The 57,671-nt window shown below is 63.3% G+C and carries 57 protein-coding genes and 3 pseudogenes (1 of these 60 cut by a window edge); 35 read left to right on the top strand and 25 right to left on the bottom strand.

Going from position 1 to position 57,671, the window contains the following annotated elements; genetic code table 11:
- Window positions 1-1,441: the 5' portion of a M13-type metalloendopeptidase gene (locus V3C33_08765; GenBank protein XAS69322.1), read on the bottom strand. Its footprint begins 512 nt before the window's first position; the window shows 1,441 of its 1,953 coding nt (coding positions 1-1,441); its start codon is at window positions 1,439-1,441; its stop codon lies off the left edge, out of view.
- Between the two features lie 255 nt (window positions 1,442-1,696).
- On the opposite strand from V3C33_08765, the gene leuA reads away from it, so the two are divergent.
- The 3 genes from leuA to V3C33_08750 all read left to right on the top strand — a co-directional run bounded on the left by leuA (window position 1,697) and on the right by V3C33_08750 (window position 5,097).
- Window positions 1,697-3,436 carry a 2-isopropylmalate synthase gene (gene leuA, locus V3C33_08760; protein XAS69321.1) on the top strand — a complete coding sequence of 580 codons (1,740 nt, stop codon included), beginning with the start codon at window positions 1,697-1,699 and terminating at the stop codon, window positions 3,434-3,436.
- A gap of 84 nt (window positions 3,437-3,520) precedes the next feature.
- Complete coding sequence (recO, locus tag V3C33_08755) at window positions 3,521-4,273, top strand: DNA repair protein RecO (GenBank protein XAS69320.1); 753 nt, start codon at window positions 3,521-3,523, stop codon at window positions 4,271-4,273.
- Between the two features lie 2 nt (window positions 4,274-4,275).
- Window positions 4,276-5,097, top strand: coding sequence for an isoprenyl transferase (locus tag V3C33_08750; protein XAS69319.1), 822 nt, complete (start codon window positions 4,276-4,278; stop codon window positions 5,095-5,097).
- On the opposite strand, the gene V3C33_08745 is transcribed toward V3C33_08750, so the two are convergent.
- From V3C33_08745 to V3C33_08735, 3 genes and pseudogenes are all read right to left on the bottom strand, one after another.
- Entirely contained in the window at window positions 5,085-6,260 is a 1,176-nt protein-coding gene (locus tag V3C33_08745) for an alpha/beta hydrolase (GenBank protein XAS69318.1), read from the bottom strand. The genes V3C33_08750 and V3C33_08745 overlap by 13 nt on opposite strands.
- Entirely contained in the window at window positions 6,257-7,264 is a 1,008-nt protein-coding gene (locus V3C33_08740) for an alpha/beta hydrolase (protein ID XAS69317.1), read from the bottom strand. The genes V3C33_08745 and V3C33_08740 overlap by 4 nt, the downstream gene beginning before the upstream one ends.
- Before the next feature lie 9 nt (window positions 7,265-7,273).
- A pseudogene (locus V3C33_08735) lies at window positions 7,274-8,915 on the bottom strand (FAD-binding dehydrogenase).
- Between the two features lie 167 nt (window positions 8,916-9,082).
- Here V3C33_08735 and V3C33_08730 point away from each other — a divergent pair.
- Window positions 9,083-10,153 (top strand): quinone-dependent dihydroorotate dehydrogenase, encoded by a 1,071-nt coding sequence (locus V3C33_08730; protein XAS69316.1) that lies wholly within the window; start codon window positions 9,083-9,085, stop codon window positions 10,151-10,153.
- Window positions 10,154-10,246: 93 nt separating this feature from the next.
- On the opposite strand, the gene V3C33_08725 is transcribed toward V3C33_08730, so the two are convergent.
- Window positions 10,247-10,849, bottom strand: a complete 603-nt coding sequence (locus tag V3C33_08725) for a DUF3043 domain-containing protein (protein ID XAS69315.1) — start codon at window positions 10,847-10,849, stop codon at window positions 10,247-10,249.
- Window positions 10,850-10,983: 134 nt separating this feature from the next.
- Here V3C33_08725 and V3C33_08720 point away from each other — a divergent pair, with 134 nt between their 5' ends.
- From V3C33_08720 to V3C33_08700, 5 genes are all read left to right on the top strand, one after another.
- Complete coding sequence (locus tag V3C33_08720; GenBank protein ID XAS69314.1) at window positions 10,984-12,414, top strand: dipeptidase; 1,431 nt, start codon at window positions 10,984-10,986, stop codon at window positions 12,412-12,414.
- Between the two features lie 185 nt (window positions 12,415-12,599).
- Window positions 12,600-12,989 carry an iron-sulfur cluster assembly accessory protein gene (locus V3C33_08715; protein XAS69313.1) on the top strand — a complete coding sequence of 130 codons (390 nt, stop codon included), beginning with the start codon at window positions 12,600-12,602 and terminating at the stop codon, window positions 12,987-12,989.
- 193 nt (window positions 12,990-13,182) lie between these two features.
- Window positions 13,183-14,055 (top strand): cytochrome c oxidase subunit II, encoded by an 873-nt coding sequence (gene coxB / locus V3C33_08710; GenBank protein XAS69312.1) that lies wholly within the window; start codon window positions 13,183-13,185, stop codon window positions 14,053-14,055.
- Between the two features lie 10 nt (window positions 14,056-14,065).
- A complete protein-coding gene (ctaD, locus tag V3C33_08705; GenBank protein ID XAS69311.1) occupies window positions 14,066-15,787 on the top strand; it encodes a cytochrome c oxidase subunit I in 1,722 nt (573 codons plus the stop codon).
- A complete protein-coding gene (locus V3C33_08700) occupies window positions 15,784-16,185 on the top strand; it encodes a cytochrome c oxidase subunit 4 (protein ID XAS69310.1) in 402 nt (133 codons plus the stop codon). Before ctaD ends, V3C33_08700 begins: the two co-directional genes overlap by 4 nt.
- 138 nt (window positions 16,186-16,323) lie before the next feature.
- On the opposite strand, the gene V3C33_08695 is transcribed toward V3C33_08700, so the two are convergent.
- Window positions 16,324-16,617 carry an HPr family phosphocarrier protein gene (locus V3C33_08695; GenBank protein ID XAS69309.1) on the bottom strand — a complete coding sequence of 98 codons (294 nt, stop codon included), beginning with the start codon at window positions 16,615-16,617 and terminating at the stop codon, window positions 16,324-16,326.
- Between the two features lie 168 nt (window positions 16,618-16,785).
- Here V3C33_08695 and V3C33_08690 point away from each other — a divergent pair, with 168 nt between their 5' ends.
- A complete protein-coding gene (locus V3C33_08690) occupies window positions 16,786-17,577 on the top strand; it encodes a GntR family transcriptional regulator (protein XAS69308.1) in 792 nt (263 codons plus the stop codon).
- An 86-nt stretch (window positions 17,578-17,663) separates the two neighbouring features.
- Here V3C33_08690 and V3C33_08685 read toward each other — a convergent pair whose 3' ends face one another.
- From V3C33_08685 to V3C33_08670, 4 genes are all read right to left on the bottom strand, one after another.
- On the bottom strand, window positions 17,664-19,343 hold the full coding sequence (locus V3C33_08685) for a cytochrome bc complex cytochrome b subunit (GenBank protein ID XAS69307.1): 1,680 nt from the start codon (window positions 19,341-19,343) through the stop codon (window positions 17,664-17,666).
- The gene (locus tag V3C33_08680) at window positions 19,321-20,391 is read right to left on the bottom strand and encodes a Rieske 2Fe-2S domain-containing protein (protein ID XAS69306.1); all 1,071 of its coding nucleotides are present in this window, start codon (window positions 20,389-20,391) and stop codon (window positions 19,321-19,323) included. The genes V3C33_08685 and V3C33_08680 overlap by 23 nt, the downstream gene beginning before the upstream one ends.
- Before the next feature lie 102 nt (window positions 20,392-20,493).
- Complete coding sequence (locus V3C33_08675; GenBank protein XAS69305.1) at window positions 20,494-21,282, bottom strand: c-type cytochrome; 789 nt, start codon at window positions 21,280-21,282, stop codon at window positions 20,494-20,496.
- 87 nt (window positions 21,283-21,369) lie between these two features.
- A complete protein-coding gene (locus V3C33_08670; protein ID XAS69304.1) occupies window positions 21,370-22,044 on the bottom strand; it encodes a heme-copper oxidase subunit III in 675 nt (224 codons plus the stop codon).
- Window positions 22,045-22,155: 111 nt separating this feature from the next.
- Between V3C33_08670 and trpD the strand changes: the two genes are divergently transcribed.
- Window positions 22,156-23,214: an anthranilate phosphoribosyltransferase gene (trpD, locus tag V3C33_08665; protein ID XAS69303.1), complete on the top strand. Its 1,059-nt coding sequence runs from the start codon at window positions 22,156-22,158 to the stop codon at window positions 23,212-23,214.
- Window positions 23,215-23,233: 19 nt separating this feature from the next.
- Here trpD and V3C33_08660 read toward each other — a convergent pair whose 3' ends face one another.
- Window positions 23,234-23,515: an Lrp/AsnC ligand binding domain-containing protein gene (locus V3C33_08660; protein XAS69302.1), complete on the bottom strand. Its 282-nt coding sequence runs from the start codon at window positions 23,513-23,515 to the stop codon at window positions 23,234-23,236.
- Window positions 23,516-23,587: 72 nt separating this feature from the next.
- Window positions 23,588-24,004: a DUF3054 domain-containing protein gene (locus V3C33_08655; GenBank protein ID XAS69301.1), complete on the bottom strand. Its 417-nt coding sequence runs from the start codon at window positions 24,002-24,004 to the stop codon at window positions 23,588-23,590.
- 113 nt (window positions 24,005-24,117) lie between these two features.
- On the opposite strand from V3C33_08655, the gene V3C33_08650 reads away from it, so the two are divergent.
- Complete coding sequence (locus V3C33_08650; GenBank protein XAS69300.1) at window positions 24,118-24,486, top strand: VOC family protein; 369 nt, start codon at window positions 24,118-24,120, stop codon at window positions 24,484-24,486.
- A gap of 2 nt (window positions 24,487-24,488) precedes the next feature.
- Here V3C33_08650 and V3C33_08645 read toward each other — a convergent pair whose 3' ends face one another.
- Window positions 24,489-25,121, bottom strand: a complete 633-nt coding sequence (locus V3C33_08645; GenBank protein XAS69299.1) for a LysE family translocator — start codon at window positions 25,119-25,121, stop codon at window positions 24,489-24,491.
- Window positions 25,122-25,832: 711 nt separating this feature from the next.
- Between V3C33_08645 and V3C33_08640 the strand changes: the two genes are divergently transcribed.
- A complete protein-coding gene (locus V3C33_08640; protein ID XAS69298.1) occupies window positions 25,833-26,021 on the top strand; it encodes a hypothetical protein in 189 nt (62 codons plus the stop codon).
- Window positions 26,018-27,511, top strand: coding sequence for an FAD-dependent monooxygenase (locus tag V3C33_08635; GenBank protein XAS69297.1), 1,494 nt, complete (start codon window positions 26,018-26,020; stop codon window positions 27,509-27,511). Before V3C33_08640 ends, V3C33_08635 begins: the two co-directional genes overlap by 4 nt.
- Window positions 27,512-28,290: 779 nt before the next feature.
- Here the strand turns inward: V3C33_08635 and V3C33_08630 are convergent.
- Together V3C33_08630 and V3C33_08625 are read right to left on the bottom strand one after the other, a co-directional pair.
- A complete protein-coding gene (locus V3C33_08630; protein XAS69696.1) occupies window positions 28,291-28,467 on the bottom strand; it encodes a helix-turn-helix domain-containing protein in 177 nt (58 codons plus the stop codon).
- Window positions 28,453-28,785 (bottom strand): annotated as a pseudogene (locus tag V3C33_08625) (recombinase family protein). Before V3C33_08625 ends, V3C33_08630 begins: the two are co-directional and overlap by 15 nt.
- Window positions 28,786-29,433: 648 nt before the next feature.
- Between V3C33_08625 and V3C33_08620 the strand changes: the two are divergent.
- Window positions 29,434-30,489, top strand: coding sequence for an IS30 family transposase (locus tag V3C33_08620; protein XAS69695.1), 1,056 nt, complete (start codon window positions 29,434-29,436; stop codon window positions 30,487-30,489).
- A gap of 322 nt (window positions 30,490-30,811) precedes the next feature.
- On the opposite strand, the gene V3C33_08615 is transcribed toward V3C33_08620, so the two are convergent.
- Complete coding sequence (locus V3C33_08615) at window positions 30,812-31,129, bottom strand: hypothetical protein (protein XAS69296.1); 318 nt, start codon at window positions 31,127-31,129, stop codon at window positions 30,812-30,814.
- A gap of 6 nt (window positions 31,130-31,135) precedes the next feature.
- Window positions 31,136-31,453 (bottom strand): hypothetical protein, encoded by a 318-nt coding sequence (locus V3C33_08610; GenBank protein ID XAS69295.1) that lies wholly within the window; start codon window positions 31,451-31,453, stop codon window positions 31,136-31,138.
- 185 nt (window positions 31,454-31,638) lie between these two features.
- Here V3C33_08610 and V3C33_08605 point away from each other — a divergent pair, with 185 nt between their 5' ends.
- From V3C33_08605 to V3C33_08595, 3 genes are all read left to right on the top strand, one after another.
- A complete protein-coding gene (locus V3C33_08605; GenBank protein XAS69294.1) occupies window positions 31,639-32,889 on the top strand; it encodes a multicopper oxidase domain-containing protein in 1,251 nt (416 codons plus the stop codon).
- Window positions 32,890-33,209: 320 nt separating this feature from the next.
- Window positions 33,210-36,284, top strand: coding sequence for a Tn3 family transposase (locus tag V3C33_08600; GenBank protein XAS69293.1), 3,075 nt, complete (start codon window positions 33,210-33,212; stop codon window positions 36,282-36,284).
- Window positions 36,285-36,455: 171 nt separating this feature from the next.
- Complete coding sequence (locus V3C33_08595; protein ID XAS69292.1) at window positions 36,456-37,037, top strand: recombinase family protein; 582 nt, start codon at window positions 36,456-36,458, stop codon at window positions 37,035-37,037.
- A 259-nt stretch (window positions 37,038-37,296) separates the two neighbouring features.
- Here the strand turns inward: V3C33_08595 and V3C33_08590 are convergent, their stop codons facing one another.
- A complete protein-coding gene (locus tag V3C33_08590; protein XAS69291.1) occupies window positions 37,297-38,289 on the bottom strand; it encodes a squalene cyclase in 993 nt (330 codons plus the stop codon).
- 72 nt (window positions 38,290-38,361) lie between these two features.
- The gene (locus V3C33_08585) at window positions 38,362-38,553 is read right to left on the bottom strand and encodes a 4-hydroxythreonine-4-phosphate dehydrogenase PdxA (GenBank protein ID XAS69290.1); all 192 of its coding nucleotides are present in this window, start codon (window positions 38,551-38,553) and stop codon (window positions 38,362-38,364) included.
- A gap of 15 nt (window positions 38,554-38,568) precedes the next feature.
- Here V3C33_08585 and V3C33_08580 point away from each other — a divergent pair, with 15 nt between their 5' ends.
- The 12 genes and pseudogenes from V3C33_08580 (at window position 38,569) to V3C33_08525 (ending at window position 49,764) form a co-directional block, all read left to right on the top strand.
- Window positions 38,569-38,973 (top strand): recombinase family protein, encoded by a 405-nt coding sequence (locus V3C33_08580; protein ID XAS69289.1) that lies wholly within the window; start codon window positions 38,569-38,571, stop codon window positions 38,971-38,973.
- Window positions 38,974-39,031: 58 nt separating this feature from the next.
- Window positions 39,032-39,433: pseudogene (locus V3C33_08575) on the top strand (CHAP domain-containing protein).
- Window positions 39,430-39,948 (top strand): hypothetical protein, encoded by a 519-nt coding sequence (locus V3C33_08570; GenBank protein ID XAS69288.1) that lies wholly within the window; start codon window positions 39,430-39,432, stop codon window positions 39,946-39,948. Before V3C33_08575 ends, V3C33_08570 begins: the two are co-directional and overlap by 4 nt.
- 42 nt (window positions 39,949-39,990) lie before the next feature.
- Complete coding sequence (locus tag V3C33_08565; GenBank protein XAS69287.1) at window positions 39,991-41,472, top strand: chromosome partitioning protein ParA; 1,482 nt, start codon at window positions 39,991-39,993, stop codon at window positions 41,470-41,472.
- Between the two features lie 33 nt (window positions 41,473-41,505).
- Window positions 41,506-42,114: a DUF6668 family protein gene (locus tag V3C33_08560; protein ID XAS69286.1), complete on the top strand. Its 609-nt coding sequence runs from the start codon at window positions 41,506-41,508 to the stop codon at window positions 42,112-42,114.
- Between the two features lie 11 nt (window positions 42,115-42,125).
- Window positions 42,126-42,395, top strand: coding sequence for a hypothetical protein (locus V3C33_08555; GenBank protein ID XAS69285.1), 270 nt, complete (start codon window positions 42,126-42,128; stop codon window positions 42,393-42,395).
- Between the two features lie 27 nt (window positions 42,396-42,422).
- A complete protein-coding gene (locus V3C33_08550) occupies window positions 42,423-43,169 on the top strand; it encodes a hypothetical protein (GenBank protein XAS69284.1) in 747 nt (248 codons plus the stop codon).
- Window position 43,170: 1 nt separating this feature from the next.
- Window positions 43,171-44,457 carry a hypothetical protein gene (locus tag V3C33_08545; protein ID XAS69283.1) on the top strand — a complete coding sequence of 429 codons (1,287 nt, stop codon included), beginning with the start codon at window positions 43,171-43,173 and terminating at the stop codon, window positions 44,455-44,457.
- Entirely contained in the window at window positions 44,444-45,952 is a 1,509-nt protein-coding gene (locus tag V3C33_08540; protein ID XAS69282.1) for an SCO6880 family protein, read from the top strand. The genes V3C33_08545 and V3C33_08540 overlap by 14 nt, the downstream gene beginning before the upstream one ends.
- Window positions 45,952-47,559 (top strand): DUF87 domain-containing protein, encoded by a 1,608-nt coding sequence (locus tag V3C33_08535; GenBank protein ID XAS69281.1) that lies wholly within the window; start codon window positions 45,952-45,954, stop codon window positions 47,557-47,559. Before V3C33_08540 ends, V3C33_08535 begins: the two co-directional genes overlap by 1 nt.
- The gene (locus V3C33_08530; GenBank protein XAS69280.1) at window positions 47,540-49,309 is read left to right on the top strand and encodes a TraM recognition domain-containing protein; all 1,770 of its coding nucleotides are present in this window, start codon (window positions 47,540-47,542) and stop codon (window positions 49,307-49,309) included. The genes V3C33_08535 and V3C33_08530 overlap by 20 nt, the downstream gene beginning before the upstream one ends.
- A gap of 11 nt (window positions 49,310-49,320) precedes the next feature.
- Window positions 49,321-49,764: a DUF4913 domain-containing protein gene (locus tag V3C33_08525; GenBank protein XAS69279.1), complete on the top strand. Its 444-nt coding sequence runs from the start codon at window positions 49,321-49,323 to the stop codon at window positions 49,762-49,764.
- Between the two features lie 31 nt (window positions 49,765-49,795).
- Here the strand turns inward: V3C33_08525 and V3C33_08520 are convergent, their stop codons facing one another.
- Window positions 49,796-50,503, bottom strand: a complete 708-nt coding sequence (locus V3C33_08520) for a trypsin-like peptidase domain-containing protein (protein XAS69278.1) — start codon at window positions 50,501-50,503, stop codon at window positions 49,796-49,798.
- A gap of 350 nt (window positions 50,504-50,853) precedes the next feature.
- Here V3C33_08520 and V3C33_08515 point away from each other — a divergent pair, with 350 nt between their 5' ends.
- From V3C33_08515 to V3C33_08500, 4 genes are read left to right on the top strand one after another with little or no spacing between them, the layout of a single operon-like run.
- Window positions 50,854-51,807 (top strand): hypothetical protein, encoded by a 954-nt coding sequence (locus V3C33_08515; GenBank protein XAS69277.1) that lies wholly within the window; start codon window positions 50,854-50,856, stop codon window positions 51,805-51,807.
- Window positions 51,797-52,537, top strand: a complete 741-nt coding sequence (locus V3C33_08510; GenBank protein XAS69276.1) for a hypothetical protein — start codon at window positions 51,797-51,799, stop codon at window positions 52,535-52,537. Before V3C33_08515 ends, V3C33_08510 begins: the two co-directional genes overlap by 11 nt.
- The gene (locus V3C33_08505; GenBank protein ID XAS69275.1) at window positions 52,534-53,670 is read left to right on the top strand and encodes a cysteine desulfurase family protein; all 1,137 of its coding nucleotides are present in this window, start codon (window positions 52,534-52,536) and stop codon (window positions 53,668-53,670) included. Before V3C33_08510 ends, V3C33_08505 begins: the two co-directional genes overlap by 4 nt.
- A 1-nt stretch (window position 53,671) precedes the next feature.
- Entirely contained in the window at window positions 53,672-54,238 is a 567-nt protein-coding gene (locus tag V3C33_08500; protein XAS69274.1) for a cysteine peptidase family C39 domain-containing protein, read from the top strand.
- 144 nt (window positions 54,239-54,382) lie between these two features.
- Here V3C33_08500 and V3C33_08495 read toward each other — a convergent pair whose 3' ends face one another.
- From V3C33_08495 to V3C33_08475, 5 genes are all read right to left on the bottom strand, one after another.
- A complete protein-coding gene (locus V3C33_08495) occupies window positions 54,383-54,937 on the bottom strand; it encodes a recombinase family protein (protein ID XAS69694.1) in 555 nt (184 codons plus the stop codon).
- 298 nt (window positions 54,938-55,235) lie between these two features.
- Window positions 55,236-55,841, bottom strand: coding sequence for a dihydrofolate reductase family protein (locus V3C33_08490; GenBank protein ID XAS69273.1), 606 nt, complete (start codon window positions 55,839-55,841; stop codon window positions 55,236-55,238).
- A gap of 30 nt (window positions 55,842-55,871) precedes the next feature.
- The gene (locus V3C33_08485; GenBank protein ID XAS69272.1) at window positions 55,872-56,003 is read right to left on the bottom strand and encodes a hypothetical protein; all 132 of its coding nucleotides are present in this window, start codon (window positions 56,001-56,003) and stop codon (window positions 55,872-55,874) included.
- An 8-nt stretch (window positions 56,004-56,011) separates the two neighbouring features.
- Entirely contained in the window at window positions 56,012-56,590 is a 579-nt protein-coding gene (locus V3C33_08480) for a dihydrofolate reductase family protein (protein XAS69271.1), read from the bottom strand.
- Window positions 56,587-56,748 (bottom strand): DUF1905 domain-containing protein, encoded by a 162-nt coding sequence (locus V3C33_08475; protein XAS69270.1) that lies wholly within the window; start codon window positions 56,746-56,748, stop codon window positions 56,587-56,589. Before V3C33_08475 ends, V3C33_08480 begins: the two co-directional genes overlap by 4 nt.
- Before the next feature lie 305 nt (window positions 56,749-57,053).
- On the opposite strand from V3C33_08475, the gene V3C33_08470 reads away from it, so the two are divergent.
- Window positions 57,054-57,635 (top strand): recombinase family protein, encoded by a 582-nt coding sequence (locus V3C33_08470; protein ID XAS69269.1) that lies wholly within the window; start codon window positions 57,054-57,056, stop codon window positions 57,633-57,635.
- Window positions 57,636-57,671 lie beyond the last annotated feature (36 nt).

The following is a 57,671-nucleotide window of genomic DNA, read 5'->3' as shown; positions in this document are numbered from 1 at the left end:
CTCCGATTCCGCCGTAGTTCACGGCGTCATCGGCATCAGCCGTGAAGAACGGTGGTTGGAGGATGGCCGCGGGAAAAACAATCTCGTTGAGCATCGGATGGTAATACGCGTTCACCGTCTGCGGGGTCATAAGCCATTTGTTCACGTCAACAGGTTTGCCGACCTCGTCAAGGTGGCGGTCGACGTCGGCATTATGGGCCCGCTCAACATTTCCCAGCAGATCGGCGGCATCGATCTCCACGGCTGAGTAGTCAATCCATTCGTCGGGGTAGCCGATTTTTGCCCGGAACGCGCCGAGCTTGCGCAGAGCCTCTGCCTTGGTGTCCTCGCCCATCCATTCCAGCCCCGTGATGCTTTGCCGGTAAGCCTTGGTCAGATTGGAAACGAGGGTCTGCATCCGCGCTTTGTGCGTCTCGGGGAAGTGCCGTGAAACGTAGATCTGCCCTACCGCTTCACCGAGCGCTGCTTCGACGACGCCCACACCGCGCTTCCAGCGGTCCTTGTTCCGGGGAGTACCGCTGAGGATCGTGCCGTAGAAGGCAAAATTGGCGTCCACGAACACCGACGACAGATAGGGGGCAGCGGAGCCGATGACGCGCAGTGCCAGCCATTCCCGCCAGACGGACAGAGCTTCCGATTCCAGCAATGCGGCCGCGCCGGCGAAAAAGTCCGGAGTGCTGACAACTATTTCCTGCCGCTTTTCCGGCTCAATGCCGGCTGCTTCGAACCAAGTGCCCAACAGGGGGAACAGCTCACCGGCCTCGTCAGCGGCCTTGAGGTTGTAAGTCTTCTGTGGATCGCGCAGCGTCACGTTGTCCCAATGATGGGAGGCCAAGGCAGTCTCAAGATCCACTACGCGGGCGGCGGCTCCCTCCGCATCCGGCACTCCTGCCAGGGCGAACATGGTGCGCACATGATCACGGTACGCGCCGACCATCGGTACGAACTTCTCTTCGCGGTAATAGGACTCGTCCGGCAGCCCGAGTCCGCCCTGGCCGGTATACAGCAGGATCCGGTCCGGATTGCCTGCATCCGGTGCCGGGTAGATGGAGAAGAGTCCGGACACATCCGCGCGGAAGAGGCGCCCCGCCAGCGCCATCAGTTCCGTCACCGAAGTTACTGCGAAAACGTCAGCCAGCCGTTCCCGGATCGGCTCCATTCCCTTTGCTTCGACGGCCGCGTCATCCATGAAGCTGTTGTAGAGGTCCCCGACTTTGCGTTCCATGCCGCTGGCTTCAGCGCCTTTGCCCGCAGCTTCCTCAATGATGGCCCTGACGGCCAGCTCGGCGCCGTCGCGAAGGGCCGTAAAGGTGCCTTCCAGCGGGCGGTCGTCCGGGATCTCAGTGGACTTCAGCCATGCCCCGTTAATGTGCTGGTACAGGTCATCCTGGGGCCTGACGCTGCGGTCGATATTGGACAGGGCGATCCCCGAGTTAGGCACAGAGGCTCCTTGGTATAACGGGCTGCTGCCGGCGCTGGCACCGGTGCGGCGTCTGTATGGTGGACGTTGCTGTAGGTGTTGCTCCTTCATCTTACGCACCCGTGTTACTGTGAAATGGTGCGCGCAGAACTGCTTCTTCTTAGCTGCCGCGGCGAGGCCTCAGACGCGATCTAGCGCAAGGCCCACCCTCGCTGCGGAGTTTGTGTTGCCCGGCCACCCTTTCAGATAAGAACCAAAGAAAAGGCCCCGATTGTAATGCGAAACGCACAGAAGCCCTCAGGAATGCCGGTCCACCGCTACCAGCCGTTCCAGGACCAGATCACCGTTGAGCTGCCTGACCGCACCTGGCCGGACAAACTCATCACCAAAGCCCCGCGCTGGTGTGCCGTGGACCTGCGGGATGGCAATCAGGCACTGATTGATCCCATGAGCCCGGCCCGCAAGATGAAAATGTTCGATCTGCTGGTCCGGATGGGCTACAAGGAAATCGAGGTCGGTTTTCCCTCAGCGTCCCAGACCGACTTCGACTTTGTCCGGCAGCTGATTGAGGGAAACCACATTCCGGATGACGTCACCATCCAGGTGCTGACACAGGCCCGCGAACACCTGATCGAGCGGACATATCAATCCCTCGTCGGGGCCAGGCAGGCAATCGTCCACCTCTACAACTCCACCTCCGTGCTTCAGCGCCGCGTGGTGTTCAATCAGGACGAAGACGGAATCCTGGACATTGCGCTGCAGGGCGCACGGCTGTGCAAGAAGTACGAGGAAACTCTGGCTGAAACGCACATCACCTACGAATACTCACCTGAATCCTTCACCGGCACCGAACTGGCGTATGCCCTCCGGGTCTGCAACGCCGTCGCCGATATTTTTGAGGCATCCGAGGACAGCCAGGTCATCATCAACCTGCCTGCGACAGTTGAAATGGCAACGCCGAACGTTTACGCCGACTCCATCGAATGGATGAGCCGCAATCTCCACCCGCGTGAGGGCATCATTCTTTCGCTGCACCCGCACAACGACCGCGGCACGGGCGTGGCCGCGGCTGAACTCGGCTATCTGGCAGGCGCCGACCGGATTGAGGGCTGCCTCTTCGGCAACGGTGAGCGCACCGGCAACGTGGATCTTGTGACCCTCGGCCTCAACTTGTTTGTGCAGGGCATCGACCCCATGATCGATTTCTCCGACATTGATGATGTCCGGCGCACTGTCGAGTATTGCAACCAGCTGCCGGTGGCCGAGCGTTCACCGTACGGCGGCGACCTGGTCTTCACCGCATTCTCCGGCTCCCACCAGGACGCCATCAAGAAGGGGTTCGAAGCGCTGGAACGGGACGCCGCAGCGGCCGGCAAGGACGTCGGAGATGTCACGTGGCAAGTCCCGTACCTGCCGGTGGATCCGAAGGATCTCGGCCGCAGCTACGAGGCAGTCATAAGGGTCAACTCGCAGTCCGGCAAGGGCGGTGTGGCCTACCTGCTCAAGAACGAGCACAGCCTCGATCTGCCCCGGCGTGCGCAGATTGAATTCTCCGGCGCGATTCAGAAGCGCACGGACTCCGTTGGCGGCGAAGTCAGCGGCGCACAGCTCTGGCAGCTCTTCCAGGACGAATACCTGCCGTCAGGGCAGTCTGACGGCCAGTGGGGCCGGTACGCTCTGGGATCGGTCAACACCGAGACCGACGAAGCCGGCGCCATGACCTTGCATGCCACGCTGAAGGTGGATGGAGTCCAGGTGCGCCGCACTGGCTCCGGCAACGGCCCCATCGCTGCACTGCTGAGCATCCTGGGCCAGGACGGCGTCGACGTCCGGGTTCTGGACTACAGCGAGCATGCCCTGTCCGAGGGCGGCAACGCCCGTGCCGCCGCGTATGTTGAATGCGCCGTGGGCGAGCGGGTGCTCTGGGGCATCGGTATCGATTCGAACACCAGCATGTCCTCGCTGAAGGCAGTCATCTCCGCCGTGAACCGTGCCATCAGGGACGCAAAGGCCTGAGGTTCTGGAAACTGCGCCGCCGGAATCCGGCGGCGCGGTTTCCGTCAAAGACCTCTTTTCCGAAAGACAGTGCGAAGATTAACCGTGGTTCAACAATCATTTGCAATGCGCGCTTACCGGGATGATGCCGTGGTGCTGCGTACGCACAAGCTGGGCGAGGCCGACCGCATCATTACTTTGCTGACCAAGCATCATGGCCAGGTCAGGGCTGTTGCGAAGGGTGTCCGCCGCACCAGTAGCCGCTTCGGCGCCCGGCTGGAGCCCTTTATGGTTGCGGATCTGCAGCTGATCTCGGGCCGGACCCTGGACATCGTTACCCAGGCCGTGGCCAAGGGGGCCTATGGCGGCAACATTGCCGCCGACTATGGCCGGTATACGGTGGCCGCAGCCATGACGGAGACCGCCGAAAAGCTCACGGATGTAGACGGCGAGGCCGGCACCGCCCAGTACAACCTCCTGGTGGGGGCTCTTGCAGCGTTAAGCCGCGGCGATCACGCCCCCGGGCTGATTCTCGATTCATATCTTCTCCGAGCGCTGTCCACCGGCGGCTGGGCACCGAGCTTCACGGACTGCGCCAGGTGCGGTGCAGCCGGGCCACACAATGCTTTCTCGGCGCCGCTGGGCGGCATGGTCTGCGGAGACTGCCGTCCACCGGGTTCGCCCGCTCCTGCGGCTGAAACGGTGCTGCTGCTTGGGGCGCTGCTGACCGGGGACTGGAAGACGGCGGATTCCTCGCTTACCGTCCACCGGAGGGAAGCCGCCGGTCTGGTGGCCGTCTACCTGCAATGGCACCTTGAACGTGTCCTGAAATCACTCAAACATGTGGAGCGTACCTGACAGTGGCCTTGGGAAAAAAGAACAGTCCTGCCCGGCAGCGGACCGCCGCTGTGGCCTCGCCATATCCCCATCCCTCGGGCGCCCTTCCGCCGACGATTCCGCCCGAGCTTGTTCCCAGGCATGTGGCCATTGTGATGGATGGCAACGGCCGCTGGGCCAATCAGCGTGGCCTGCCCAGGGTGGAGGGCCACAAGGCCGGCGAACCCGCGCTGCTCGACGTTGTTGCCGGAGCCATCGAGTTGGGCATCAAGTACGTCAGCGTGTACGCGTTTTCAACGGAGAACTGGCGGCGCTCACCCGAGGAAGTGCGTTTTCTGATGGGTTTTAACAAGGATGTGCTACGTCGGCAGCGGAACCAGCTGGACCAGTGGGGCGTGCGCGTGCGCTGGTCCGGGCGCCGGCCGAAGTTGTGGGGCTCCGTGATCCGGGAGCTTGAGGAAGCCGAGGAATATACCGCCGGCAACAGCACCTGCACATTGACCATGTGTGTTAATTACGGCGGCAGGGCCGAGATCGCGGATGCCGTGTCAGCTATCGCCGTGGAAGTTGCCGCCGGCCGGCTCAAGCCCGGCGCCATTACGGAAAAGACCATTCAGAAGTATCTGGACGAGCCGGATCTTCCGGACGTGGACCTGTTCCTGCGCAGCTCCGGTGAGCAGCGGCTGTCCAACTTCATGCTCTGGCAGTCCGCCTACGCCGAGTTCGTGTTTATGGACACGCTGTGGCCCGACGTTGATCGCCGGACGCTGTGGGACGCCGTGGAAGTGTATGCCCGGAGGGACCGCCGCTACGGAGGGGCAGTGGACGCGGCTCACCCCGGGTAGGCTTCCAGCCAGACTGTGAGGTCCCGGTATGCCTCCTGCCGGATCCTGCGCCGGGAGAGGAAGACGTCGTGGATGGCACCGGGGTAGCGGAAAACCGCCGTCCTGCGTCCCAGCCGCAGCGCGCGGCGGGCGGTCTCCTCGACGTCAATAACGGCGTCGACGTGCATCAGCTCGGCGGACCACTCACTTTGGATCCGCGTCCGGCCTGACAACATAACCAATACCGGCGCATCGATGGCCAGGCGGCGTTCCACTGCGGCGTGTCCGGCCAGTACGGCCTTGGTCCAGCCGGCCCGTATGGGGAATGAGGAAGACGGCCGCCAGAGGGGATCCAAAACCCATTCCCCGTGGGCTTCGCTGCTGACGCTTTGCCAATAGCCCGGCATTTCCGGAAAACGGAAAGGACGCCGTGGATCCGTCCGTGCAACGGGCTCCACCAGATGCATTGCGATGTTCCGGATAAGGCTGCTGCCCTGAAGCGCCAGCCACGGCGCATTCAGAATCAGGGTGCCCAGTGCCCCTGGATGCCGGTCCGCCCACAGTGCAGCTATGAGCCCGCCGAGTGAATGCGCCAGGAGGTGGATGGTGGGCTCCGTGCTGTCGCCCGTGACAAGCGCAAGATCCGCCCTGATGGCCTCGAGGGCGGCGGCCATGTCCTCGTCGTACACGGCGAGGTCAGTGGTGTAGCCAGGCGTCTGCCACTCGCGCAGGCTCCGGCCGAATTTCCGCAGGTCCAGGGCATAGAAGTGGAGGCCTGAAGCCCCCAGGTACTCAGCGAGCTCTGACTGCAGGAAGTAATCTGCCCAGCCGTGCAGGTACAACACCACCTTCGCGGGTGCGTCTCGCGCCCCCGGCCCAGGATCCCCCGGCCCAGGATGCCACCGCGCAGGATCCACCCGATCAGCCGGTGCAGGGTGGGCCGGCGCAGTTCCCACAGCGCGGGCATAGAGCTCCCGGAGGCCCGCCAATAATCCGCGTTGCCGGGGCGGAGGAGGCACCGGTTCAGCAAGTCTGGCCGGCGGACGATGCCTGACCAGCGTGGCGCACACACCCCCTTCCTCATCAGGTCCGAGGGGGAGCTCCAGGAATTCAAAGCCGGGACCCAGAAAGTCTTGTTGCCACACTGGCGGTGGGGCCACCGCGGACGATTCCTGGGCCGTCATGCCGATTCCTCGGTCCCCGCATAGCCGCGGATCCAGCGTGACAGCCGCTCATACGCATCAGCCCGGACCTTGGGCGGGGACAGAAAGACGTCGTGGAGTCCGCCGTCAACCCGCTCCAGCGTGACGGTGCGGCCCAAGGTCAATGCGCGCAAGGCGATGATGTTGACGTCCAGCACCGCATCGGTCCGCCGCATCGCTTCCGTCCAGAACGGACCGTTTGCGCTGGCGCCGGACAGCAGGACAAGGATGGGGATATCGATCCGGAGCCCGCGGGCAACCTTGGAGTGTCCCGCGAGTACGGCGCTGAGCCAGCCGGCACGCACGGGGAACGCCATGGGCGGGCGGTACTTGTCCTCAAGCGTCCATTCGCCTTCTGCAGCGCTGCTGATGCTCCGCCAGTAGAACCCGCGCTCCGGCAGCCGGAGAACCGCCTCAGGCCTGAAGCGCGCAATAGGCTCCACCATGGTCCGGGCCGCCCGCCGCACCAGGGAACTTCCGTGCATTTCCAGCCAAGGACTGTTCAGCACCAGCTGGGAGACGGCGCCGGGATGCCTGCTCACCCAGAGCGCCGCCACGAGGCCCCCTGTCGAGTGGCCCATCAGGGTCAGCGCCGGCGGACTGCCGGACTCTGCACCCATGATGCCGATCGCCTTGCTGATTTCGGCGTCGTAGTCCTGCAGATCCGAAACGTAGCCGCCATGAGTGTCGGGCCGGAGGCTGCGGCCGTGATTGTGCATGTCCAGAGCGTAGAACTCGAACCCGCTCCGGTTCCAGAACTGCGCGAGCTCCACGTTGAAGAAGTAGTCGCTCCAGCCGTGCAGGAAGAGGACAACCCGACGGCGGCCCGGCGCCGGGGGAGGGGCGCCGGTGCCTGTGGCATCGCCACCGTCAGCAGGCGGAACGTAGCGCACCAGCGTTGCGGTGCGTTCCACGCCGTCGTCGCCCGTTGCCTGAAAGGCGCAGGATTCGAAACCGTCCCCCAGGATATCCGTCTGCCACTTCATGGGTCCAGCCTAGCCAGCCCCCGCCGCCGCGCGTCCGGCTGACCTCCCGGAGAACAGGCAACCGCCCAGGAAAGTTCCTTCGAGCGCACGGTAACCGTGGATTCCGCCGCCACCGAATCCGGCCGCTTCCCCGGCGGCATATAGGCCGGGGACCGGCTGGCCCGCTGCATCAAGCACCCGGGACTGGAGATCGGTGTGGATACCGCCCAGGCTCTTGCGGGTGAGGACGGACAACCGGACTGCGACCAGCGGGCCGTGCGCGGGATCCGTCAGACGGTGTGGCGGTACCACTCTCATCACCTTGTCAGTGGTGAAACGGCGGGCAGCCCGGATCGCGGCAAGTTGCGGGTCCTTGCCAAGTCCACTGGATACCTGAAGGTCCCGGGAATGAATCAGGCGCTCAAGCTCGGAGGCCTTGATCAGGCCGTCTCCCGTGAGTCTGTTCATCTTGGCGGCGAGCGCTGACGGGGTGTCGGCGAGCAGGAAATCCACTCCCTTGTCCAGAAAACGCTGAACAGGGGTGTCGGTACCCGATTTGAGCCGGCCTGCCAGCAACCGGATGTCGCTGCCGGTCAGATCGGGATTCTGCTCTGAACCGGAGAGCGCGAACTCCTTGAGCGCGATGGTTCTATTCAGGACAAACCACGAGTAGTCATGGCCGGTGCCCAGAATGTAACGCAGCGCGCCGAGGGAATCGAATCCCGGGAACAGGGGCGGCGGGAGGAGCCGCCCGGTGGCATCGAGCCACAGCGAGGAGGGCCCGGGCAGGATTCTGATGCCGTGCAGGGGCCAAACGGGCGCGTAGTTGTGGATGCCTTCCGGATAGTGCCACATCCGGTCCCCGTTGATAAGTCGTCCGCCTGCCTTCCCCACCACAGACAGGAACTCTCCGTCCACGGAAGCCGGAACGCCGCTGAGCATCCTTTCCGGGGCGCCGCCGCCCGGCCATTGGCTTCGGACCGAGCGATGATTGCCACCGATTCCGCCCGTTGTCACCACAACCGAAGCACCGGATGCCTCGAAACGGCCCGTCGCCCGGCGCGTTGATTGCTCGCCTCGTTCCGCACCGCTTGCTTCAGGACCTCGCCCACCACACCCGTGACCCTGCCCGCCGTCGTTACCAGTCCGGTTGCCCTGTGGCGGAAGTGGAAGGAAACCCTGCCGGCCTCCACGCCCTCGCGCAACTTGGCAAGAAACGGCGCCACAATGGCAGGGCCGGTACCCCACGCCACGTGGAAACGGGGTACCGTTTTGCCGTGTCCGTCGGGGCCATAGCCACCCCGTTCGGCCCACTGCACCAGGGGAAACAGGCCACGCCAAGTGCCTTGAGCCACGAGCGTTTCTCGCCGGCCGCAACGTGGACGTAAGCTGCCGCCCACTCACGGGCCAGGGCGTCCTCGGACCGGTCAAAGCCTGCCGAGGCCATCCAATCGGAAAGAGCCAGCTCCTCACTGTCCTTAACGCCCAGCTTCCGCTGCTCCGGGGAGTCCACGAGAAACAGGCCGCCGAAGGACCAGTGGGCCTGTCCGCCTACAGACGCTTCCGGCTCCTGGTCCAGGATCGCCACGGTTTTGCCCGCCGCATGGGCCTCAGCGGCCGCCACCAACCCTGAAAGTCCTGCGCCGAGCACAATGACATCGGTACGAATCATCATTGCCAACTTCCCTGACCACCATCGTCGCTGTTCATGGCTTTATGCTAGCCTCCGCAATCTACTGGCGAGTAGGCATGAGCCGGACGCGTACGGGAGCCAGCCGAAGTAGCGGGTTGTTGCGGCGCGGGTTTGGTCTGCACGGCAGGAAGCGGAAAACTAGGGGCATGCGCGTTTATCCGATTTTCTTCAGGCTTGCCTTCTCTTGGATGGACGCCGAGCGCGCCCACACGATCGGCTTCAAGGGCATCAGGTTCGCCCACACCTCAGGTGCCGGCCGGCTGCTGCAGAAGTTCACGGCGCCGCCGGCCTCGCTGGAAACAACGGCCTTCGGCGTGACCTTCCCGTCGCCATTCGGCCTTGCCGCCGGTTTCGACAAAGAGGGCCACGGGATCGAGGCGCTGGCCGAGCTTGGCTTCGGCCATGTGGAGGTGGGCACCATCACCGGCAAGGCCCAGCCCGGGAATGAAAAACCCCGGCTGTTCCGGCTGGTCGAAGACCGCGCCGTTATCAACCGGATGGGATTCAACAACGACGGCGCCGCGGCGGTGGCGCCGCGGCTGAAGTCTGCCAGGGCTGCTTTGCAGCGCAGACATGCCGGCGTGCGGCCCGTCATAGGCGTCAACATCGGCAAGAGTAAGGTGGTTGAACTCGGGGAGGCAGTGGACGATTACCTGATCTCGGCACGAACCTTGGCCCCCGCAGCGGACTATCTTGTGGTCAACGTCAGCTCCCCGAACACTCCGGGACTGCGACTGCTGCAGAACGTTGAAACGCTCCGGCCGCTGCTCAAGGCGGTGGGCGAGGAAGCCGACAAGGCCGCAGGACGCCATGTTCCGCTGCTCGTCAAGATTGCACCGGACCTCAGCGATGAGGACCTCGACGACGTCGCCCGGCTGGCTCTGGACCTGAAGCTGGACGGCATTATTGCCACGAACACCACCATTTCCCGTGAGGGGCTGAAGTCCCCGCAGGACAAAGTCGAGGCATGCGGAGCCGGCGGACTGTCCGGGGCTCCGCTGAAGAACCGTTCCCTCGACGTGCTGCGCAGGCTCAGGGCTGCCACCGGTGACAAGCTCACCCTCGTGGCGGTAGGCGGAGTGGAAACAGCACGCGATGTCCAGGACAGGCTCGATGCCGGAGCCACCCTGGTCCAGGGATACACGGCGTTCCTCTATGAGGGTCCCCTCTGGGCCGCCCGCATCAACCGTCAGCTGGCTAAGAGCCGCCCGGCGTGAGTCAGGAAACAGACAAGCCCCCGGCGGTGGAACCGCCGGGGGCTTGTCTGTCGGCAGTCTCCCTGCCTGGCAGGTGACTGACGGCCGGGAACATCAGGAGGGAAATTCGCCGCGCTTGACCTGGGGCTTGGGCAGGCGAAGACGCCGGAACTGCAGTGCCCGCATGGAGCCGTACCAGACGGTGCCGCGCTCCACCTCGCCGAACTTCTCGGTGAGTCGCTTGCGGAGTTTGCGGGACAGGACGAAGACGTCGACGAATACGGCCAGGAACATCACCCAGAAGCCGCCCAGGACATAAATCATCTGTGGGCTGTTGGATGGGACAAGCAGCGAGATGATCACAAAAACCAGGGCACCGAACATCAGGTATTCGCCCAGGCTGAAGCGCGCATCAACGTAGTCACGGACAAAGCGCTTCTGCGGTCCCTTGTCCCGGATCGGCAGGAACTTCTCATCACCGGTATCCAGCGCCTGGCGCATCTTCTGGCGCTGGTCCTGGATGGCCACCCGCTCGGCCGCCTTCGAGGCCTTGCGGTCCTCCGGAACCAGAGGCCGCTTGCGCGCTGCTTCCTGGGCCTTGCGCGTGGGCGTGGGAGCGCCCTTGCCGATGGCTGCATCCTGCCGGGCGGCGGCTTCGGCAGCCTGCTGGTCTACTACGTCCTGCGCCGTTGGCGCTTCCTTTTTTCGTCCAAACACCAGTAAAGAATACCCTGCAGCGGACTGACGCCGCTTATGCGTCCAGAACCCTTCGTCCCGGGTACCTAACGGACGACGTCGGCCTGCAAGGTGCGCTGTTTGGTGCGGTTCCGGACACAGGTAGTGTTTTTGCCATGAGCTCAACACCAGCGGAGACCCCGCAGACCACCGGCGGCATTCCCTGCGGCATCGACGCCGATGCCCTCCGGAGTGCCGTCAGCGACGCATTCGACACCACGATCGCGCAGCTGAAGGACCTCGTCAGCATCCCGGGTATTGCCTGGCCGAGTTTCGACCCCACACAGCTGGACCGCAGCGCCGAGGCAGTGGCCGGACTTCTTAATGCTGCCGGTGTTCAGGACGTCCGGATCCTACGCTGCGACAAGGAAGACGGAACGCCGGGAGGGCCGGCCGTCGTTGCCCGCCGTGAAGCGGCCGAAGGAAAGCCGACCATTCTGTTGTACGCCCACCACGACGTACAGCCCCCGGGGGATCCGGCGCTGTGGGAAACCGAGCCGTTCACCGCCGTCGAACACAATGGCCGGCTCTATGGCCGCGGTGCTGCAGATGACAAGGCAGGAATCATGGCGCACGTGGCGGCGTATTCGGCCGTCACCAAGGTGATGGGCGATCAGCTGGGCCTTGGCGTGACGTTCTTCTTCGAAGGGGAGGAGGAGGCCGGTTCGCCGACGTTCCGAACCTTCCTCGAAGCACACCGCGAGCTTCTCCGTGCCGACGTCATTGTGGTGGCCGACTCCAGTAACTGGAAGGTGGGCATACCGGCACTCACCACCAGCCTGCGCGGCCTGGTTGACGGTACGTTCGAGGTCCAGGTCCTGGACCATGCGGTGCATTCGGGAATGTTCGGCGGACCGGTGCTGGACGCGCCCACGCTGCTTTCCCGCTTGATCGCCACTCTTCACGACGCCGAGGGAAATGTTGCGATCGAGGGACTGGTCAGCAGGGACGACGTCACCGTAGACCTGACCGAAGCCGAATACCGGGCCGACGCTTCCGTCCTTAACGGTGTGAAGCTCGCTGGAACCGGCTCCATTGCATCCCGCCTGTGGACCAAGCCCGCACTGTCCATTATCGGATTCGATGCTCCAGCGGTGGATGTTGCCTCCAACACCCTTTTGCCCAAGGCACGCGCCAAGTTCAGCCTGCGCCTTGCTCCGGGGCAGGATCCCGCTGAGGCGATGGAAGCCGTCAGGAAGCATGTTGAGGCAAACGCGCCCTTTGGTGCGGCGGTTGTGTTTACGCCGGGGGAGAGCGGCAACGCCTTCCTCACCGATACGGCTTCCGCGGCAGCCGGTATGGCCATGTGGGCACTCGGGGAAGCCTGGGGCGTTCCGGCTGTGGAAATGGGAATCGGTGGCTCTATCCCGTTCATTGCGGACCTCGGTGAGCTCTACCCCGATGTCCAGATTCTGGTGACCGGGGTGGAGGATCCCGATTCCCGGGCGCACAGCGCCAACGAGTCCCTTCACCTGGAGGACTTCCGGAACGCCGTGGTGGCTGAAGCGCTGCTGCTGGCCCGGCTCAACCTCGACGGCCTCGCCTGACCGCAGCGGTTTGGCCTTGCTTGCCCTGGCCGTCCCGGGGAACAACCACGGAACGGCCATGGTTACGTCAGGAGTTAGAGCTACGCGTCTGACCGACGTAGCATGTAGCTATAGCCCATACCGTTTTCGTAAGGGCGGGCACCGCTCACGCGGAGCCGCCAGGACCGTCGTAGGAAGGTAGGCCAATGAGCACTACAACCAATGAAAACAGCACCGACACCACGAGCGCAGCCAGCGATGAGCTGGCCGCCCACGAGGTCAAGCTGACCGACGTCGCTGCCGGCAAGGTACGCAGCCTCCTGGAGCAGGAGGGACGCACAGATCTGCGCCTGCGCGTTGCCGTCCAGCCGGGCGGTTGTTCCGGCCTGATCTACCAGCTCTATTTTGACGAGCGGATTCTCGACGGCGACGCCGTCCGTGACTATGACGGCGTTGAAGTTGTGGTGGACAAGATGAGCGTTCCATACCTGAGCGGTGCCAGCATCGACTTCGAGGACACCATAGCAAAGCAGGGTTTCACCATCGACAATCCGAACGCCGGCGGTTCCTGCGCGTGCGGCGATTCGTTCCACTGACCGGACCTTTCCGCCGCATGTCGGCGCCAGGCGGGTGGCGGGTGGCGGTGAATACCTTTGCCGAGCCACGGCGCCGACATGTGCGCGAAACGCCTGGGGGAGCGGTAAGCTCTACACCGAGTAGTAAAACTTTTCGTGTGCCTGGGAAGCCATAGGCCCCCCGGTCGACAGCAACAAGTAGGAAGGGCCGTCTGTGAGTTCGCAGAACCGAACCGGCAGCCGACGCAAAACGATCACTTCGATCTCAGGCTTGGCACTAGCCGGCGCGTTGGTTTTGACTGGATGTTCGCCAGAGGTAGAGAAGGGGTGGCTGCCCACCGAGCGTGGCACCACCAATCACACTGACCGCATCATGGACCTCTGGGTCAACTCATGGATTGCCGCACTTGTTGTAGGCATCATCACCTGGGGATTGATCGTCTGGTGCCTTGTTGCCTATCGCCGCCGCAAGGGGACCAAGGGATTCCCGAAGCAGTCCAGCTTCAACCTCCCGCTCGAGGTGTTCTACCTGACCATCCCGCTGTTCATGGTGCTGGTGTTCTTCTACTTCACCGACCGCGACCAGCAGGCGATCGATGACCGCTCAAAGCCGGCGGACGTCATTGTTGATGTCCGCGGGAAGCAGTGGGCCTGGGACTTCAACTACAAAAAGGGCGCAGTCATCACCGGGGACCTCCACGAGGCGGGTGTCCAGGCTCACCTGACGGGCAACGCCGTGGACAAGGAAAAGCTGCCCACGCTCTACCTGCCGGTCGGCAAGTCCGTTGACCTGGAACTGAACTCACGCGATGTGATCCACTCGTTCTGGGTGCCGGCATTCCTGCAGAAGCGGGACATAATCCCGGGCAAGACCAACTACATCCGGTTCACCCCCACCAAAGAGGGCACCTACGACGGCAAGTGTGCCGAGCTCTGCGGTGAATACCACTCCGAAATGCTGTTCCGCGTGAAGGTAGTGTCCGAGTCTGAATTCCAGGACCACATGGACAAGCTGCGCACGGACGGCAACACGGGCCTGCTCGGCGAAGAGTACGACCGCAACCCGAACCTGAACGAAACCAAGTAAGGGGAGCGACGTGGCTACTTACACTCAATCCGCCGGAGTCCTCGGGGCTCCTGTAGTTCCTAAATCCAAGGGACGCATCGTCGTCAACTGGATCACCTCAACGGACCACAAGACCATCGGGTACATGTACCTGATCGCGTCTTTCGTGTTCTTCTGCTTCGGCGGCGTGATGGCATTGCTCATCCGCGCCGAGCTCTTCGAACCGGGTATGCAGATCCTGCAGACCAAGGAACAGTACAACCAGCTGTTCACCATGCACGGCACCGTGATGCTCCTGATGTTTGCAACGCCGCTGTTTGCCGGGTTCGCGAATGTCATCATGCCCCTGCAGATCGGCGCACCGGACGTCGCCTTCCCCCGGCTTAACGCGCTGGCCTTCTGGTTCTTCCTCTTCGGTTCCACCATCGCCGTGTCCGGCTTCATCACCCCCCAGGGTGCTGCATCCTTCGGCTGGTTCGCCTATGCGCCATTGAACAACACCACGTTCACGCCCGGCGTCGGCGGCGATCTGTGGGTCTTCGGCCTGGCGCTGTCCGGCTTCGGCACCATCCTGGGCGCGGTCAACTTCATCACCACCATCATCTGCATGCGTGCTCCCGGCATGACCATGTGGCGCATGCCCATCTTTACGTGGAACACCCTGGTGACGGCCATCCTGGTCCTGATGGCGTTCCCACCGCTGGCCGCGGCACTGTTCGCCCTCGGCGCCGACCGTCGCTTCGGTGCACACATCTTTGATCCGGAAAACGGCGGCGCTGTTCTCTGGCAGCACCTGTTCTGGTTCTTCGGCCATCCGGAGGTCTACATCATCGCGCTGCCGTTCTTCGGCATCGTGTCCGAGATCTTCCCGGTCTTCAGCCGCAAACCGATCTTCGGGTATAAGGGTCTTGTCTACGCCACCATCTCCATTGCCGCCCTCTCGGTGACCGTGTGGGCGCACCACATGTACGTGACGGGTTCGGTGCTGCTGCCGTTCTTCGCCTTCATGACCATGCTCATTGCTGTCCCGACCGGCGTGAAGTTCTTCAACTGGATCGGTACTCTATGGCGGGGCTCCTTGACGTTTGAAACACCCATGCTGTGGAGCCTGGGCTTCCTGGTCACGTTCCTGTTCGGTGGCCTCACCGGCATCATCCTGTCCTCGCCGCCGCTGGACTTCCACGTCTCCGACTCGTACTTCGTGGTGGCACACTTCCACTACGTGGTGTTCGGCACCGTCGTCTTCGCGATGTTCGCAGGCTTCTACTTCTGGTGGCCCAAGTGGACAGGCAAGATGCTCAACGAGCGCCTGGGCAAGATCCACTTCTGGCTGCTGTTCCTGGGCTTCCACGGCACGTTCCTGATCCAGCACTGGCTCGGCGTCCAAGGCATGCCCCGCCGCTACGCCGACTACATGCCGCAGGACAACTTCACGTGGATGAACCAGTTCTCCACCATCTCCTCGTTCGTGCTCGGCGCCTCGCTGATTCCGTTCTTCTGGAACGTGTACATCACCTGGCGCAGCAACGAAAAGGTGGAGGTTGACGATCCGTGGGGCTTCGGTGCATCTCTGGAGTGGGCAACGTCCTGTCCGCCGCCGCGGCACAATTTCACGTCCCTGCCACGTATCCGTTCGGAGCGTCCGGCACTCGATCTGCACCACCCCGAGCTTTCCCAGTCGCACACAGTTCAGTCCCCGGAACCGTCAGCAGCCCTGCTCGGTAACGCCGATCAGAAGGACACTGCCAAGTGAAGATCGAATCATGGATTTTTGGAGCCGGAGCCTTCTTCTTCGTACCCGTCGCCCTGATTTACGGGTTCCTCAACAACTGGCATGAGTGGGTGGGCACCCTGGGTATCCTGTTGGTCGGCGGCCTCGCCGGCATGATCGGCGGCTACCTCGGATTCACCGGCAAGCGTATTGGTATGCGTCCCGAGGACCGCAACGATGCCGAGATCCACGAAGGCGCCGGCGAGCAGGGGCACTTCAGCCCCTGGAGCTGGTGGCCCCTGGTTCTGGGCCTGTCCTGTGCAGCCGGATTCCTGGGCATGGCCGTCGGCTTCTGGATGGTTTTCATCGCCGGGGGCATGGCACTAGTGGCCTTGGTTGGCTGGGTCTTTGAATACAGCCGCGGTGACCACGCGCACTAGCCTCCAGAAGGAAAGATCTGAAGAACCACGACGGCGGGCCTCACCTTTTGGTGGGGCCCGCCGTCGTAGTTTAGACAGTTGCGTGGCTGCCGGAACGATGCCTGCACTATCAGCGGTGCCGCGTCCTCCAAGAGACGCTCAGCTGGCCTTCTCCGCCTCCAGCATCGCGGCGAGGACCAGCAAGGCACCCTCCGCGTCCGCAAGGCTGTAGCCGTCAGGAATCGAGGCTTCCATCACCGCGAGTTCCACTTCACAGCCGTGGTTGAAGTCTGCAGTCATGACCTCCAGCAAGGACCGCGCATCGACGGAAGCGGCGCCGGCCTTCCTGATGGTGACCGGCAGCCCGGTTTCCGTGACAGCTCTGACGAATACCGCCGCCGGGCGGGCGTGCAGGCCTATGGCCGCCGAAACAATTGCCTTGCGAACTGGCAACAGGACTCCTCTTTTTGGACGGCCTGCTGCCGTCTTTGTCGTCTTTCCTCCCCAAGGGTATCTGTGCACAGGACTGACGGACCACACGGCGGCTGAATGGGTGGTCTAGACCTGCGGGGCAATTGGCCTAGGCTTGGAATATGAACACAAACGCCGGGAGTGTCAGCCATGGCATCTGATGCAGCCGCGGTGGCCGGCGAAATCGACAGGGGCAGCGGCACACCCATTTATGCCCAGCTCAGGGAAATCCTCCGGGCCTATATCGTTGCCTCCTGCCCGCCCGGATCGGCGCTACCCTCGGAGCGGGACCTCGCGGAACGCTTCGGGCTGGCAAGAATGACCGTGCGCCAGGCCATTGATGCCTTGGTTGGCGAAGAGGTCATAGAACGAGTGGTGGGACTGGGAACATTCGTCCGGAAGCCCAAGCTCGATCTTCAGGTGAAGCTGACGTCCTACAGCGAGGAAATGCAGCGCCGGGGTATGGTGCCGGCAGCCAAGGTCCTGAGTTTTGAGCAAATCGCTGCAAGCGCCTTCCTCGCCCGGGAATTGCAACTGGAGGAAGGCACCCCGCTGGTGCGCTTCCGCAGGCTCCTGCTGGCGGACGGCGAACCCATGAGCGTGGACGAGAACTTCATCCCTGCCCACCGGGTCCCGGGGCTCCTGGACGGCGAGCCACCCACGTCGCTCTACAACGTGCTGAGTGAACAGTTCGGCCTGGTCATGGAGTGGGGCGAGGACATGATTGAAGCGACGGCCGCGTCGCCGTCGACGGCGAGGTTGCTCAATGTGGAGGTGGGTTCACCGTTGCTGAAGATCCAGCGGCACGCGTTTGTGGCCAGGGCAATGGTTGACTATTCAGTCTCCTACTACCGGGCTGACCGGTACAAGCTCTGGGTACCGCTCCAGCGCCCCGGTGTCCGGACCGTCCGCAACTACGCGTCCGGTTACAGAAACCAATGACCCTGCAGTACTCCGGAAAGCAGAAGGGCCCGGTCCTGATGGACCGAGCCCTTCTGCCTGCTCAACAACTGCCTGGAATGACTGCCTTAGTGGCTGAGGCTCTTCTGATCCTCGCCGGCGTCAACCGACTCCTGCTCTGCATGGTGACCGTGCCCGGCCTCGAGCTCTGCAGGGGAGGCCGGGGCCACCCTGTCCTCAAAGAACCACTGGGAGAGAGCCGCCCGCTGCTTTTCCTTGCGGGTGACAACGCCGTGGTCGTTCGGCACCGCAGGAAGCGGTACCGGCGACTCGAAGCCAACCAGCTTGTAGCGCTTGTACTCATCCAGCGGAGCGTGGACCTCGATGAACTCACCGTGTGGCAGGCGCACAATACGGCCGGTTTCGCGGCCGTGAAGGGCGATTTCCCGGTCCTTGCGCTGCAGTGCCAAGGCGACCCGCTTGGTGACCACAAAGGCGATGACCGGACCGATGAAGAACAGCGCCCGCAACCAGTAAGTGACGTCGTTGAGCGACACATGGAAGCTGGTTGCGATGAGGTCCGAGCCGGCGGCTGCCCACATGACGCAATACCAGGTGAAGCCGGCAACGCCGATGGCAGTGCGCGTAGGTGCGTTACGCGGACGGTCAAGTACGTGGTGTTCCCGGTTGTCCTTGGTGATCCAACGCTCGAGCCACGGGTACATGAAGAGAACGGTGAAGATGATGCCTGCCGGAACAAGTGCCGGAAGCAGGACATTCAGCGTGAGTACTTGGCCGAAGATGACGTATTCAAAGTGGAAGTCACCGATGACGCCAGGCATGAGGCGCAGCGCGCCGTCCACAAAACCGATGTACCAGTCAGGCTGGGTGCCCGCTGACACCGGGGAAGGGTCATAAGGGCCGTAGTTCCAGATCGGGTTGATGGTGAAGAAAGCGGCCATGAGGGCGACGACACCAAAGACGATGAAGAAGAACCCACCGGCTTTAGCTGCGTAGACCGGACCAAGCGGGTAGCCGACGACGTTGCCGTCATTGCGTCCCGGACCGGGGTACTGGGTGTGCTTGTGAACCACCACCATAAAGAGGTGCAGGACGATCATGAGCAGGATCAATGCCGGTACCAGCAGAATGTGAAGCATGTACAGACGGCCAATGATCATAGTGCCCGGGAACTCCCCGCCGAAGAGGAAAAACGAGATGTACGTGCCAATGACCGGGATGGCCTTGATGACACCATCAATGATGCGCAGGCCGTTGCCCGAGAGCAGGTCGTCAGGAAGCGAGTATCCGGTGAAACCTTCAGCCATGGCCAGGATCAGCAGGACACCGCCCACAACCCAGTTCATTTCACGGGGCTTGCGGAACGCACCGGTGAAGAAGACCCGGAGCATGTGAACACCAATGGACGCCACGAAGAGCAGGGCTGCCCAGTGGTGCACCTGGCGCATGAACAGGCCGCCGCGGACATCAAAGGAGATGTTCAGCGACGAACTGAACGCGGCGGACATTTCGACATTTCTCAGCGGGGTGTACGAGCCCGTGTAATGGGTTTCCACCATGGACGGATCAAAGAAGAACGTCAGGAAGGTACCCGACATCAGCAGAATGACGAAGGAATACAGCGCCACTTCACCGAACATGAAGGACCAGTGATCCGGAAATACCTTCCGGCCGAATTCGCGGAGGATGCCCGAGCCGCCGACGCGCTCGTCAACAAAATCAGTGATGCTTCCGGCTTTGGTCTTGGCGACGAAGGCGGGGGCTTCAGCTGTTGATGTTGCGCTCATGCTCATCACGCTCCCAGTAACTCGGTCCTACAGGTTCGTTGAAGTCGCTGGTTGCGACCAGGTAGCCCTCGGCGTCCACTGCAATCGGGAGCTGGGGGAGGGGGCGGCTGGCCGGACCGAAGATAACCTTGCATTCCCTGGTGAGATCGAAGGTTGACTGATGGCACGGGCACAGGAGGTGGTGCGTCTGCTGCTCGTATAGAGCAACCGGGCAGCCAACGTGGGTGCAGATCTTGGAGTACGCAACGATGCCGTTGTAGCTCCAGTCCTCGCGGCCCTTGGAGGGCTGCAGGGAGGCGGGATCGAGACGCATCAGCAGGACAACAGCCTTGGCCTTGGCGTTCAGCTTGCCCTCATGAAGCTCGTTGAGGCCTTCCGGAATGACGTGGAAGGCGGAGCCGATGGTGACGTCCGAGGCCTTGATGGGGGTGCCATCAGGGTCGCGGGTGAGGCGCTTGAGTTTGCCGTCCTGGGGAGCCCACATGGTGTGCGCGAGCTTGTCATCGGGGCGGGGGCCAAGATCACCGAACACGGCCAGAGCCGGCAGCGGCGCCAGCGCAACCGCGCCGAGCAACGTGTTTCGGATCAGCGGCCGGCGCTTGATCCCGGTCTCCTCAACAATGTCATCAACAATCCGAACGGCGGCCTGGCGGTCCTCTTCCGTGCGGATCGCGTGACGCTCTTCGGAGACTTCGTGGTCCGGCATCAGGGCCTTGGCCCAGTGGACAATACCAGTACCGATGCCAAGCATGGCAAACGCGGTTCCAATGCCAAGCAATGCATTCTGCAGCCGGATCGTGGCAATGCTGGAGTCTGCGCCAAGATCAATGGCGAAGTACGCCACCAAAAAGATCAGGGTGCCAACAACAGAGCTGCCGAAGAGCATGGCAACCTGTCGTTCTGCTCGTTTTGCGGCCTTCGGGTCCGTGTCGGCCAGGCGCAAACGATGCGGAGGAAGTCCAGGATCCTGGAACTTCTCCACCTCATTTTGACCAGCCGTAGCTACGGTGCCCGAGTGGTTCGGACTGCCGTCACTATGGTTGCCCATAATTCGCCTCATCCTTCTCTCGTCCCGGCATCTGCCGAGTTAGTTTTCAATTCCAAATCTGCTGACGGATCAGCAGAAGTTCTTAAAGGTGCCCGATGACGGCTACGACGTCCGGGAAGTCAGCCAGATGGTGAAAGCGATGATGACGCCCAGGCCGGCAATCCACACAAACAGACCCTCTGAAACAGGTCCCAGCGCGCCAAGATCAGCGCCGCCGGGGGAGCCGTTGGCTTCGATCTGCTTGAGGAAAGTGATGATGTCACGCTTGCCTTCGGGCGAGACGTTTGCATCGGAGAAGACCGGCATGTTCTGCGGGCCGGTAACCATGGCCTCGTAGATGTGCTGGCCAGAGACACCGGCAAGAGCCGGAGCAAACTTTCCGCGGGTCAGGGCACCGCCGGCCGCTGCGGCGTTGTGGCACATGGCGCAGTTCACCCGGAACAGCTCCCCGCCCTTGGCAGCGTCGCCGTTTTCGTCGAGGAGTCCCTCTTCCGGAATGGACGGGCCGGGCCCGAGCGAAGCAACATAGGCTGCCAGCTGGTGGGTCTGCGCGTCATTGAACTGGGCGGGCTTTTTATAAGCCTGCGGTCCGTTCATCTGCATGGGCATGCGGCCGGTGCCAACCTGGAAGTCAACAGCGGCAGCGCCCACCCCAGCGAGAGAGGGGGCATCTTTCGTTCCGCTTGCACCCATGCCGTGGCAGGTGGCGCAGTTGGCGGCGAAAAGCTTTCCGCCTTCTTCCGCGTCATTTGCGCTGAAGCCGGGGGTGCCCGCTTTCGCCTGGTTGACGGTGGTGGCAACGGCGTACAGCCCACCAGTGACGAGGAGTCCCATCAACAGCAGCGCAATCGCTGCCAGTGGGTGACGTCGCTTCTGCGAGAGTGCCTTCACGTGGTGGTTCCTTTATTCGATCGTGCGTCGGCTCCAGGAGCCGCTTTTTGAAATTCTGCCTCGTGTAGAAAAAGAGTCAAGTCTTGACTACTTGAGGACGTAGATGACCAGGAAGAGGCCGATCCACACAACATCCACAAAGTGCCAGTAGTACGAGGTGACAATCGCGGACGTTGCTTCGAAGTGTCCGAACTTCTTCGCGGCAAAGGAGCGGCCGATGATGAAGAGGAAGGCAATCAAGCCGCCGATGACGTGCAGTCCGTGGAAGCCTGTGGTCATGTAGAAGGCGGAACCATACGCGTTTGAGGAGAGCGATACGTGCTCAGAGACGAGCATGGCATATTCCGTGGCCTGTCCGGCGACGAAGATGGCACCCATGATGAACGTCAGGGTGAACCACTCGTTCATTCCCCAGCGGGTGAACTGGAAAGGGCCGCCGCTTCTGCGCGGCTCGAGCCGTTCGGCGGCGAAGACGCCCATCTGGCAAGCAAAAGAGCTGGATACGAGGACAATCGTGTTGGCGAGCGCAAAGGGGAAGGTGAGCTTGGCTGACTCCTCGGCCCACATCTGTCCGGACGTCGAACGGAGTGTGAAGTACATGGCGAAGAGACCGGCGAAGAACATCAACTCGCTGGACAGCCAAACTACGGTTCCAACAGAAACCATATTTGGGCGGTTCAGCGTGGGGTGCGCCGGGGTACTGGGGGCATGGGTCGCAGATGTCACATAGACATTATGTCTGTAAAACTTCGTCCTGCCCAACGCAAACCGCCTTTTGCGGGGACTTTTTCTACAAAGACGCGAATTCGCGCGGAAAAGTTCCCGGGCGGTTCACATTGGTCATTGCGGCATATGCCTCGATAGCATCAAGGGGTGACTTCACAGGCATCCGCAACGGCGGCAGGCAACACCTGGCCGCGACTCATTTCCGCACTGATCGTCGGCACCGACCTGACCGCGGACGATACTGCGTGGGCCATGAACACCATCATGTCCGGCGAAGCCACCCCCGCACAGATTGCCGGGTTCCTGGTGGCGCTGCGCGCCAAGGGCGAAACGATTGAGGAACTTTCTGGCCTGGTGGTGGCCATGCTCAGCAACGCCAATCCGATCACCATTGGCGGCGAAAAGCTGGACATCGTCGGAACCGGTGGCGACCAGCTGAACACCGTGAACATTTCGACCATGGCCGCCCTTGTCTGCGCTGGCGCGGGCGCAAAGGTGGTCAAACACGGGAACCGGGCGTCGTCGTCGTCGTCGGGTTCGGCGGATGTTCTTGAAGCGCTCGGGGTAAGACTGGACCTCCCCATTGAACGGGTGGCGCGGAACGCCGAGGAAGCCGGCATTACCTTCTGCTTTGCCCAGGTGTTCCACCCCTCATTCCGGCATACGGCGGTACCGCGTCGCGAACTCGCCATTCCCACAGCCTTCAATTTTCTCGGTCCCATGACGAACCCGGCCAAGGTCCAGGCATCAGCCGTCGGCGTGGCCAACGCCAGGATGGCGCCGCTGGTGGCGGGCGTTCTTGCCCGGCGGGGGAGCCGCGGGCTGGTTTTCCGTGGAAACGACGGTCTCGACGAACTGACCACCACCGGTGACTCCACGGTGTGGGAGATCCGGGAGGGTCAGGTCACCGAGAGCGAATTTTCACCGGCCGGGCTGGGCATCCGTTCGGCAACGGTGGAAGAACTTCGTGGCGGAGACGCCCAGGCGAATGCCGCCGTCGTCCGTGATGTTCTGGCCGGCCGGCCGGGAGCTGCGCGTGACGCCGTCCTGCTCAACGCTGCTGCCGGTCTGGTGGCATTTGACGTTAACGCCGAAGGATCGTTGACGGAGCGCATGCGCACCGCATTCGCCCGTGCTGAGGAATCGGTTGATTCCGGGGCAGCCGCCACGGTTCTGGAGAAGTGGGTTGCCCTGACCCAGGGCTAGGAGCACCGGAGTCCTGAACCTACTGCTCGAATCCGAGTGCAAACGCGGCGTCGAGATCATGCTGGGAGTAGGCGCGGAACGCGATGTGCGTAGTGGTGTGGATTACAGCGGTGACCTTGGACAGCTTGTCTGCGATGACATCTGCGAGTTCATCATGCTGGGTCACACGGGCTACGGCAATAAGATCCCATTCCCCGGTCACGGAATAGACCTCGCTGATGCCCTGGATAGCGGAAATTTCCTCCGCGGTTTCAGGGATGCGAGAGGCATCTGTTTTGATCAGGACGAATGCGGTGATCACTGTAAACCCTTCCGGATCTGTTGCGCCGCTGCTCTGCCCGGCGAGACTGGTCTGTGTTGCCAGCCTAGTACATCAGCCTTCCCGGCGTGACGTGCGAAATCGCAGGATGCCTGCCAGCACAAGGCGGTAGCCAAGCAGGAGGAGGCCGAGGCTGAGGAGGGCGACGATCACGAACGGGACCACCACCGTCTGTCCGGTAACTGCACGCAGCAGCATGCCCACGGCAACCGTCCCGAGCCAGACTGCGACACCGGCGGGAAAGATCGCGAGCGGCGCACGCCACAAACGCAGGGCAAGCCACGCAGCTGCTGCTCCGGCCAGAAACGGCCACGCAGTCAGAAGGACGCCGGAGACTACGTCGCCGCGATGATGGGCGTCACGGCCGATGGCGGCAAAAACAATGATGAGCGCCGCATCGGCGATCACTGCCATGGCAACGGTGGTCAGGCTGGGAGACCCGGTTGTGTCCGGTTTTGTCACGTTAGGCATGCTTTCGAGCCTAGCGGTTCCCGGCCCGGCCCCGCGATACCTTGTCCTGCACGCTAAACGCGACGAGGATTGATGGCAGCACCGCCGGGTGCGAATTCGTCCAGGGAGATACGTTGCGGCTTGTTCAGATTGCCCAGCATGCAGACGATCTGAACCGCGCGTCTGCGTTCTACACGAATCTGCTCGGAACCGGGCCGAAGGCGTTGTTCGATCCTCCGGGCCTGCTGTTCTTCGATCTGGACGGCCTGCGGTTGCTGCTTGACCGGGGAGCGCCGTCGTCGTTGATTTACCTATACGTACCGGATGTCACGTCCCGGGTGAAGGAACTGCGGGACAGGGGAGTGGAAGTGGTTTCGGAGCCTCACGTCATCTACAGCCACAAGGACAGCACCTTGGGGCCCGCCGGAACCGATGAGTGGATGGCGTTCGTCAAGGACAGCGAAGGCAATACGATCGGGCTGGTCAGCCAGCTGGCGGGCTAGCGTCAGGCTTTGGCGGTGGCGATCCTTGCCGCAAAGGCAACAAGGACGACGCCGGCAATCCGGTCCGTGGCTTTGGCCACTGCGGGGGACTGCAGCCAGCGGCGGGCATGGTGGGTGGCCACAATGATTCCAGCGAACCAAAGCATTCCTTCAACATTGTGAACCAGTGGCAGCAGGATTCCCATCATCAGCGGCGAAACCCCGGGAGGCAGGAACTGCGGAATCATGGCAATGTAGAAGACGCCCACTTTGGGGTTCAGAAGACTCGTGGTCACTCCGGTCAGCCACGATGCCCGTGCATTGCCGGCCGGCGCGGATGCGGCATTCGCTTCTGAGCCCGGTCTCCTGAAGCTTTTGACGAGCATGGAAATGCCCAGCCACGCCATGTAGCAGGCACCGGCGATTCTGAGCCCGGTGAAGGCAGCTTCCGATGCGGCCACCAGGGCTGAAGCGCCAACGGCGGCCGCGACGCCCCAGACCACTGTCCCCGTGCAAATGCCGGCCGCCGTCGCGAAAGCCAGTCCGTGCCCCCTGCTGATGGCGGTGCGGAGTACCAGGACAGTGTCCATTCCCGGAATGATTGTCAATAGTGCGGCGACAAGGGCGAACTGCAACAGGGCCCCGGGGATGGTCATACTCGATGATAAATGACCGCCGCGGGCGTTGCTTCCCTAACACTGATCTGTCCTGAGTCACCCCCGGATAATGCTCAAGCCAGAACCTGCGGAACGCCGTCTCGCCGGTCTGCTGGGTGGCCCGGATCCCGATGGATCCCTGCGCGCCACGCAATTCATGATGGCTATGCGGAAACTGGATATCGCCGAACTCCAGAAGGCGTACGACGGCGTATGGTTCCTGCTGCGGGCACACCGCCGCCAGCCAGGGTTCCGCAATGGGGAGCCGGGACTCAGAGCACGTATTGTCCCGTCTCATCTAAGTCGGACCACACAGATGCCAGATTGCGCCGTTGGGTCACCTGTAGCGGGACGAGATCTTCAGGTTTGTCTCACTGCAGTTGGCCCGAATTGTGGAATCCACCGACTCCGCGCCGACACCGAGCTTCGGGGCCAGCGCCTTGCAGGCGGCATGCACGCCAACCGACGACGGCGGCAACGATTGGACCCGCCCATTGGGAATCACTCGGAACAGCAGTACGCGACACCCATCAGGCATCTCCAACACCACCACAATCATTTAGCAGACACACCCGCGACGCCGGAAAGGAGAGCACGGACTCCTTGCCGCTTTTGATCTAGAGCGCACCGGGGGGGGGCTTGTGGCAAGACCCGGGTCTTGCCGCAGAATTGTCGTCTGAGGTCAGCGCTTACGGAAATGGGAGTAGCGAAATGCGTGTGTTGTTGTCGACGTATGGGTCGCGCGGGAACGGCGAACCGAAGGTGGGACTCGCGGCGCGGTTGCGGGCACTCGGCGCGGAGGTGCAGGTGTGCGCGCCGCCGGACTGCGCGGAGCGGCTGGCCAAGGTCAACGTGCCGCTGGTGGCGACCGGCGTGATGCCGGCCGGAGTGTCGCTGTGACCGGGCATGCGGTGGTGATCGTTGGAGGAGGTCCGACGGGTCTGATTTTGGCGGGCGAGTTGGCGTTGGCGGGGGCCGACGTTGCCATTGTCGAGCGGCGCGCCAGTCAGAATCTCGACGGATCGCGGGCCGGGGGTCTGCACTCCCGCACCATCGAGGTGCTTGATCAGCGTGGTATCGCGGAACGATTCCTCTCGGAGGGGCAAGAACATCCGAGCCTGGGCTACGCCCAGATCATCTTGGACATCAGCGACTTCCCCACCCGCCACAACTACCTACTTGCGCTGTGGCAGAGCCACTTCGAGCGCATCCTGGCCGAGTGGGTCGGTGAGCTTGGAGTTCCGATCCTTCGTCGCTGCGAGGTGGTGGGCTTCGCGCAGGACGACAGCGGCGTCGATGCCAAGCTGTCCGACGGCACGTCGCTCCGAGCGGAGTACCTCGTCGGCTGCGACGGAGGACGCAGCCTGATCCGCAGGGCCGCCGGCATCGACTTCCCAGGGTTTGATCCCTCGACCAGCTGGATGATCGCCGAGGTCGAGATGGACGAGGAGCCGGAGCTCGGCATGCGCCGCGAGGGTGGTGGCATCGGTCCCGTCAACAGGGAAGAGAGCGGCGGGCCATTCCGGGTCGTACTGAAGGAACAGCACCTCGAACACACCGGCGATCCCACCCTGCAGGATCTCAGCGAGGCACTCATCGTCGCATACGGGACGGACTACGGGGTGCACAGCCCCAACTGGATATCCCGTTTCACCGACATGACCCGGCAGGCAGCCTCCTACCGCCGCGGCCGTGTGCTGCTGGCCGGCGACGCCGCACACGTGCATCCCCCGCAGGGCGGCCAGGGTCTCAACACCGGCGTGCAGGATGCCGTGAACCTGGGATGGAAGCTGGCCCAGGTGGTCAACAAGACATCACCCGAGGGCCTCCTGGACACCTACCACGCCGAACGGCATCCGGTCGGTGCCCGGGTGTTGCACAACACCATGGCGCAAGTCGCGCTCAGCAGCCCCGACGACCGTCACCAGGCCCTCCGCGACACCATGACCGAACTGCTGAGCATGGACGAGCCGCGCAGGCGCATCGCCGCGATGCTCTCCGGTCTCGACATCCACTACGACCTCGGAGAGGGACACCCGCTGCTCGGGCGACGCATGCCCGACCTCGACTTGCACACCGCGGACGGTCCCACGCGCGTGTTCACCCTGCTGCACGACGCCCGACCCGTGCTCCTCAACCTCGGTGAACCCGGCGGTTTCGACATTTCTCCTTGGGCGAATCGAGTCCGTTTGGTCGACGCCAGGCACGATGGCGTGTGGGAGCTTCCGGCACTCGGTGCGGTCCCTGCTCCCACTGCCGTCCTGATTCGTCCCGACGGACATGCCGCCTGGGTCGGAGAGCCAGCCGACCCCGGCCTGCCTGATGCGCTCACCTCCTGGTTCGGACCGCCTACGACGTATGGGCCGCGCGGGGACGCGACGAACGAGTGAGAGGGGAGTGGCCAGTGATGGACGCCGAGGTGATCTGGCCCGGGTCACCGGTCGCCGTGGCCAGGTCACGTATTGAGGTCGGTCCGTTGGATGCGAGCCTGTCCAAGAGAAGGGCCGCTGCCCAGCCGACGGTCGCGCACAGATCCTCCGTCGCTTGAAAAATCTCCTGATCCGCCGGAGTCACCCTACTGTCGGGCCGGACATCGATCACCACGGCCGATCCCGTCCGCAAGCCTGATGAAAAAATCCGTCACGTGCGAACTCTGGGGGAGTGAGGTGGGCAACGTGATACGGAACGGTTGGGATGAGAATCCGACGACGTTGGGGTCTAAGTCCAGAAGCATCAGATTGTCGCGTTCGCACCAGGATCACAAACCGACGTGACGCTGGTTTGTGGCACACCACCAAAGGCCGGCGAAATTGCGTTGCCTCTTGAAGGCCGTCAGGCGTCGGATCGGAATGGAGTTCTCAAACGGGAGCATCCAACACTGGGCAAGATTCCCTGTGCTTGGTGCAGAGGAAAACTGCTCGCTGTAGGTCAGGGTGCCTGGAGCATCTTGCGTCCGGCGCAAGCCTCGGACGCCGCCGCAGCGTGTCCCATGCCTCAACTGTAGTGAGACGAAACTGGCTAATGCCTTAAGTGAAGTGAGACACGCCGTGCCGATGCCTTAACTGCAATGAGACTGCCGCAACTGAGGTGAGATGTCCTGCGTCATCCAACTTGGCACAGCGATGTGCCTCTGACAGGGGTCGCTGCAGAAAAGGGATGAAATCGTACGTTAGCGGTCGTGTGCGGGGATCCATCGGTAGAGGGTGGGGATGGAGACTCCGAGGTTTTTGGCCACCTCGGTGGGTGAGGTGCCGTTGGCGAGGAGCTGTCGTGCTGAGGCGATCTTGCTGTCGGTCATTTTTCGTTTCCGGCCGGGGAGGCGTCCCTGTGCTCGGGCGGCCGCCAGTCCGGCGTGGGTGCGTTCGATGGTGAGTTCTCGTTCCATTTGGGCCAGTGAGGCCATGATGTGGAAGTAGAACCGGCCGGCAGGTGTGGTGGTATCGATCTGATCAGTGAGGGATCGGAAGCCGATGCCACCTTCGTGGAGCGTCTCGGTGAAGGCGATAAGGTTCTTCACCGTGCGGCCGAGGCGGTCGAGTTTCCAGACAACAAGAACATCGCCTTCGCGCAGATGTTCCAAGGCCTTGTCCAGTGCCGGGCGGCTGGTGCTCGTTCCGGTGGCCTTGTCGGAGTAAATCTTCGCGCATCCGGCATTGGTGAGTGCTCCTTTCCGCCGTGGAGCGGCTGGGAAGTGTCGCGGCCGCGGCCAAGGAGCTCGGCATCAACCGGAGCACCTGCCAGAAGTGGGCGAACGCTGCCGGGATCAGGCCGCAGCGCCTATACACGCAAGCGGACAAGGACCACTTCTATGCCGTTCTGGACCGGACGGGTACTATCACCGCGACGGCCCAGGAACTGGGATTGAACATCAGCACCGCGCACAACTGGGCCGGCAAGGTCAATCCTGCCGGGAGAAGACTACGGGCCACGAGAACCGTGAAGCCTGGTCCGGCGCAACGCCACCCAGCGGCGGCAATTGAGGAGTTCCTGGGCCTGCTGCGGGACGTCGGCAGCGTCAGCGCGGCAGCCCGGCAACTGGGCCAACTGGGCCAGGGCCGCCGGTCTGGTCTCCGTCAGTCCGCGACGGCCATCAGGGAAGCAGCTTCAGTACCTGCGCCTGCGCCAAGAAGGAGCAGGCCGCAGGGACGCCGCCCTCGCGGTCGGCGCCAGCAAACCGAGTTCCTACAACTGGGACCGGCAACAGGCTGCAAACGACACGGCCGCGGCCGAAGGTCTTGCCGTGGCTCTGCCGTATAAACAGGAAGTGACAACTACATTCGCGGAACCTTCGGCCCCTGCACCGGCGCCGGAGTTGACGGCGCCGGTGGCTGAGCCGGCACCCGCCGCGGTGGCGTTGGAGGCTCTGGAGCAGTCCGTCAGCGCCCGCTACCTGTCCCTGCCCGAGCGGGAGAGGATCGCGGACCTGCGCTCCCAGGGAACCTCGATGCAGGCGATCGGCAGGGTACTGGGCCGGTCCGTGGGCACCATCAGCCGGGAGATCAAACGCAACAGCCACCCGGTGCTGGGTTACCGGCCCTACGGTGCTCACCGGGCTGCCACCGCGGCCCGGGCACGGCCGAAGGACAGTAAGCTGGCAGAACCGGGGGAACTGCACGACTACGTGAAAACCAAGCTCCTCACACACTGGTCCCCGGAACAGATCTCGAAGCTGCTGATCAAGGATTTCCCCGATGACGAGCAGATGCGCGTGAGCCCCGAAACGATTTACCAGGCCCTCTACTTCCGGGCCCGCGGCGGACTCAAACGCGAGGTCAAAGAGGCCCTGCGCACCGGCCGGACCCGCCGCAAGCAGCACAGGAATCCCGAGGAACGCACCGGTCGTTTCCGTGACCCGATGATCAACATTTCCGAACGCCCCGCAGAGGTCCAGGACCGCGCCGTCCCGGGGCATTGGGAGGGGGATTTAGTGACCGGAGCCTACAACCAATCGGCGATCGCAACCCTGGTGGAACGCACCACGCGCTACGTGATGCTGGTGCACCTGCCGGTGGACCACACCGCCGAATCGGTCCGTGACGGGCTGATCAAGACCATGTCGACCCTGCCGGCGCACCTGCGCGGATCCCTGACCTGGGACCAAGGCGCCGAAATGGCCAAGCACAAGGCTTTCAGCATCGCCACCGACATGGACGTCTACTTCTGCGACCCCGCCAGTCCCTGGCAACGCGGATCCAACGAGAACACCAACGGGCTGCTACGCCAGTACTTCCCCAAGGGCACCGACCTGAACGCCTACGGGCCCGAGGACCTGGAGCACGTCGCCCACGAACTCAACGCTCGACCCCGCAAAACACTGGACTGGGACACCCCCGCCGAGCGTCTACGTGATTTACTGATAGCCAGCTAAGAACGGGTGTTGCAACGACCCCTAGAATTCAAGCCACCGGTCAACGCAAACTGCAGCCAGCGGTCAGTTTAAAGTTGCAGTTGACACAGGCCCGCGAGGCGAAGCCCAAGGAACGCCGCCCACGAGCCGGCGGGGAGCAATAGCAGCAGTGCAGGGCGCGTCACCAAGGACCATCCAGGTATGCCGAAAACCTCCCAAACCGGACCGGTGAAAGACCCGCCATTCATGGACAACAGCGCTACCACGCAGTCCGGTTGGCGCCTACCGCCGGCCGAGGGTTTCGAGAGCGCGAAGCAAGGGTGAGGCCCCGCTGTCCAGGAGGTCAACGGGGCGGGAGCCCGAGGCTGCCCGAGCGTGTGATCATCCAGACGGTGAAGTAGTTGTGGGGGATCTTTAGTTCCATCGCTCGCTGGAATAGGTCTACGACAGTTGGGTGGAGCTGGCCGCAGGGGAGGAACTGGAATCCCGGGCAGAAGGTGCCCTCGCCGATGAAGACGCGGACGAGCTGCTGCATCACCGGTTCCGGGTCTTCCATGAGCTCAGAGAGGCGGCGGCGGACCTGCCCCAGGGTGGGTAGCGTGAATTCAGCCCTGATCCCTTCCCATGTCTGATCGCTGATCGGTTCGCGGTCTGGTTTCACCGTTGCCTAATAGCCGTCAGCGATTGACTCCAGGAGCCACTGGCTGGAGAGGGGATCGCGGCGCAACGTGAACGTCCGCAAGGCCGAGTTCGCCGCCAGGCCAACCTGAACCCGCCAATATTCGACGCTCACAAGGTCACCGCTGCCCACGGCAGCCGTGCGCCGGGTGTCCCACCAGGCGTCCCGGGCGAACCAGTGCACCGGCTCGGCCACGACGGCCCATATCCGGCCGTTATGCCGGACGGCCAGCGGGTTGCCGGCCGGGGTGAACCGAACGTCCACCACGGGAGCGTCGAGGGCGGTTTCATTGGCTGTTGCTGTCATGATCACATGCCGGACGTCGCCGATAAACCAGTCGTGAATCAGTGGTGGCCGCCCCAGCCATTTGAGCTCCCCAAGGTTTTCGCAAGTGGGCGGATATAGCGTCTTCCTATTCGGGTGGGGCCGCATCCGGCCAGCCAAATTTAATGTTTAAGGGGAGGAACGCCATGGGCTACCGTGGATTAATTTTGAAGGAGCGCGGCGGATTACTGTCCATCTCGCCCTGGTGGATCCTCATGATCATCCTGCTGGCGGTTCTGGCTGTGACGGCGCCGGGGCTGTATGGCACGGGGTCGGCGGCGGTGAGAACCAATGCCGCCAGCGCCTATGTGCCGCAGACCCGCACGTACTACATAGGGGCCAACGAGGTGGATTGGAACTACGCCCCCACCGGAAAGAACCAGATCACGGGTGAGCCGTTCGACGAGGCCGCGCAGGTCTTTACCAAGCAGGGGCCGCAGCGGATCGGCAGCACCTACATCAAATCGCTGTACCAGGAGTACACGGACTCATCGTTCAAGACCCTCAAGCCGCGGACGGCGGCCGAACAGCACTTGGGCTTCCAGGGGCCGGTGATCCGCGGCGTCGTAGGGGACCACATCAAGGTGGTCTTCAAGAACAACCTGGACCGGCCGGCGTCGGTACACGTCCACGGCGTGTTCTACGACAAGAGCAGCGAAGGCGCACCGTACAACGACGGCACCGGTGCGGCCGCCAAAGGTGACGACGCCGTGGCCCCCGGCAGCACCTACACCTACAGCTACGAAGTGCCCGAGCGCGCGGGCCCCGGACCCATGGACGGCAGCTCCGTGATGTGGATGTACCACTCCCATACGGACGAGGTCTCGGACGACTACTCCGGCCTGGTGGGCCCCATGGTCATCACCAAGGCCAGCGCCGCCCGCGCCGACGGAACCCCGAACGACGTGAACCGCGAATTCTTCCTCCAATACAAGGTCAGCAACGAAAACAACAGCCCCTACCTGCAGCGCAACATCGACAAGTTCACCGGCGACCCCACCACGGTCAAGACCGACGACGAAGGCTTCCACGAGAGCAACATGATGCACTCCATCAACGGCTACGTCTTCGGCAACCAGCCGATTGAAACCATGACCATGCGCAAGGGCGAACACGTCCGCTGGTACCTCATGGGCATGGGCACCGAGGTTGACCTGCACACCCCGCACTGGCACGGCAACACCGTGACGGCACTGGGCATGCGCACCGACGTCGTGAATCTCCTGCCGGCCAGCATGGTGGCGGCTGACATGGTCCCGGACGACGTCGGCACCTGGCTCCTCCACTGCCACGTCAACGACCACATCAGCGCCGGCATGCTCACCCGCTACCGCGTCCTCAACGAGGACGGCTCGGTCGGCGGGACCACCCAGACGGGCCCCGACGCCACCCAGGGTGGCACGCACGCGGGCCACTAAAACAGTGCGAACATCGAGCCCCCGGAATGGGAGCCTGCGGCAACCATTCCGGGGGTACGGGGGGCCTCGTAGTTGCCCCCGTGTTCCGAGCCCACCGGTACTGTTCCCTGTCCGGAACCGGATCATCGCCCGCCCACACCGGGGTGACGTGCGTGGTGGAAGCCCGCTGGTGCTCGGCTGCCCTGAACACCGCGCACCAGGCGGAGACGGGGGTTGAGCCGCAATGGAACGGTCAGTCACGTTTAGAGCGCTCATTGGTCGTTCTTGGCGTGACTGGCCGTTCTGATGCGGGTCGGGCTGAGGTGGTTTAGATTGGCTGAGTGCCGGTTGAGTTCCTGACTGATGATGAGGCTGCCGCGTTTGGGCGATTCGCCGGCGTGCCAGCGCGGGCTGATTTGGAGCGTGTGTTCTTCCTTGACGACGCGGATTTGGTCCTGGTCGCTGGTCGGCGGGGTGAGTACTCTCGGCTCGGGTTCGCGTTGCAGCTGGTGACTGTCCGCTGGCTCGGGACGTTCTTGGAGGACCCGTTGGATGTGCCGGCGGTTGTCCTGGACTTCGTGGCCGGGCAGCTGGGCATTGGTGATCCGTCGGTCGTGAAGAAGTATCTCGATCGGCGGACCACGTTATTCGAGCATCAGCTGCTGATTCGTGAGGCGGATGGGTGGCGGGATTTCTCTGCCGCGGAGGCCGACTTCACTGAGTGGGCGGCCGCGCGTGCGTGGACCTCGGGAGATGGTCCGAAGGGGACCTTCAACGACGGGGTGGCGTGGCTGCGTCAGCGCAGAGTACTGCTGCCTGGCGTGACCAGGTTGGCGCGTCTGGTCGCCAGGGTCCGTAGGGAGGCCACTGAGCGGTTGTGGGGCGAGCTGGCATCATTGGTAACGGTCGAGCAGCGGCGTGTTCTGGACCGGCTGCTGGCGGTCGCACCGGGCTCACGGGTGTCTGATTTGGAACGGTGGCGCAAGGGCGTGGCCCCACGCGCATCGGGGCCGGCGATCATCAAGGCCTTGGACTTGGTCGCCGAGATTGCAGGCTTCGGCTTCGCACTGGTTGGTGTGGAGACCAGGGTCCCGTCCCAGCGGCTGGCCGAGTTGGTGAAGTATGGGATGCGTGCGGATGCTTCGATGTTGCGGCGCCATCCGACTGGCCGTCGGGTCGCCACGTTGCTGGCCACGGTACGGCATGTGGAGGGCAAAGCGATCGATGATGCTTTGGGGCTGCTGGATCTACTGATGGCCACCGAGCTGTTGACGAAGGCGCGCAACGCTTCGGACAAGGACCGGATCCGCAAGCATCCGCGTTTGGCGAAGGCGTCTGCTCGCCTTGCCGTGGCTGTTGAGGCGTTGTTCGCTGCGGACGGGTGGAGCGGAACCGATGGAACGGTGAGGCTCGGGCAGATCTGGGAGGCCATCGAGGACGTCGTCTCGCGCGATCAGCTGCGTGCGGCGCTGGCGGTGGTCAGCGAAGACGTGCCGCCAGCGGACGCAGATGCTGGCGATGATTGGCGTTCCGAGTTGGTCAAACGCTTCCCGACCGTGTCGGGCTTTTTGAAGGTCCTCACCCAGGTCATCGTTTTCGGGGCAAACGCCGAAGGCGCGCAGGTCCTGGCAGCGATGACAGTGTTGCCGGGCGTTCTTGCTCATCGCAGCCGCTTGCCCGCGCCGTTGATTCCCGGGGATCTGATCGATGTCGGTGTTGTCAGCGGGCCGTGGAAGCGCCTGGTGTTCGGCAGTCCCGTCTACGAGGCCGGGGCTGTCAGCCGGCACGCATATGCCTTGTGCGTCCTGGAACGGTTCTGGCGCTGTCTCAAACGCCGGGAAGTCTTCGCCGAGGCGTCCACGCGGTGGCGCAACCCGCAGGCTGCGCTCTTGGACGGGACACGGTGGCAGGGCATGCGTGCCGAAACACTGACCGCACTCGGGCTACCCGAATCCCCGGAGACGTTGCTGGTCGAGCACGCCGGCGTCCTCGACGAGACCTTGCGGAGAGTCGGCGGGAGACTGGCCGCCAATCCCGATGCACGCGTGGACGAGGACGGCAGGATCCACTTGACCGGCCTCAGAGCGGTCGAGGAGCCGCCGTCCTTGGTGGACCTGCGGGTCCGCACTACCGCGATGTTGCCGCGCGTGGAGCTGCCCGAGGTGATCCTTGAGGTCATGGATTGGGTACCGCAGCTGCGGGAGGCCTTCACTGCAGCGTCTGGGGCACGGTCACGGATGGCAGACCTACCGGTGTCGGTCGCGGCGTGTCTGGCGGCGCACTCGTTGAATGTCGGGTACCGGCCGATCGCGAACAAGGGAACCCCGGCCTTGGCACGGTCCCGGCTCTCACACGTCTACCAGAACTACTTCCGTCCTGAGACGCTCTCAGCAGCGAACACCCCGCTCGTTGACGCCCAGGCCACTCTCCCCCTGGCGCAGACCTGGGGCGGGGGCATGGTTGCAGCTGTGGACGGCATGCGGTTCGTTGTCCCCGTCCCTGCCGCGTTCGCCCGTCCCAACCGCAAGTACTTCGGTTCCAAACGGGGCATGACCTGGCTCAACGCCATAAACGACCGCGGCATGGGCCGCGGTGCCAAGATCGTCTCCGGCACGATTCGCGACTCGCTGCACATGGTCGACGTCATCTTCGGCCTCGACGGAGGCGAACTGCCCGAAATCGTCGTCACCGACACCGGCTCCTACAGTGACCTCGTCTTCGGGCTCCTCGAGCTCCTGGGTATCTCCTACCGGCCCGCCCTCGCAGACCTGCCTGACCAGAAAGGGTGGCGCATCAAGAAGGACACCGACTACGGCCCGCTGAACACTTTCGCACGTGGACGTGTCGACCTGGCCAAGATCCGCAGGAACTGGGAGGACATCCTGCGGGTGACAGCCTCGATCTATACCGGTGCGGTGCGCGCCTACGACGTCGTGACGATGCTCCAACGCGACGGGCATCCCACTGCGCTCGGCGAAGCGATCGCCTCCTATGGGCGGATCTTCAAGACGCTGCACATCCTGAGCTACATCGACACCGACGAGTCCTACCGGCGCGACATCAAGGACATCCGGAATCTCCAGGAGAACCGCCATTCCCTGGCCCGCAAGATCTGCCACGGCAAGAAGGGCGAGCTCTACCACCACTACGAACGCGGATTGGAGAACCAGCTCGGAGCGCTCGGCCTCGTCCTGAACTGCGCCACGCTGTGGACCACCCGCTACCTCGATGCCGCCGTCGCCAGCCTTCAGGCCCAGGGCTACCCGATCAGGGACGAAGACCTCGCACGCCTGTCACCGTTCGTCCATTCCCACCTCGGCGTCCACGGAACCTACGCCTTCACTGCCCCTGAACTCCCACCCGGCACGATCCGCGACCTACGCGATCCCGACACCGATGAAGACGACGAGACATGACCGGCATCGAGGCCCTGACGATCGTTCATCAAACGATCGTCTCCCGAACACCACCACACCCCGGGCCAGAAGGACACGAAACCCACCACCGAACGTTCATCTAGCCGTTCATCAACTGATAGCGTTCATCATGGTTGAGAACAATGTTTGATGAACGAACGGGTGAGGCGCATGGTAATCCTCGTCGGCCTGGTCCGGGTCAGCACCGACAAACAGAACACCGCCCGGCAGCGCGATGCTTTGGAACCGATCTGCTGGAAAGTCTTCGAGGAGAGGGCAAGTGGCAAACTGGCCACCAAGGACCGGCCGGTCCTGTTGGAGGCAATCTCGCACGTGCCTCCGGGAGGGATGCTCGCCGTTCACGAAGTCGACCGACTCGGGCGCAACCTCCTCGAAGGCCTCATTGTCCTGAATGACCTCTTCCAACGTGGCATCGCCGTCAAAGTCCTCGCCGGGATCGCCGCCGGCGAACACTCGCAGCGTTCCTTCATCCTCGACATCGCCCTGGCCCTATCAGAAGACCGCCGCCGCGACATCTCAGCCAAAACCAAGAACGGCCTAGAAGCCGCGCGCCGCAACGGTCGGGTCGGAGGTCGACGCCCCGTCGTCGAGGACGACAAACGAGCCGCAATCCTCGCCCGACGCGAACGCGGAGAGTCCATCCGAACCATCGCCGCCGACCTCGGCATATCCATCGGCGTCGTCCACAAAACTCTCACCCAGACAGCCCATCCACCCAAGCCGACAAACTGATCAAGATCAAGCACGAACGGCTAAACGTGATTGACCGTTCCATTGCGGCTCAGCCCCCCACGCCTACCCGCCCGGGCCGAAGGAGCCCGGCCATATGACAGCGGAACAGAAAACAGTGGAGCAGCAAACGGCGGCGGACGCCCCTGCCGCCGATGTGGGAACGGCTTCAGACTTTGCGCGAGCGGACACTTAAGGCCCGCTCCGGCCACGTCCCCGGGCACCCTTCAGACTTTGCGCGAACGGACACTTGAGGCCCCGTTTATCCGGGCCTCAAGTGTCCGTTCGCGCTGTCCCACCACGCGAGCACGCGCGTGGCGTAGACCGTGAGCCACTTGGACGGCTCGCCGGGCGGCACGTCGACGTGGAACCACACCCTCCCGGGATGGCGACGCTCCTGCAGCCACGTGCCGTCGGGGCGGCGGGCGGCGCGTATCGCCTCGATCGCGTCGGCAAGCCGCGGATCAGGCGCCGCACCCTCGTGGAGCGCCGCGGCCCGGAAGTAGTCGGCCGCGTTGAGGATGCTGTAGTGCCAACGGAACGGGTACGCGAAGCGCGTCACCCACGGTCCGACGAGATCGCCGGTTGACAGGGTGCGGAGCAGCCGACGTTGGAGCAGGTACTCCTCGCCGGCTCGACGGGCTGCCCGCAGCACATCGCTGCCGCCGGTCGCGGCTTCGTAGTACAACAGGCCCCTGAGGGAGTTGAGCGTGGAATGGAACGACGAGCGCGTGGAGCCCTCTACCCACTCGCAGTTCCAGCCGCCGTCGGGCAAGCGGTGGTCCACGAACCATTGGGCGATTCCGGAGACATCCGCCCCGAGCCAGGCGCCGTTCGCGAGCGTGTAGGCGTTGATGCAGCAGTCCACCTCGCCACCCCAGTACGGCAGGTCGCCATACTCCCAGCGGCTGTTCGCGTCGAGCAGGTGGGCGGTGCCGACGAGGGCGGCTGCATCGAGGCCCCAGTCACGGACTGTATTGAGCGTCCACGTCGTCGCGGTCCACGGCTGCCCCGCCCCCTCGGCCGCCTCGGGGCCGCGGACGTCGAAATCGCTCGGGAAGAACGCCCCGCCCGCCCACTGGCCGTCGGGATCCTGCAGCGCGAGCAGCCGCGCCCCGAACCCTTCCGTAGCGATGCGGGCACGGGTGGCGCCCCACACCTCACGCGGGCAGCCCGCCAGGTCGCGCTCCACCTGCCAGCGCAGCGCCGCGTCGGCGTCACGCAACCAGTCGAGCAGGGCGGGGTCCAGGGCCATCGTCGACAGGCTACACTATTCCACGCGGAGATCAGCGTCCCGGGCGCACCGACGCTTGGTAGCTGCGAAGTACTACGCCTGCAGCACCGGGCTCGGCGACATTTCCGCTGCCTGGCGCAGCGCCTCAATCATGCTGCCCACCTCGACGATGCCGTTGCCTGCGATGTCGAAGGCCGTGCGGTGGTCCACGGAGGTGCGGATCACGGGCAGGCCCACGGTGATGTTGACGCCGGCCTCGATGCCCAGGACCTTGACGGGTCGCACGTGCCTCCGGGAGGGATGCTCGCCGTTCACGAAGTCGACCGACTCGGGCGCAACCTCCTCGAAGGCCTCATTGTCCTGAATGACCTCTTCCAACGTGGCATCGCCGTCAAAGTCCTCGCCGGGATCGCCGCCGGCGAACACTCGCAGCGTTCCTTCATCCTCGACATCGCCCTGGCCCTATCAGAAGACCGCCGCCGCGACATCTCAGTCAAAACCAAGAACGGCCTAGAAGCCGCGCGCCGCAACGGTCGGGTCGGAGGTCGACGCCCAGTCGTCGAGGACGACAAACGAGCCGCAATCCTCGCCCGACGCGAACGCGGAGAGTCCATCCGAACCATCGCCGCCGACCTCGGCATATCCATCGGCGTCGTCCACAAAACTCTCACCCAGACAGCCCATCCACCCAAGCCGACAAACTGATCAAGATCAAGCACGAACGGCTAAACGTGATTGACCGTTCCATTGCGGCTCAGCCCCCATGTACTACCGGGAGTGCGTGGACTTCGCGCTGTGGCGGGTGAACCAGCAGATGGGTTCCACCAGCGCGCCCTTCAAGTTGCTCAACGGCACGTTCCGCCCAGACGGGCAGCGGCTGGGGTCTGCAGTGACGTGGAAGAGCGGATGGGACGCCAAAGGCTGGCCCACAGGTTCCGTTCCTCGTGTCGGTGCGGTCGTTTGGTACGCCCCCGGCGCCGGAGGAGCAGACCCGAACTTTGGTCACGTCGCCGTGGTCAAAGAAGTCAAAGACGACGGGACCTATGTCGAAGAGGGCTACAACGGCAACCCGCCCCCGGATGACCACAACTACTACACCAGGACAGTCAGCAGCAACGTCCCCTCCGCGTTCCTGTACCTGCCCACTCAAGAGGAGAAGAAGTGAAAAATCCCTTGGCCCTGCTCGCCGTGGCCCTGCTCTGCGTTTCATGCGCACCAGCAGCGAACACCACACCGGCACCGGCAGAATCAGCAAGCAAAACCCCGACAGCGTCCGCGCCCGTCTCACTGAGCGCCAACAGCGGGCCACAGGCGCCCGGGGGAAGAGTCCCGGCCACCACCGGCATCACTTGGGATCAGGCCAGCAAGGACAAAGCCGTGGAAGTCGCTGAGAAGGCAATGGCCGACTTCGCCCGCCCCACCGTGGAGGAAAAGCAATGGGCCAACGATCTAGCCCGCTGGCTGACACCGCAGGCAACCGCTGACTACTCGGCGGTGGACCCGGCCAACATCCCGACCAACCGCGTCACCGGGCCGGCCAAGCTGACCGTCGATGAAGCCAACGGCTACGGCGTCACGGCAGCGGTCCCCACCAATGCCGGGACCTACACGCTGCAGCTGCTTCGCACGGGCCAGGACGCCCCGTGGAAGGTCAACCGTCTCACACCACCATCGTCCTAAGCGCCTCATCTCTCCATCTCTCACACGTAAAGGAAGAAGTTCATGGGTACTACACCAACCGAGGTCATGGCCTTTCCAAAGATCAGTGCCATCGTCCGCGACAACGGGACCGCCGAGGTCGTCGTCGCGGGTAACTCCCGCATCGTTCCGACCGGGGAATCCCTGCAGGATCTTCGCAACAATGCCTTGGCCCTGGTTGTGGGCGAGGCGCAGACACTGCAGCGCCCCGTCAGGGTCCAGATCGAGGATCCCGAAGGGCACGGTGAACTGATCGTGCACCCGGACAACAAGATTGAATCCGTCTCCTATGAGCCCCGTCCCGCCCGTCGCCGGGCAGAAGCTCCGGAAACCACTCCCGAGACCGTAGCTCCGACCATGATTGATACCGTCCCCGTTCGTGCACCTGAGCCAGTAGCCACCCCGTCAGAGCCCGCAGCAGTCCCGGCCGTTGCGGCGGCGGTGGACCGGCAGCCATGGCCGCCCAGCCCTGTCGCATCCGCTACCACACCGGTGCCGGCTACCCCTGAAGAACCGCAGCCGGTGGCTGTCGCTGAGGAAGCGGCGCCGACCCGGCGCAGCTTGAAGGAAACCTCGTTCCTGGTCAGCGCGCCGGTCTTGGAACCGGCCACGCAGGGCTGGCGGGGAACGCTCACGCGACTCGGATTCCGGATGGACCCCTCAGGCGAAGAACTCTCCGAGCGGGAGGACATTCGCACGGTCAGCCAGCATTGGCCCGGTCCCCGCACGGTCGCTGTCGTGAACCGGAAGGGCGGGGCCAACAAGACCCCCACGGTGGTGATGCTTTCGGCGGTCCTGGCCCGCTACAGCGGCGCGGCCACCGTCGCGTGGGACAACAACGAGTCGCAGGGAACGTTGGGGTGGCGGACAGAAAAGGGCGTCCATAACCGCAGCGTTCTGGACCTGATTGATTCCTCACAGTCCTTGCTCTCCCCATCCACCAGCGCCGCCGAAATCGCCAAGTTCGTCCACCACCAGACCGGAGACAAGTTCGACGTCCTGCGCTCGGACGAGAACGAAGAAGGCGACCACGAAGTCACTGCTGAGGAAGTCGATATCGCTCATCAGGTCCTCACCCGCTACTACCGGCTGGTGATCATGGATTCGGGCAACACCGCCCGGGCAGCGAACTGGCGCAGGATGATTGACCACACCAATCAGCTCGTCGTGCCCGTGACGGCTATCGAGGACCGCGCAGAAGCCGCCCGGCTGACGCTGCAGACCCTGGAATCCCGTGGTGGCCACGACGCCGCACTGGCACGCAACGCGGTCGTCATCGTCTCCGAATCCACCGACGCCAAGCGGAGCATGACCGGAGAGGCCCTCAAAAGGGCCAAAGCTGAGGCACAGCGGATCGCGGACGGCTTTGAGCCGTTCGTCCGGGCAGTTGTCCGGATCCCCTACGATCCGGCCCTGGTCAACGGCCCCATCCGCTATGAAGCCCTTCAGCCCGCCACGCAGCGGGCATGGCTGGCCGCAGCGGCCGCCGTCGCTGGCGGCTTCTAAAACGCCCACCAACGGACTTCGAAAGGAGGAACCATGCAACAATCTCTGAACCCCTGGATCACCAGCCCAGCCGCCGACACTGCGGCAGAGGAAGCACCGGACACGCACGTGCCACCAGCGGCCGTGATCAGTGCCCCGCTGCGGGGAATGGTTGAACCGGACGCAGCAGACCGCCTGGGCCGCCGCACCATGTCAGGTTCTGCAGCGCTGTGGATTACCGGAGCCCACGGGGGAGCCGGCGAGAGCAGAATCGCTGAACTCCTCGACGGGGCCCGCATCACGGATCACTGCTGGCCCATCCTGCAGGACGGAACCAAGCCACGGGTACTACTGGTCTGCCGGGCAGACATGCGCGGCCTCACAGCCGCCAGGAGCGCACTGACTCAGTGGGCATCAGATGCTGCACCGGAGCTTGATCTGCTCGGCCTCGCTGTCCTTGCAGACGCACCAGGGAAGACTCCCAAAGCGCTCCGTGACTTCGCCGCGATCGTCGGCGGGGGAGCGCCCCGACTCTGGACTCTGCCCTGGGTAGAGGCCTGGCGGCACGGAGATTCCACGACCCCGCCGGCCCGCGAGTACCAACGCTTCATCACCGACGTAGCCGCTTTGGCTACCGCCACCACTCCAAGCACCAGCAACTGAAAGGCCTCACCATGAACTCCTTCTCCGCACTTGCAGCAAGCGTCATCCCCAACCCCACCCCGACTGTCCCACCACAGGCCGGCGGCCTGCTTACGATCCTGAACTGGGCGTCCGGTATTGGCCTGGTCCTGGGAGTCCTGGGAGTCATCATCGTCGGTATCAAGCTGGTCATCTCGCTCCAGCGCGGCGAGGGTGGCCAGACCCTCGCCAGTCTCGGCTGGGTCCTGATGGGCTGCATCATCATCACCGGCGCCTCCGGCATCGTCCGCGCCTTCGTCTAAACCAGCATCAACAACGGGAGGTTCACCATGAGCCAGTCAACAGAGAGCACCACCGAAAGCAATCCGTTCACCAAGCCCGGTTTCATCATTGCTGCCGCGCTGGTGGTCGCGCTGATCGCAGCAACCTTCGTCATCTTCCTGTTCCCCAAAGGACAGGGAAACGCGCAGCCGGCCCCGGCCCCATCAGAGTCCAGCAACTCGGCCACAGCCAGCCCCAGCGCTTCAGCTGGGGCTGGCGAGAGCGTCTGCGGGCTCCCTAGTAGTAAGGAAACCGCACTTGGAACCGCGCCTAAGTCCAAGTGGGACCTGCTCGGAACCATGGCTGTCCCATCGGATCCGTCAACGGTCGGTCCTGGAAAGGTAGGCACGGATGGTCTGAGGTCGTGCTTCGCCCAGTCCCCGACGGGAGCGCTTTACGCGACGGCAAACATCTGGGCGTCGTCGTTCAATGGCTATGCAAAACAGGTCTACCTGGAGCTTGCCGCTGACAGCCCCTCGCGGGACAAAGCTGTACAGGCCATAAACGCAGGGAAGGACGTCGGTGGAGGGACCTCACCGAAGGTTCAGATCGCCGGTTTCATCATCCATTCGTACACTCCCGAAACCGCAGTCGTTGAGCTTGCCCTCAAGAGCGCAGATGGCGGATACGGCGCTCTGTCGACGTCACTGCTGTGGGAGGACGGTGATTGGAAACTGGACATCCCGCCCGCTGGCGGAGGCGCAGTTCGCCAGATCAGTGACCTGAGTTCGTTTATCCCCTTGGCTGGCATCTGACATGGCAGAAAAGGAATGCGAAGTCTGGGACGTGGCCTGCTGGGGCTCACAGGGTGCCAGCAATGTTGCAGCGGGGATCGCAGATGACGCAATCAACAATCTTGCAAAAGCCATCATGGAGGGCATGAGCCAGATGGTAACAACACTGTCCACTTTCTGGGTTTCTATGCCTACCGTGAACCTGGCCAGCGAGGACGGAACAACCGCAAGTCCCGTGGTTACTGCGGTCAATAACGAACTGATGCCCTGGACGCTGGCGCTAGCGGTCCTCGCTGTCATCCTTGGGGGCATCAGAATGGTCTGGGAACAACGCGGGGCACCGCTAAAGGACCTGCTCCGTTCGCTGCTCACGCTCACCCTGGTCACGGGCTTGGGCCTCGGTGTCATCTCAATTCTGGTTATCGCCGCCGACGCCTTCTCTGTCGCCATCATCGACCGCTCTACGGATGGCAAGGGATTCGCAGAGTCAATGAAGATCCTCGTCATGACCAACCAGACCGGCGTCGGAGTATTTATCCTCATCGTCCTGGGCTTGATTGGCCTGATCGCCTCCCTCGTCCAGGTAGTGCTGATGGTAGTGCGCAGCGGCATGTTGGTGATCCTGGCAGGCATCCTGCCCACCACGGCCGCGTTCACCAACACGGAGATGGGGAGGCAGTGGTTCCAGAAAGCTGTCGGCTGGACAATTGCCTTCATCCTCTACAAGCCAGCGGCGGCCATCGTGTACTCCGTCGCGTTCCTTCTCATGGGCAAAAACACTGGGCAAGACGCATTGATCGGTTCCATTACTGGTTTCACGTTGATGGTCGTTGCTTTGTTCGCACTCCCGGCGTTGATGCGGTTTGTGACGCCGATGGTCGGAGCCGTTGCTTCCGGCAGCGGCGCAGGGGCAGGTGCGGCGGTTGGGGCCATGGCCACAGGTGCTGTCTCCCTGGGCCGCAGTGGCAGCGGCAAGGGCAATGCCGCACCGACGCCAGCGAGCACGCAGAACAACCAGCCAGGCACATCTCCGAAGGGCAGTGACGGAACACCTGGCCCGAAGGGAAACGGCGGCCAGCCGACGCCAGGGTCAACCGGTCCAGGAAGCCCAGGCGGAGCCACCAGCACCGCAGGAGCAGGGGCCACTGCTGGCACCGCAGGAGCCGGGGTCGCGTCGGGAGCGGCGAAAGCCGCCGGCCCGGCCGGGCTCGCCGTCGCCGCAGGAGTACAAGTAGCGTCCAAGGCCTCTCAGGCCGCACAGCAGACAGCGCAGGATTCAACCGGGGAGGGCCCCAGTGGCAGCAATTAATACCGAATACAAGGAACCGTCCTACGGCAACTGGCGCGTACCGCGCTCAGCCGGACTGGGCAACCTCGGCGCTATCGGCACCGGGATTGTCATGGCCGGATTGTTGATGGGCATCATCAGCTTCGCCATTTGGGGTCTTTTTCCGGGCCTCGCTGTCCTCGCCATGGCCGGAGCCAGCGCCCTCCTGCTGACCGTCAAGGACAAGCACGGCCAGTCCGTCGTCGACCGCTTCGGTACACGGATGAGCTTCCGGCTGTCCAAGTCCTCCGGCACGAATCTCTACCGTTCCGGGCCCCTGGGCGTGACGCAGTGGGGCATGTACCAGCTGCCGGGTCTTGCAGCGAAGTCCACCCTGTACGAGTTCGCTGACTCCTACAAGCGCCCATTCGCGCTGCTGCACGTGCCGACCACCAGCCACTTCACCGTGATCTTCTCCACCGAACCTGACGGAGCCTCGCTGGTGGACCCAGAGCAGGTCGACGCGTGGGTGGCGAACTGGGGCGGCTGGCTCGCCGGGCTTGCGGATGAGGCTGGTTTGGACGCCGCGGCTGTGACGGTGGAGACCGCCCCGGATTCCGGGTACCGGTTGCGGAACGAAGTTGAAATGAACATCGACCCGAACGCGCCGGAATTTGCCCAGGCGATTCTGCGCGAGGTCGTTGACACCTACCCGGAGGGATCGGCCACAGTTCGCGCCTGGGTATCCCTGACATTCACCGCCTCCCTCCGCGCAGGATCGAAAAAGCGCACACCGGAAGATGTAGCCCGCGACCTTGCTTCACGCATCCCCGGCCTGTCGGCACGGCTGCAGTCCACCGGCGCCGGTATAGCCCGTCCAATGTCGGCGCAAGAACTCTGCGAGGTCGTCCGGATCGCCTACGATCCGCCGGCAGCGCTGATCATTGATGAAGCCCACGCCGCCGGGTCCCCGGTGTCCCTGACCTGGGGCGAGGTCGGCCCCACCGCAACACAGGCAAGCTGGGACGACTACCGGCACGACAGCGCATTCTCGGCCTCCTGGACCATGACCGGCGCACCCCGGGGGTCGGTGAACTCCTCGGTCCTGTCCCGGTTGCTGGCCCCGCACGGGGATATTGACCGTAAGCGGATTTCGCTGCTGTACCGCCCGATGGATTCCGCCCGGGCCGCGGCCGTGGTCGAGCGGGACCAGAACAACGCCAACGTCCGCATCACCTCCGGGACCCGGCCCAGTGCCCGCGCCCTGGTCGATGCCCGCTCCGCTGTGCAGACAGCGCAGGAGGAAGCCCAAGGCGCTGGCCTGGTGAACTTCGGGATGGTCGTCACGGCCACCGTGACCGATAAGGAACGGCTCGCAGATGCGGTCGCGGCCATCGAACAGACCTCCGGTACCGCCCGGGTGCTGTTGCGCCGCGCTTACGGCGCGCAGGACACCGCGTTCGCGGCATCCCTGCCGCTGGGGCTGGTCCTGCCCAAGCACAGCATGCTGCCTTCCGAGATAAAGGATGCCCTGTAATGGCCCGCCTGAAGATGTTCACCCGTTCATCCAAGAAAACCGGTGAGCCGGCAACGGCTGCACCCAAGAAGGCTGAGCGGCACCCCCGCGAGGCCGGGCCGCGCTCCCGTGGCTGGCCCGGTCGTGGCGGGGGAATGGCCCAGCTCGTCCCGTCTGTGACTGAGTACCGGGGAACGACAGTCCAGGTCTGCGGGCTCTGGCCGTTCTCCTCCGGTGCGTCCTCTCCCATGATCGGTGTGCCGCTTGGACGCCACGAGGAAACCCAGGCCACGGTCTGCTGTGACCCGATCAGCTGGTTCCAGCGGGCACGGCTCATTTCCAACCCTTCCGCCTTCATCCTGGGCAAGCCCGGCCTGGGGAAGTCCACGCTGGTGCGGCGTATGTTCCTGGGCCTGTCTGCCCAGGGCGTCCACGCCTTGGTCCTGGGGGACCTGAAGGGCGAGCACGTCAAAGCGGTCCAGGCCCTCCTTGGCCAGGTCATCAAGCTCGGCCGTGGCGTGGGGTATCTGAACATTCTCGATCCCGGTCAGGCCGTCGAGGCCGCCCAGCTCTTGGAAGCCCACGGTCACCATGAGGTCGCCACCCGGGTACGGGCCGACGCTCACGGCCGCCGCCTGAACATGGTCGTCTCACTCATCACCATCAGCCGGAACAACCCGCCCACCGATCAGGAACAGACGATCCTGGACCGGGCGCTCCGTGTCCTCGATGACCGGTTCGATGGCATCCCGGTATTGAAGGACCTCTTGGACGTCATTGTCTCCGCACCGGACGAACTGCGCCAAGTAGCACTGGACCGTGGCGACATGGCCGTCTACCTGCAGGAAACGCGGGCACTGGAAGCAACCCTGCTGGGCCTGACCGGCGGCGGGAAGCTCGGCGAAATCTTCTCCCGGCAGACCACCAACCCCATGAAGCGGGACCGCGCCGTCGTCTTCGACGTCTCCACCATTGACGAGACAGAATCCGATCTGCAGGCCGCCATTCTGCTCGCGTGCTGGTCCTACGGATTCGGTACCGTCAACGTCGCCAATGCCCTCGCGGACGCTGGCCTGGAGCCCCGCCGGAACTACTTCGTGGTCCTGGACGAACTGTGGCGGGCGCTGCGCTCCGGTAAAGGCATGGTGGACCGGGTGGACGCCCTGACCCGTTTGAACCGGTCCGTAGGTGTTGGTCAGATCATGATTTCCCACACCATGTCCGACCTGCTGGCACTGCCGGCGGAAGAGGATCGGATGAAGGCCCGCGGATTCGTGGAGCGTTCCGGGATGGTGATCTGCGGCGGCCTCCCGGCCTCTGAGATGCCGTTACTGACCTCGGCCGTTCCGTTGTCCCGACAGGAGCAGCAAAAGCTCATCTCCTGGCAGGACCCGCCCGCGTGGGACTCCCGCGGGCTCGACGTCGAACCTCCCGGACGCGGGAAGTTCCTGATCAAGGTCGGCGGCCGACCCGGGATCCCGGTCCAGGTTGGACTGACCTCCATTGAGCAGGCCGAGGGATTGAACGACACCAACACCCGCTGGCACGCGCCAGCTGAAACGCTTCTGGAACCCGTAGCTCCGAGCTGCCCACCGAAGGAGGAACACCGTGAGCGCACCGAACCGTAAAGGAATGGGCCTCGGGGATGCCCTGCTGGTCTGGTTGGCCATTGGCTTTATCGTCGTCTTTGGCGGCGGGACCTACGCGGCCGCCCACCTGGGCTCCTGGATGGCCGGCATCGACGCGCCCCCCGCCCATCCGATTGATCTGATTGCCGGGCTGGTCAAGGGCCGGGTGCCCTGGCCCATCCAGTCCACGGTGGCCGCGTGCGTCATGGCCGGGCTGATCCTGGTGCTGACCATCGTTGTGCTGGTGGCATGGAGGAAAGGCGCGAGCAAGCGTGCCCGGGTCGATAAGGCCGCGCAGTACCTGGGACGCGGCAAATCCCTCGCCGCGTTCTCCGAGAAGGGCGCAAAAGCCACGGCCGAGCGCCTCGGCGTGAAGGACACTCCGGGCATCGTGGTGGGCAAGGTGGTATCCACCGGCAAGAAGTTCATTCAGTCCTGGGAAGACCTGAGCATCGACATCTGGGGTCCTCGGACAGGTAAGTCGACCTCACGGGTCATGCCCGCGATCCTGGACGCACCTGGTGCTGTGGTGTCCACGTCGAACAAGCGCGACGTGGTGGACGGCACTCGTGGCGTCCGGGTCCTGACCGCTCCTGTGTGGGTGTTTGATCCGCAGAAGATCGCTCAGGAGGAACCGGACTGGTGGTGGAACCCGCTCTCCTATGTCACGGACGAAGAGAAGGCCTACAAACTCACCCAGCACTTCTCGGTCGGTTCGCGCCTTCCGGGGTCCAAGCCGGATGCCTACTTTGACCCGAAGGCCGAAGACATTCTCTCCTCGTACTTCCTCGCGGCCGCGCTGGGGGAGCTGCCCATCACCCAGGTCTACCTGTGGGTGACCGAACAGGTCAGCCAGGAACCCATCGAAATCCTGAAAGAGCACGACTACGAGCTGCAGTACAAGGGCCTGGAGTCCACGCTGAAGCTGGCCGACAAGCAGCGCGACGGCATCTTCGGCACGGCCGAGAAGATGATCCAGTGCCTCAAGAGCAGAAACACACTGCGCTGGGTCGCCCCGGCCCGCGGCCAGTCCGTGACCACGGATCCCCGCCGCCAGTTCAACCCCCACCACTTTGCCGCCTCACAAGAGACCATCTACATTCTCTCCAAGGAAGGGGCCGGCTCAGCCGCCCCACTCACGACGGCACTGACAGTGGCCCTTGCCGAGGCCATGGAAGAACGCGCCGAGCGCAGCGGCGGCCGCCTGCCACTGCCCGCGCTGTTCGCCCTGGACGAATTGGCCAACGTCGTCCGTTGGGCCGGCCTGCCGGACCAGTTCAGCCACTACGGCTCCAAGGGCCTGATCGTGATGGGCATCCTGCAGTCCTGGTCACAGGGCGTTGAACTGTGGGGGGAAGCGAACATGCGGAAAATCTGGTCCGCCGCCAACGTCAAGGTCTACGGCGGCGGCGTCGCCGAAGAAGGCTTCCTCCGCGCACTCTCGGACCTGATCGGGGACTACAGCTACACCAACGTCTCCGTCTCCTCCGGCAAATCAGGGTCCAGCCGCTCCCGCCAGGAAGGGAAAGAGCGCATCTTCGACGTCTCCAACCTCGCGGAACTCGACCGTGGCCGCGCTGTGGTCTTAGCTTCTGGCGCACCTGCCACGCTGGTCCGGACCCTGCCCTGGTACACCGGACCCCACAAGGAAGCTGTAGAGGCGTCCATCAAGACCTACAGCCCCCGCCCTGAGGAACCAGCGGTAGCTGTGCCTTCCGCAGCGGCGTCTAATCCCTGGGTAACGGAGTAGGAGGTTTTGAGATGAACAGCGATATCGGACGATTCAGCACTGCTTCCAACACCAGCGAGACAGAAGCACCTGCCGAAAGGCCGGCGGAAGAGCAGCAGCCACCCGAACTGGTCTACGGCTCAGCCGAAGAGTTCCTGCACGAGCAGCTGCTGCCCACGTTTGTTCGCGACGTCGACGGTCGCGCCGCTAAGTGGTGCCTTGAGTGGTATTTCCACCCCGAAGCGCTCTCCCGTGTTGAAGCGCTGTGGCGGGCGTGGGAACACCTCAGGCTGGACGGAGCCACGGGAATCAGTGTCTGGTGGAAAGATCACGCGGACCACCACATGAGCGTGCTCCTGGACCCACGCGGCCCGTTCTACAGATGCGATATGCAAAAGCACCGGGACCCCGAACACCTGGAGCCAAAGAAAGCACCGGAAGGGTGGTTCCCTGACGTACGCACGCTGGGAAAGTAGGGCACCATCGTCAGACAGAAGGAGCTTATTCTTAGGGACGTGGACGAGTTTGGTTCACCGAAGGGCTGTATGACCAGCCCGTGATGAAGCCGTCGACGGCCTTCGTCAGCACGTCAATGAGTCCGACCGGGATGAGGAGACCATGCCCCGGGTAATTCGGATTGTCTCCACCAAAGTTCATACCCACCAACAGGCCGGATGAGCTTACAACTGGGCCACCCGAATCCCCCTTTAGCCCCTCAGGGTGGCAGAGCAGGAGTTCAAAGAACACCTCGGTCAAGGTGTGCGTTTCCGCATTGAGTGCCGGCCACGGGCGGCGACCCACAATGGTGACAGTATCGCCTTGTCCGTAGGGAGCAATGGCGCCCGGTAAATGGAAGATGTCCGACATGCTTGACATTGGTTCGTCGGGGGAAAGCGGCAGCAAAATTACGTCAGCCAAGACTCCTGGCGTGTCCGTAGAGCGTCCGTACTTAAACCGTGGAACTTTTACACCGTCATCGTTCACGTCGAAAAGTGGGACTCTCGCCAAAGTGGCCTGCTGTTCGTTGTGAAGGGTAATTTCGTCGGCCCAGAGCGACCAATCGTCGGTTTGCGACGGTTGGCCTGTGGCGAGATGGGCAACTGTTGCCAAATAAATTTGGCCATCCGACTGGACGAGGAAACCGCTTCCGACGTTGCTCTCAGGGCCGTCCTGCGTGGGTGCCGCTAAGGGAGCCACCATTCTATTTAAGTTCACAGCATGACCGTACCTACAGCACAGTGCTGAGAACTAATGCCCTGACGACTGAGACCGTTCTTGCCCTTTTCAGAGGCCATCGCGGCCCCTGTTCGGGGGTCGCTTGAGAAAACGGACGTCAGAGTACGCTAAGCCTGTTTTGAGTTCCCGGTTCTCCCCTCAAGGTGTCCCTAGAGGACGGTTAACACAGGCTTGGGAAAGGTGAAATATCCGTCCTACCGGCTCCCGGGAGGAAGGGGACGAAGCTGTCCACATGCGGTCTTTGACTTGGAAGAGCGTCGGCTGGTGCTGTAGCGTGCCTTGAATTGCGAAGTGTTACGACATATTGGGGAATATAAGCGTATGGCGGCATGGGGGACGACTGGCGTGATGTTGTCGTGCGCGCGGACCACGTGAGGAAGCCGCGGGCTGCTCGGGCAGGTGTGGCTGCGGTTGCCGCGAGCCTGACCGCGCTTCAACTCGGTAACGGCGTGGCCGTTGGCCTCATTGAAGCCGTCGGCCCGGCAACAGCGACCTGCCTCAGAGTAGGAATCGGCGCTTTGATGCTCCTCCCTGCCCTCTGGCTGGCACGACGTTCCGCTGCCGTTTCCATGCGCCGCATCGTCGGCTATGGCATCGTCTTGGGCCTGATGCAGCTCTCCTTCTATCAAGCAATTTCGCACATCCCGCTGTCCCTGGCAGTTTCCATTGAATTTGTCGTCCCCTTGGCAATCGGCTGCCTGCGTTCGCGCTCTTGGGCAGTCAGGCTTCCGGCCTTGGGCGCCGTAGCGGGACTTTTCCTCATCGCGGACTACAACGGTCAGACGGGTCCTGCAGGAATCCTGTGGGCCGCGGCTACCGGGACACTGCTGAGCATCTACATCCGGATCGGGACGGCCATGCCGGCCGCGTCCCATCCACTCGTGGTGCTATCCAAGGCTTTGTGGGTCGCGTTCCTGGTTGTTCTCGCCGGGCAAGTCCTGGCTCCCGTTCCCGACTTACACACAGCGGGCCCGCTGGCCCCCCAGGCGCTTATCGTGGCACTGCTGACAATGGTTATTCCGTTCTCTCTCGAACTTTTCGCCATGAAGCGCCTACGCGCGCTTCCCTTCGCGCTGGTCTCGGCATTGGATCCCGCACTGGCTTCGGCCGTCGGCGTACTTGGCCTGAACCAGTACTTGGACGGCCGGCAGATCACGGGACTGATCGTTCTCACCGGGTGTGCCGCACTTACCGTCTGGACGGATGCACGCGCTCAAACAAACAACCAATTGACATCCGAAAAACGAGGAGTAGAAGCTGAAAACCAACCAATTGCTGTCTGAATTGGACTTGTCCTTTCCGTTAAAGCGTGACACCCAGGTACTGATTGCGTGCGGCTACTTCGACGTCTCAACGGGAATCGATGACTTCGCCGTGGAATCGATGAAGGCGGGCCTTCGTCTCGGCGACGAACTCCAGAAAACATATTCTCTGACGCGGAAACCGGCATTCACCGTCATCGTCAACGACCTGGGCATGGATTGTTCCCAGGATGTGTGTGAGATGCGGCCGGCCGCCCCCGCCGAAGTCGATACCTCGGCGCTCCTGGAGCTCTGCGCTCCCTTCGAGGTGACCTTCGATGTTGTGAAGGAACGGACGTTGCGGAATCGCTCAGCCCGGTTCCTCAAACGATGGCTGAAAGACACGGCCTCGGACGAATCGCTGCGGCTTGAGGGAACTGAAATCCTCTTCGACTCCGATCTCTACCCAAAAGTCATTGCCGGGGCCGTCAACGAGGAAGAGGCGGGCATTCCACGTTGCCCGCTCATTGTCAGCGAATACCTCGATTTGTCCTTCAAACGACTAAGCGCATCACGCCAGCGATCCTCCAGGGTCGTCTTTGATTTCAACCGGGTCGCGGATAAGGACAAGGTCATCAAGGGAACAGAGATGTACCTCGCCCGGAAATCCCAAGGACAGGAAGCCGTTGTCCAAGTGTTCTTCGACGCAAAGACACACGATTTCGTCTCGATCCCCTACAGTTCCGAGGACCTTGGACGGAGAGCAGCATGATCTATCTGGACTATCAGGCAACGACCCCGCTAGACGATGAGGTTGCCGATCTCGTCGACAGCGCCGGACGCCGGTTCTGGGCCAACCCGTCCAGCCCGCACATGGCCGGGATGAGGAGCCAGGAAGCCATCGAAGGTGCGCGACGAAAGATGGTCCGGCTCCTTGGCTGCCGTCCCCGCGAGCTGTTCTTCACCTCAGGCGCCACGGAGGCCAACAACTGGGCCATATCCATGGTCACGGCCAGCCCGGAACACCACATCATCACCACGGCGATAGAACACAAATCCATGCTGGATGCCTGCCGGGCCTTCCAACGGGGCGGCGGAGACCTCACCGTGCTGCCAGTAGACAACAACGGATTCGTAAACCCCGGTGAGGTGAAAAGGGCCATCAAACCGACGACACGGCTTGTCTCGGTCATGGCGGCCAACAACGAAATCGGCTCAGTCCAGCCCATCACCGACATCGCTTCGGTCACGGGAGAGGCCGGGGTCCCCCTTCATTCCGACGCCACCCAGGCCATCGGCTACCTGGTTGAGGACCTCACCCAGTTCCCCGCCGATCTGATCAGTTTCTCCAGCCACAAACTGTACGGGCCCAAAGGAATCGGCGCCCTCTACATCAGCGACAAGTTCCAGACCTCCAACAACGGTGTCCCCTCCCTGCTTCACGGCGGAGGACAAGAGGGCGGCAAACGCCCCGGAACCCAGAACCTTCCGGCGATAGTCGGCTTCGCCAAAGCCCTGGAGCTATCCCGGGCCGGATTGACGGGCGAACGGTCACGGGTCAATCAGCTCAAGAACATGTTCCTGGACCTTCTGCTTTCCCACCACCCGGACATCATGACCAATTCCCCTGAGGAGCGTTGTTTGCCCAACTGCCTGAATATCAGGATCCCCGGCGTGGACGCCGGAGAACTCATGTCCGCGGTTCCGCAGGTAGCGATCTCGGCCGGATCTGCGTGCAACAGTAACGACCAGCAACCCTCCCACGTGCTCATGGCCATCGGGCTGTCCGCAGACGAGGCCCGGTCCAGCCTCCGAATAGGATTCGGAAGAACAACAACCCCCGAAGAAGCCCGTGATGCTGCGATGGCCATTTCTGCGGCGGTTTCCCGCATGAAAGCCTCGTGAAATGCCAGCGGCTGTGACGCCGGTAAGAGTTCCCTTCTACAGCTCCATGGTCAGCCACGACTGGGAAGCCCTGGGCTACCCCAGCCAGAATGCGGCACGGTTCTGGGACACCAGATCCTGCGGGGTCGCATGCCTGCGCATGGTCTACGCACATCTCCTCCCCGACCTGAAGGTCCTCCCAGCAACGATCACCGAGGAACTTCTCGGTAACGGCGCCTACACTGAACAAACCGGCTGGCACCACGCCGGACTGGCCCGCCATGGCCAAAAGAACGGACTCGAAGCCGACCGGCTACAGTTCTCAACCAAAGAAGAGTTCATCGAAACCGCCCGCGGGCCGGGGGCACTCATCGTTTCCGTCGGTCCGTCCTTCGAGTCTCCCGGCACGTCAGGTCATCTTTCGGTGCTAGCAGCCATGACGGATTCCTGCCACGTACTGATCCACCGGCCCTCAAGCCATCACCCCGCAGAAGGGCGAAACATCCGTCTCGATCTTGCGACGTTCTGGGACCACTTCTCAGGCCGGGCAATTCATTTTCGGAATAGGCGGCAGGAACACGAGCCTTGAGTCTTCTGGGGCCACCTCTGGGACCGGGCCATGTATAAGTCGTCCGTCGCCGATGGCATCCTCAAGCAAGAACCCGACGAGGCGAAGAATTCCAACGACTCCACAGTGGGCATTAGTACGCGTTAATGCCCCGTTTCCCCTTGGTTACCGCTCCGAGGCGGGGAGCCAGCGGTAGAGGGTGGGTACGGAGACGCCGAGGTCGCGGGCGACGTCGACAGCGGGCGTTCCTTGGGCGAGGAGACGCCGCGCGGAAGTGATTTTGCTGTTGGTCATGATCCTTTTGCGTCCTGACTGGCGGCCGGCTGCACGCGCGGCTGCGAGTCCGGCCCGGGTACGTTCGATGGTGAGCTCGCGTTCCATCTGCGCCAGGGATGCCATGACGTGGAAGAAGAACCGGCCGGTGGGGGTGGTGGTGTCAATTTGGTCGGTCAGGGACCGGAACCCGACGCCCGCGTGTTCGAGCTGGTCGGTGAAGGCGATGAGGTTCTTCACACTGCGGCCGAGGCGGTCCAGTTTCCAGACAACGAGCGTGTCGCCATCGCGGAGGTGCTCTAACGCCTTATCTAGGCCTGGCCGTGAGGCCTTGGCCCCGCTGATGGTGTCGGTGTAGATCTTCTGGCAGCCAGCGTGGGTGAGCGCATCGCGTTGCAGGGAGAGGTTCTGGTCGGTGGTGGAGACCCGGGCATAGCCGATCAACATGGTGGACATCATTTCGAAGTTCTCGGAATCCGTGATTACTGGTTGATGCAAGAATACTGTTTCGAGAAGTGTTTTTGAGAGTTCTGGTTTCCCGGATTTCCGGCGCCGCTGTCATTTTCCGAAGTCGTCTGCACTGAATGTCAGAAGTCGCCTGCACTGAGCCGGAGGCCGGTACTCCATCGCATGAAGCCTCAGCGAGGCCCCTGGCTAGCGGCTGCCGGAGCCTGCGGCACGCCCTCTCCCGGCGTCCTGGCCACGCCGCGAAATAGGAGGTGGCATGGCCCACCCGCGGCGTGCTTCAGTCGGTTGCATACTGCGGGCGCCCGGCCGGCCGGTAGACCTGGAGCGTTATGCCCTTCGGGAAGGATCGCGATTCGATCAGGTCAAGCGCTGTGTCCGGGCCGGTGTCGGGGAATAGGCGCTTGCCCTGGCCGACGACCACGGGACAGACGAGCAGGGTGATCTCGTCGACGAGCTGGTTCTCGAGGAGCCAGCGGACCAGCTCGCCGCTGCCGTGCACCTGCAGTTCGCCTCCCGGCTTGGCTTTCAGCTCGCGAATGGCGGCCGCGACGTCTCCGGAGAGGACGGTCGTGTCCGCCCATTTCGGGTCGGTGAGCGTGTTAGATGCGACGTACTTGGGCTTTGTGTTCAAGGCCCCGACGATGGGGTTCTCCAGGTCTTCCCTCACGCCCCAGTATCCGGCGAAGAGCTCATAGGTCCGCCGGCCGAACAGGAACGCGTCGGCGCGCTGGTAGAACTCGTTGACGAATGCCATGGCCTCGTCGTCGAACAGCGGCCTTGCCCATCCGCCGCGCTCGAATCCCGGGTCGAGATCTGGGTGCCGCCCGCCGTTTCCCTGCATCACGCCGTCGACAGAGACTTGCGTGTTGGTCGTCAGTTTCATGATTGTGGTCCCCTCTCGTTGGATTAGTCGTCACTCGGTAAGACCGGACCGCCGCGGCAGCCCGTAGGGCACCATGGTCTCCAATCGATCCACCGGGCCGGCTACGAGATCGGTCTGCGGGAGCTTCCGGGTCGGGTTCGGCTGCTGACTGGTGGGGTCCATGGGCGGACTCAGACATGCAGGGTGGGCCGGTAGATGAGCTCTTGGGTGTGGCCGTCGAGCGTCCGGCTCTCGATCAGCTCGAGGTCGAAGTCGGCCGCACCCTGGAAGATCGGCTCCAGTCCGGTCTGACCGGTAATCACAGGGAAGAGCGTCACCTGGACGCGGTCGACCAGACCGGCGGCCATCAGCGCCCGGTTCATCGACAGGCTGCCGTGCGAGCGCAACGGCACCTCGGACTCCTCCTTGAGCCGGGCGACGACGTCGACGGCGTCGCCGCTCACGACGGTCGCGTCCGGCCAGTCGAGGGGCCCTTTCAGGGTGGTCGAGACCACCGTTGCCGGCAGGCTCCTCATCCGGGTGACCCATGGGTCACGCACGTCGGACTCCTCGGTGCTCGAGGCCAGCATCTTCGCGAACGCCCGATACGTGTTGGCCCCGATGACCATCCGCTGCTCCTGGTCGTACAAGGCAAGGCGGTGGTCGAGCAACTCGGGGCCTTGCTTGCCCCAGTACCCGGTCCAGTTGCCGCTCGCGGCGCCGAAGCCGTCGAGGCTGGTAAAGACATCGAAGGTGTAGGTAGCGGTCATGATGCTCTCCTCGAGTGCGGTGGATGGGGGGCGCTTTTGCCGTTGATGGTCACGACCACCGGCGGCCGCCTCCCGGCACCGAGCGCGTTGACGATGTCCTCGGGGACCTTGATGCCTGCCTTGTCGCCGCTGCCCGGGATGGTCGTTGTGAATTTCATCCTCACAGTATGCCTCCCGCCCCGAGCCCCCAACAGGTCCACTGTGATCGATCACGGCGTTCCCAAACGGGGCAATGCCGCTCAAGGTCGTGGTTGCCCCTTTCTCAGAAACGAAGGATTTCAAGAATGCATTGATTCGAGAACGCCGGGACCGGTCGCTCTTCAATGCGATGGGGGTGTGCTGCCGCAGAAAATCGGCTCAACAAAGAAGAATTGGTGACCAGCCCCCTGATTCTCATAAATAGTTCTCGAAACGGTACAGTCGAACCAATGGCCCCAATTGAGTTTTGAGAAGAGAACGCCCCATGACCGCGCACCGCATCGGCTATGCTCGGGTCTCCACTCGGGACCAGAACCTGGACCTGCAGATCGACGCTCTGAAGAATGCCGGATGCGACAAGATCTACGAAGACACGATCAGCGGGACCAAGGCCCGACGCCCTGGACTCGACAAGGCGCTGGACACCCTGCGCGACGGTGACACTCTGGTGGTGTGGAAGCTGGACCGCCTGGGCCGGAGCGTGAAAGACCTTCTGGACTTCGCCGGCGGCCTGAACAACCGCGGCGTAGGCTTCGTCAGTCTCACCGATGCGATCGATACCACCACGGTCTCCGGGCGCTTCTTCTTCAACGTGATGGCATCCCTGGCTCAGATGGAACGGGAGCTCATGGTCGAACGCACCCAGGCCGGACTGCGGGCCGCGCGCGAACAAGGGCGGGTCGGCGGCCGCAAACGCATCATGACGGAAGCCAAGATCCGCTCCGCCCGCAAACTACTCAACCAGGGAACACCACCGCGGGAAGTTGCCAGCAGCCTCGGCGTCTCCGTGCCGACGCTCTACCGGTGGGTTCCGGCCGCAGGCACTTCTGAGGCTTCAAAGCAGTAGTTCCTGCGGGTTGGTGCAGGCGACTTCTGAAAAGTG

This window comes from Micrococcaceae bacterium Sec5.7, assembly GCA_039636785.1.
Classification (GTDB): Bacteria; Actinomycetota; Actinomycetes; order Actinomycetales; family Micrococcaceae; genus Arthrobacter.
Note: the sequence above shows the minus strand (reverse complement) of the source record. Positions and strands in the feature narration are given on the sequence as shown.

Bases quoted from the DNA above. Each gene is read 5' to 3' on its own strand.
- leuA (XAS69321.1), top strand. From the start codon at position 1,697: ATGCGAAACGCACAGAAGCCCTCAGGAATGCCGGTCCACCGCTACCAG.
- V3C33_08745 (XAS69318.1), bottom strand. From the start codon at position 6,260: ATGACGGCCCAGGAATCGTCCGCGGTGGCCCCACCGCCAGTGTGGCAA.
- V3C33_08740 (XAS69317.1), bottom strand. From the start codon at position 7,264: ATGAAGTGGCAGACGGATATCCTGGGGGACGGTTTCGAATCCTGCGCC.
- V3C33_08730 (XAS69316.1), top strand. From the start codon at position 9,083: ATGCGCGTTTATCCGATTTTCTTCAGGCTTGCCTTCTCTTGGATGGAC.
- V3C33_08720 (XAS69314.1), top strand. From the start codon at position 10,984: ATGAGCTCAACACCAGCGGAGACCCCGCAGACCACCGGCGGCATTCCC.
- V3C33_08715 (XAS69313.1), top strand. From the start codon at position 12,600: ATGAGCACTACAACCAATGAAAACAGCACCGACACCACGAGCGCAGCC.
- V3C33_08690 (XAS69308.1), top strand. From the start codon at position 16,786: ATGGCATCTGATGCAGCCGCGGTGGCCGGCGAAATCGACAGGGGCAGC.
- V3C33_08685 (XAS69307.1), bottom strand. From the start codon at position 19,343: ATGAGCGCAACATCAACAGCTGAAGCCCCCGCCTTCGTCGCCAAGACC.
- V3C33_08680 (XAS69306.1), bottom strand. From the start codon at position 20,391: ATGGGCAACCATAGTGACGGCAGTCCGAACCACTCGGGCACCGTAGCT.
- V3C33_08655 (XAS69301.1), bottom strand. From the start codon at position 24,004: ATGCCTAACGTGACAAAACCGGACACAACCGGGTCTCCCAGCCTGACC.
- V3C33_08645 (XAS69299.1), bottom strand. From the start codon at position 25,121: ATGACCATCCCCGGGGCCCTGTTGCAGTTCGCCCTTGTCGCCGCACTA.
- V3C33_08640 (XAS69298.1), top strand. From the start codon at position 25,833: ATGCGTGTGTTGTTGTCGACGTATGGGTCGCGCGGGAACGGCGAACCG.
- V3C33_08610 (XAS69295.1), bottom strand. From the start codon at position 31,453: ATGACAGCAACAGCCAATGAAACCGCCCTCGACGCTCCCGTGGTGGAC.
- V3C33_08595 (XAS69292.1), top strand. From the start codon at position 36,456: ATGGTAATCCTCGTCGGCCTGGTCCGGGTCAGCACCGACAAACAGAAC.
- V3C33_08590 (XAS69291.1), bottom strand. From the start codon at position 38,289: ATGGCCCTGGACCCCGCCCTGCTCGACTGGTTGCGTGACGCCGACGCG.
- V3C33_08580 (XAS69289.1), top strand. From the start codon at position 38,569: ATGCTCGCCGTTCACGAAGTCGACCGACTCGGGCGCAACCTCCTCGAA.
- V3C33_08565 (XAS69287.1), top strand. From the start codon at position 39,991: ATGGGTACTACACCAACCGAGGTCATGGCCTTTCCAAAGATCAGTGCC.
- V3C33_08560 (XAS69286.1), top strand. From the start codon at position 41,506: ATGCAACAATCTCTGAACCCCTGGATCACCAGCCCAGCCGCCGACACT.
- V3C33_08555 (XAS69285.1), top strand. From the start codon at position 42,126: ATGAACTCCTTCTCCGCACTTGCAGCAAGCGTCATCCCCAACCCCACC.
- V3C33_08550 (XAS69284.1), top strand. From the start codon at position 42,423: ATGAGCCAGTCAACAGAGAGCACCACCGAAAGCAATCCGTTCACCAAG.
- V3C33_08545 (XAS69283.1), top strand. From the start codon at position 43,171: ATGGCAGAAAAGGAATGCGAAGTCTGGGACGTGGCCTGCTGGGGCTCA.
- V3C33_08535 (XAS69281.1), top strand. From the start codon at position 45,952: ATGGCCCGCCTGAAGATGTTCACCCGTTCATCCAAGAAAACCGGTGAG.
- V3C33_08525 (XAS69279.1), top strand. From the start codon at position 49,321: ATGAACAGCGATATCGGACGATTCAGCACTGCTTCCAACACCAGCGAG.
- V3C33_08515 (XAS69277.1), top strand. From the start codon at position 50,854: ATGGGGGACGACTGGCGTGATGTTGTCGTGCGCGCGGACCACGTGAGG.
- V3C33_08505 (XAS69275.1), top strand. From the start codon at position 52,534: ATGATCTATCTGGACTATCAGGCAACGACCCCGCTAGACGATGAGGTT.
- V3C33_08500 (XAS69274.1), top strand. From the start codon at position 53,672: ATGCCAGCGGCTGTGACGCCGGTAAGAGTTCCCTTCTACAGCTCCATG.
- V3C33_08495 (XAS69694.1), bottom strand. From the start codon at position 54,937: ATGTTGATCGGCTATGCCCGGGTCTCCACCACCGACCAGAACCTCTCC.
- V3C33_08490 (XAS69273.1), bottom strand. From the start codon at position 55,841: ATGAAACTGACGACCAACACGCAAGTCTCTGTCGACGGCGTGATGCAG.
- V3C33_08485 (XAS69272.1), bottom strand. From the start codon at position 56,003: ATGGACCCCACCAGTCAGCAGCCGAACCCGACCCGGAAGCTCCCGCAG.
- V3C33_08480 (XAS69271.1), bottom strand. From the start codon at position 56,590: ATGACCGCTACCTACACCTTCGATGTCTTTACCAGCCTCGACGGCTTC.
- V3C33_08475 (XAS69270.1), bottom strand. From the start codon at position 56,748: ATGAAATTCACAACGACCATCCCGGGCAGCGGCGACAAGGCAGGCATC.
- V3C33_08470 (XAS69269.1), top strand. From the start codon at position 57,054: ATGACCGCGCACCGCATCGGCTATGCTCGGGTCTCCACTCGGGACCAG.